Source organism: Nocardia sp. NPDC057440 (assembly GCF_042802915.1).
In the GTDB taxonomy this organism is placed as follows: Bacteria; Actinomycetota; Actinomycetes; order Mycobacteriales; family Mycobacteriaceae; genus Nocardia.
In genome coordinates this window covers 1-56820 of sequence record NZ_JBHVDF010000014.1, presented here as the reverse complement: position 1 = coordinate 56820, position 56820 = coordinate 1, and the positions used below count along the sequence as shown (strand labels likewise).

General features: G+C 65.9%; 52 protein-coding genes (1 of these 52 only partly in view). 16 read left to right on the top strand and 36 right to left on the bottom strand.

Going from position 1 to position 56820, the window contains the following annotated elements; all coding sequences use genetic code 11:
• Positions 1–329 carry the start of a hypothetical protein gene (locus tag ACFU4Z_RS26170; protein WP_379067491.1) on the bottom strand. It extends 1414 nt beyond the left edge of the window, so 329 of the gene's 1743 nt are visible here — the first part of the coding sequence; its start codon is at positions 327–329; the stop codon falls past the left edge of the window.
• A 27-nt stretch (positions 330–356) separates the two neighbouring features.
• Positions 357–1304: a C40 family peptidase gene (locus ACFU4Z_RS26165; RefSeq protein ID WP_379067489.1), complete on the bottom strand. Its 948-nt coding sequence runs from the start codon at positions 1302–1304 to the stop codon at positions 357–359.
• 182 nt (positions 1305–1486) lie between these two features.
• On the opposite strand from ACFU4Z_RS26165, the gene ACFU4Z_RS26160 reads away from it, so the two are divergent.
• Complete coding sequence (locus tag ACFU4Z_RS26160) at positions 1487–2524, top strand: hypothetical protein (RefSeq protein ID WP_379067487.1); 1038 nt, start codon at positions 1487–1489, stop codon at positions 2522–2524.
• 210 nt (positions 2525–2734) lie between these two features.
• Here the strand turns inward: ACFU4Z_RS26160 and ACFU4Z_RS26155 are convergent, their stop codons facing one another.
• The 10 genes from ACFU4Z_RS26155 to ACFU4Z_RS26110 form a co-directional block, all read right to left on the bottom strand.
• Positions 2735–4711, bottom strand: a complete 1977-nt coding sequence (locus ACFU4Z_RS26155) for a type VII secretion target (protein WP_379067485.1) — start codon at positions 4709–4711, stop codon at positions 2735–2737.
• A gap of 79 nt (positions 4712–4790) precedes the next feature.
• Positions 4791–7358 carry a hypothetical protein gene (locus ACFU4Z_RS26150; RefSeq protein WP_379067483.1) on the bottom strand — a complete coding sequence of 856 codons (2568 nt, stop codon included), beginning with the start codon at positions 7356–7358 and terminating at the stop codon, positions 4791–4793.
• The gene (locus ACFU4Z_RS26145; protein ID WP_379067481.1) at positions 7309–7620 is read right to left on the bottom strand and encodes a hypothetical protein; all 312 of its coding nucleotides are present in this window, start codon (positions 7618–7620) and stop codon (positions 7309–7311) included. Before ACFU4Z_RS26145 ends, ACFU4Z_RS26150 begins: the two co-directional genes overlap by 50 nt.
• Positions 7621–7654: 34 nt before the next feature.
• A complete protein-coding gene (locus tag ACFU4Z_RS26140; RefSeq protein WP_379067479.1) occupies positions 7655–8023 on the bottom strand; it encodes a hypothetical protein in 369 nt (122 codons plus the stop codon).
• On the bottom strand, positions 8020–8772 hold the full coding sequence (locus ACFU4Z_RS26135; RefSeq protein WP_379067477.1) for a hypothetical protein: 753 nt from the start codon (positions 8770–8772) through the stop codon (positions 8020–8022). Before ACFU4Z_RS26135 ends, ACFU4Z_RS26140 begins: the two co-directional genes overlap by 4 nt.
• Positions 8772–9119, bottom strand: a complete 348-nt coding sequence (locus ACFU4Z_RS26130; RefSeq protein ID WP_379067476.1) for a YbaB/EbfC family nucleoid-associated protein — start codon at positions 9117–9119, stop codon at positions 8772–8774. The genes ACFU4Z_RS26135 and ACFU4Z_RS26130 overlap by 1 nt, the downstream gene beginning before the upstream one ends.
• Positions 9116–10636: a PPE domain-containing protein gene (locus ACFU4Z_RS26125; RefSeq protein WP_379067473.1), complete on the bottom strand. Its 1521-nt coding sequence runs from the start codon at positions 10634–10636 to the stop codon at positions 9116–9118. Before ACFU4Z_RS26125 ends, ACFU4Z_RS26130 begins: the two co-directional genes overlap by 4 nt.
• Positions 10637–10672: 36 nt before the next feature.
• Entirely contained in the window at positions 10673–13063 is a 2391-nt protein-coding gene (locus ACFU4Z_RS26120; protein ID WP_379067471.1) for a hypothetical protein, read from the bottom strand.
• A gap of 64 nt (positions 13064–13127) precedes the next feature.
• Complete coding sequence (locus ACFU4Z_RS26115; protein ID WP_379067469.1) at positions 13128–15383, bottom strand: hypothetical protein; 2256 nt, start codon at positions 15381–15383, stop codon at positions 13128–13130.
• A 9-nt stretch (positions 15384–15392) separates the two neighbouring features.
• The gene (locus tag ACFU4Z_RS26110; RefSeq protein WP_379067467.1) at positions 15393–15527 is read right to left on the bottom strand and encodes a hypothetical protein; all 135 of its coding nucleotides are present in this window, start codon (positions 15525–15527) and stop codon (positions 15393–15395) included.
• 708 nt (positions 15528–16235) lie between these two features.
• On the opposite strand from ACFU4Z_RS26110, the gene ACFU4Z_RS26105 reads away from it, so the two are divergent.
• Entirely contained in the window at positions 16236–17270 is a 1035-nt protein-coding gene (locus tag ACFU4Z_RS26105; protein ID WP_379067465.1) for a C40 family peptidase, read from the top strand.
• A gap of 10 nt (positions 17271–17280) precedes the next feature.
• Here ACFU4Z_RS26105 and ACFU4Z_RS26100 read toward each other — a convergent pair whose 3' ends face one another.
• The 3 genes from ACFU4Z_RS26100 to ACFU4Z_RS26090 form a co-directional block, all read right to left on the bottom strand.
• The gene (locus tag ACFU4Z_RS26100) at positions 17281–18264 is read right to left on the bottom strand and encodes a transglycosylase SLT domain-containing protein (RefSeq protein ID WP_379067463.1); all 984 of its coding nucleotides are present in this window, start codon (positions 18262–18264) and stop codon (positions 17281–17283) included.
• Positions 18265–18512: 248 nt separating this feature from the next.
• Entirely contained in the window at positions 18513–19595 is a 1083-nt protein-coding gene (locus ACFU4Z_RS26095) for a DUF4226 domain-containing protein (RefSeq protein WP_379067461.1), read from the bottom strand.
• Positions 19596–20077: 482 nt separating this feature from the next.
• Positions 20078–20620, bottom strand: a complete 543-nt coding sequence (locus tag ACFU4Z_RS26090; protein ID WP_379067459.1) for a hypothetical protein — start codon at positions 20618–20620, stop codon at positions 20078–20080.
• A 55-nt stretch (positions 20621–20675) separates the two neighbouring features.
• On the opposite strand from ACFU4Z_RS26090, the gene ACFU4Z_RS26085 reads away from it, so the two are divergent.
• Positions 20676–20813, top strand: a complete 138-nt coding sequence (locus ACFU4Z_RS26085) for a hypothetical protein (protein ID WP_379067457.1) — start codon at positions 20676–20678, stop codon at positions 20811–20813.
• A gap of 135 nt (positions 20814–20948) precedes the next feature.
• Here the strand turns inward: ACFU4Z_RS26085 and ACFU4Z_RS26080 are convergent, their stop codons facing one another.
• From ACFU4Z_RS26080 to ACFU4Z_RS26045, 8 genes are all read right to left on the bottom strand, one after another.
• A complete protein-coding gene (locus tag ACFU4Z_RS26080) occupies positions 20949–23198 on the bottom strand; it encodes a hypothetical protein (RefSeq protein ID WP_379067455.1) in 2250 nt (749 codons plus the stop codon).
• 212 nt (positions 23199–23410) lie between these two features.
• The gene (locus ACFU4Z_RS26075; RefSeq protein ID WP_379067453.1) at positions 23411–25939 is read right to left on the bottom strand and encodes an ATP-binding protein; all 2529 of its coding nucleotides are present in this window, start codon (positions 25937–25939) and stop codon (positions 23411–23413) included.
• On the bottom strand, positions 25939–26430 hold the full coding sequence (locus tag ACFU4Z_RS26070; RefSeq protein ID WP_379067451.1) for a hypothetical protein: 492 nt from the start codon (positions 26428–26430) through the stop codon (positions 25939–25941). Before ACFU4Z_RS26070 ends, ACFU4Z_RS26075 begins: the two co-directional genes overlap by 1 nt.
• On the bottom strand, positions 26427–26687 hold the full coding sequence (locus ACFU4Z_RS26065; protein ID WP_379067449.1) for a hypothetical protein: 261 nt from the start codon (positions 26685–26687) through the stop codon (positions 26427–26429). Before ACFU4Z_RS26065 ends, ACFU4Z_RS26070 begins: the two co-directional genes overlap by 4 nt.
• Before the next feature lie 18 nt (positions 26688–26705).
• Positions 26706–27659 carry a conjugal transfer protein gene (locus ACFU4Z_RS26060; protein WP_379067447.1) on the bottom strand — a complete coding sequence of 318 codons (954 nt, stop codon included), beginning with the start codon at positions 27657–27659 and terminating at the stop codon, positions 26706–26708.
• A gap of 118 nt (positions 27660–27777) precedes the next feature.
• Complete coding sequence (locus ACFU4Z_RS26055; RefSeq protein WP_379067445.1) at positions 27778–28929, bottom strand: GAF domain-containing protein; 1152 nt, start codon at positions 28927–28929, stop codon at positions 27778–27780.
• A 169-nt stretch (positions 28930–29098) separates the two neighbouring features.
• The gene (locus ACFU4Z_RS26050) at positions 29099–29992 is read right to left on the bottom strand and encodes an ROK family protein (protein WP_379067443.1); all 894 of its coding nucleotides are present in this window, start codon (positions 29990–29992) and stop codon (positions 29099–29101) included.
• Between the two features lie 49 nt (positions 29993–30041).
• A complete protein-coding gene (locus ACFU4Z_RS26045; protein WP_379067441.1) occupies positions 30042–30494 on the bottom strand; it encodes a hypothetical protein in 453 nt (150 codons plus the stop codon).
• Positions 30495–30761: 267 nt separating this feature from the next.
• Here ACFU4Z_RS26045 and ACFU4Z_RS26040 point away from each other — a divergent pair, with 267 nt between their 5' ends.
• Entirely contained in the window at positions 30762–31472 is a 711-nt protein-coding gene (locus ACFU4Z_RS26040; protein ID WP_379067439.1) for a MerR family transcriptional regulator, read from the top strand.
• A 49-nt stretch (positions 31473–31521) separates the two neighbouring features.
• Here the strand turns inward: ACFU4Z_RS26040 and ACFU4Z_RS26035 are convergent, their stop codons facing one another.
• On the bottom strand, positions 31522–31893 hold the full coding sequence (locus ACFU4Z_RS26035; RefSeq protein ID WP_379067437.1) for a nuclear transport factor 2 family protein: 372 nt from the start codon (positions 31891–31893) through the stop codon (positions 31522–31524).
• Between the two features lie 5 nt (positions 31894–31898).
• On the bottom strand, positions 31899–32516 hold the full coding sequence (locus ACFU4Z_RS26030; protein WP_379067435.1) for a hypothetical protein: 618 nt from the start codon (positions 32514–32516) through the stop codon (positions 31899–31901).
• Positions 32517–32542: 26 nt separating this feature from the next.
• Here ACFU4Z_RS26030 and ACFU4Z_RS26025 point away from each other — a divergent pair, with 26 nt between their 5' ends.
• A complete protein-coding gene (locus ACFU4Z_RS26025; protein ID WP_364902552.1) occupies positions 32543–32719 on the top strand; it encodes a DUF1737 domain-containing protein in 177 nt (58 codons plus the stop codon).
• Positions 32720–33223: 504 nt separating this feature from the next.
• Positions 33224–34645, top strand: coding sequence for a short-chain fatty acyl-CoA regulator family protein (locus ACFU4Z_RS26020; RefSeq protein ID WP_379067432.1), 1422 nt, complete (start codon positions 33224–33226; stop codon positions 34643–34645).
• Positions 34646–34731: 86 nt separating this feature from the next.
• Here the strand turns inward: ACFU4Z_RS26020 and recG are convergent, their stop codons facing one another.
• Complete coding sequence (gene recG, locus ACFU4Z_RS26015; protein WP_379067430.1) at positions 34732–37029, bottom strand: ATP-dependent DNA helicase RecG; 2298 nt, start codon at positions 37027–37029, stop codon at positions 34732–34734.
• Positions 37030–37033: 4 nt separating this feature from the next.
• Positions 37034–38848 (bottom strand): DAK2 domain-containing protein, encoded by a 1815-nt coding sequence (locus ACFU4Z_RS26010; protein ID WP_379067833.1) that lies wholly within the window; start codon positions 38846–38848, stop codon positions 37034–37036.
• Between the two features lie 351 nt (positions 38849–39199).
• Here ACFU4Z_RS26010 and rpmB point away from each other — a divergent pair, with 351 nt between their 5' ends.
• From rpmB to ACFU4Z_RS25995, 3 genes are all read left to right on the top strand, one after another.
• Positions 39200–39391 (top strand): 50S ribosomal protein L28, encoded by a 192-nt coding sequence (rpmB, locus tag ACFU4Z_RS26005; protein WP_039799620.1) that lies wholly within the window; start codon positions 39200–39202, stop codon positions 39389–39391.
• Between the two features lie 91 nt (positions 39392–39482).
• A complete protein-coding gene (locus ACFU4Z_RS26000; protein ID WP_379067428.1) occupies positions 39483–39989 on the top strand; it encodes a GNAT family N-acetyltransferase in 507 nt (168 codons plus the stop codon).
• On the top strand, positions 39986–40765 hold the full coding sequence (locus ACFU4Z_RS25995) for an enoyl-CoA hydratase/isomerase family protein (RefSeq protein WP_379067426.1): 780 nt from the start codon (positions 39986–39988) through the stop codon (positions 40763–40765). The genes ACFU4Z_RS26000 and ACFU4Z_RS25995 overlap by 4 nt, the downstream gene beginning before the upstream one ends.
• A gap of 12 nt (positions 40766–40777) precedes the next feature.
• Here ACFU4Z_RS25995 and ACFU4Z_RS25990 read toward each other — a convergent pair whose 3' ends face one another.
• The 4 genes from ACFU4Z_RS25990 to thiL are packed head-to-tail and all read right to left on the bottom strand — an operon-like array spanning position 40778 to position 43816.
• Positions 40778–41641: an alpha/beta fold hydrolase gene (locus tag ACFU4Z_RS25990; protein WP_379067424.1), complete on the bottom strand. Its 864-nt coding sequence runs from the start codon at positions 41639–41641 to the stop codon at positions 40778–40780.
• 57 nt (positions 41642–41698) lie between these two features.
• The gene (locus tag ACFU4Z_RS25985) at positions 41699–41959 is read right to left on the bottom strand and encodes a hypothetical protein (RefSeq protein ID WP_379067422.1); all 261 of its coding nucleotides are present in this window, start codon (positions 41957–41959) and stop codon (positions 41699–41701) included.
• 37 nt (positions 41960–41996) lie between these two features.
• Positions 41997–42680: a uracil-DNA glycosylase gene (locus tag ACFU4Z_RS25980; protein WP_328404241.1), complete on the bottom strand. Its 684-nt coding sequence runs from the start codon at positions 42678–42680 to the stop codon at positions 41997–41999.
• Positions 42681–42691: 11 nt separating this feature from the next.
• Complete coding sequence (gene thiL / locus ACFU4Z_RS25975; protein ID WP_379067831.1) at positions 42692–43816, bottom strand: thiamine-phosphate kinase; 1125 nt, start codon at positions 43814–43816, stop codon at positions 42692–42694.
• Between the two features lie 493 nt (positions 43817–44309).
• On the opposite strand from thiL, the gene ACFU4Z_RS25970 reads away from it, so the two are divergent.
• The gene (locus tag ACFU4Z_RS25970; protein ID WP_379067828.1) at positions 44310–44930 is read left to right on the top strand and encodes a DUF3515 domain-containing protein; all 621 of its coding nucleotides are present in this window, start codon (positions 44310–44312) and stop codon (positions 44928–44930) included.
• Positions 44931–45081: 151 nt separating this feature from the next.
• Here ACFU4Z_RS25970 and ACFU4Z_RS25965 read toward each other — a convergent pair whose 3' ends face one another.
• Both ACFU4Z_RS25965 and ACFU4Z_RS25960 read right to left on the bottom strand, forming a co-directional pair.
• Positions 45082–46182, bottom strand: coding sequence for a D-alanine--D-alanine ligase family protein (locus ACFU4Z_RS25965; protein WP_379067419.1), 1101 nt, complete (start codon positions 46180–46182; stop codon positions 45082–45084).
• A gap of 77 nt (positions 46183–46259) precedes the next feature.
• Complete coding sequence (locus ACFU4Z_RS25960; RefSeq protein ID WP_379067417.1) at positions 46260–47270, bottom strand: NAD(P)H-dependent glycerol-3-phosphate dehydrogenase; 1011 nt, start codon at positions 47268–47270, stop codon at positions 46260–46262.
• Positions 47271–47301: 31 nt separating this feature from the next.
• Between ACFU4Z_RS25960 and cofC the strand changes: the two genes are divergently transcribed.
• The 3 genes from cofC to ACFU4Z_RS25945 all read left to right on the top strand — a co-directional run bounded on the left by cofC (position 47302) and on the right by ACFU4Z_RS25945 (position 51288).
• Positions 47302–48000: a 2-phospho-L-lactate guanylyltransferase gene (gene cofC, locus ACFU4Z_RS25955; RefSeq protein ID WP_379067414.1), complete on the top strand. Its 699-nt coding sequence runs from the start codon at positions 47302–47304 to the stop codon at positions 47998–48000.
• Positions 48001–48160: 160 nt separating this feature from the next.
• Complete coding sequence (locus tag ACFU4Z_RS25950; RefSeq protein WP_379067412.1) at positions 48161–50323, top strand: RNA degradosome polyphosphate kinase; 2163 nt, start codon at positions 48161–48163, stop codon at positions 50321–50323.
• 20 nt (positions 50324–50343) lie between these two features.
• Positions 50344–51288 carry an NUDIX domain-containing protein gene (locus ACFU4Z_RS25945; RefSeq protein WP_379067826.1) on the top strand — a complete coding sequence of 315 codons (945 nt, stop codon included), beginning with the start codon at positions 50344–50346 and terminating at the stop codon, positions 51286–51288.
• A 74-nt stretch (positions 51289–51362) separates the two neighbouring features.
• Here the strand turns inward: ACFU4Z_RS25945 and ACFU4Z_RS25940 are convergent, their stop codons facing one another.
• From ACFU4Z_RS25940 to leuC, 3 genes are all read right to left on the bottom strand, one after another.
• Positions 51363–52025: an HU family DNA-binding protein gene (locus tag ACFU4Z_RS25940; protein WP_379067410.1), complete on the bottom strand. Its 663-nt coding sequence runs from the start codon at positions 52023–52025 to the stop codon at positions 51363–51365.
• A 156-nt stretch (positions 52026–52181) separates the two neighbouring features.
• Positions 52182–52790: a 3-isopropylmalate dehydratase small subunit gene (gene leuD / locus ACFU4Z_RS25935; protein WP_379067408.1), complete on the bottom strand. Its 609-nt coding sequence runs from the start codon at positions 52788–52790 to the stop codon at positions 52182–52184.
• Positions 52791–52896: 106 nt separating this feature from the next.
• Positions 52897–54321, bottom strand: a complete 1425-nt coding sequence (leuC, locus tag ACFU4Z_RS25930; RefSeq protein WP_379067406.1) for a 3-isopropylmalate dehydratase large subunit — start codon at positions 54319–54321, stop codon at positions 52897–52899.
• Positions 54322–54488: 167 nt separating this feature from the next.
• On the opposite strand from leuC, the gene ACFU4Z_RS25925 reads away from it, so the two are divergent.
• The 3 genes from ACFU4Z_RS25925 to ACFU4Z_RS25915 all read left to right on the top strand — a co-directional run bounded on the left by ACFU4Z_RS25925 (position 54489) and on the right by ACFU4Z_RS25915 (position 56083).
• Entirely contained in the window at positions 54489–55190 is a 702-nt protein-coding gene (locus ACFU4Z_RS25925) for an IclR family transcriptional regulator (protein WP_379067404.1), read from the top strand.
• Positions 55191–55223: 33 nt separating this feature from the next.
• Positions 55224–55724, top strand: coding sequence for a pyridoxamine 5'-phosphate oxidase family protein (locus ACFU4Z_RS25920; protein WP_379067401.1), 501 nt, complete (start codon positions 55224–55226; stop codon positions 55722–55724).
• A gap of 173 nt (positions 55725–55897) precedes the next feature.
• Complete coding sequence (locus ACFU4Z_RS25915; RefSeq protein WP_379067399.1) at positions 55898–56083, top strand: DUF5302 domain-containing protein; 186 nt, start codon at positions 55898–55900, stop codon at positions 56081–56083.
• Positions 56084–56820 lie beyond the last annotated feature (737 nt).

Here is a 56820-nt window from a genome sequence, read left to right as displayed (position 1 = left end):
GCGAGTACCACCACCTTGACCACGGTGATCACTTCGGCCGCAATTTCCAGCGCCTTTGCGACAAAGCGGCAGGCGCGGTCGAGGTCGGCCATGTGGGTCGCGCTCATGGTGGCCCAGCTGGTTACCAGTTGCTCGTAGGAATATCCCGAATAGACCGCGCCCATATCGTTGATCACGCCGCTGGCCGACTCGTGCGTGTTCTGGACGTTGGTGGCGAAGGTGCGCACCTGCTCGGCGAGGGCCTTGACGTCGTCCTCGTTGATGTCCGGATACGGGATGCCCACCATGTTGAGGAAGTACACGACCTCGCTCGGAATGTCTATGGCCACGCGGTCATCCCCTCCGCATCCGCTGGCTCAAAGCACCCGAACGACGATGGCGTCACTCGACATCCGCGACCAACTGACAGTCGAGCCCGTATACGGCGCCTCGATGACCATGCCGTTACCCGCGGCGAGCTGGACATGTTCGGGCCCTCGCGTGCTGAACGAACTGCCTGGAAAGACCAGATCACCGGGCCGAACATCCCTCGGGTCGACTCGGACCCCGCTGTAGATCTGCTCGTAGGTGGTGCGCGGCAGGACCACCTCGCCGTGGGAAGCCTGCGCGATCGCGTACTGGGTCAGGCCGGAGCAGTCGAAGCCGCCGCCGCTCGGGCCGAGATTGTTGCCGCCACCCCAGACGTACGGAGTTCCGAGCCAGGCGCTCGCGGCACTCACCGCATTGCTGCCCTTCGTCCCATCCGACCGTATTGCGCTTCGGTGCTGCATCCGGGACGCCGAAGCCGAACGAGTTCGATTCCGACGACGACGGCGCGTCGAGGCCGAATGCCGTCCGACCCTCGGCGGGGGCACCGTGGGCGGCATGATTCGCGCCGCCTTCTGCCTGGCATCCGCGACGTCGGCGTCGACTCGTTTGGTGGCATTGGCGATGGTGATATGCGCGGCATCGAGCAACGCTGGGCCGCTGAAGCGGGTACCGCCCACCGAGGCGATCGCCCGCACTCGCGCCTCGAAGTCCGCGATCTGATCCTTCATGTGGGCGCGACCGGTGACCGTTCCGTCGGCGGATTCGGCGGCTGTCTTGAACACGAGAGCGTCCTTGCCCGAATGTGATTGGGCAATCGAGTTGTGCGCGCCTCGCGCATCGCTGTAGCCGACCGCAATTGCTCCCGCATGAGAGCGCATCTCGGCCTCCAGCGCCTTGACCGCCGCCGCTTGACCTGCTCCGGGCTGACCCTCGCCATAGAGCCCGAGCAGCGATTGCAGTACTCCATGCAGGTCTTCAGTCAGTGTCTGTGCCATTCGACCGACTCGCCATCGCGCATCACCCGACCGCCTTTCACATCCTGCCCGAACACAATGGGGCCGCCTCGCAGCGGCGTCTTGTCGGCCCTGGAGGTATGTAAGTAGTTCAACTATGCAGCACTCCCCAAGTTTGGGAAGCGACGACAATGGGGGGACTTCCAGAGAGGCGGTGCCGGCGCATGGTGGTGAAGGCGGCGAATACCGAAGCTGAAAAAGCGGCAGAGCTCGCGGCCAAGTCCAAGCCGAAGCCATTGCCGAATACCGTCGGTAAGAATTACTGGCCGGTCAAGCTGGCGACCCCAGCGGGTGCGTCGGCGGGCCTCAAAGCCTTCATCACAATGGGCGAAGCCGCGATTCAATCCGCGGTCGACCTCCTCGGTCGCGGCACCACCAAGCCGCCACCGCAGGTGGAAGATCTCTTGCGACCGGTCGTGTACGAACACCTCGGCGAAAGCAAGCTGACCGAAGGCTATAAAGAAGCCCTCAACATGGTCGAGTCGCGCAAGTCGGCCCTACTCACGTTCGACACCGAGGTGCTCAAGACCTCGATCGTGGTGGCCGCCGACCAGGACAAGACGCTGCGCGATATCAAAGACATCGTCGCCGACCTCAACACCAAGCTGAAGTCTCCAGGCAGCGCCACACTGAAGGCCCCGGAGGAATCGGCCCTGTTGAAGGCGGTCGCCACCGCTGTGGACAAGGTGTACGACCTGGTGACCGAGGTCGCCAAGAGCAACGAAGAAAAAGCCAACCCCGGGAAGGGCAACGGCAACGGCGGAGGCAACGAGAATGGCAACGGCGGGGGCAACGGCGGCGGAGGCAGCGGCGGCGGAGGCCAAGGTGACGCAGGCGGCGGTTTGGGGGGCGCGCTGCAAGCGCTTGCCCCGATGGCGATGATGATCCCGATGGCGATGATGCCGCTGGTCCAGATGGTGCCGGAGCTGATGAAGCAAGATCAGGAAAACAAAGAGAAAGAACGCGAAGCGGCCGAGGAGAAGCAAGCCGAGGCCAACCAGGCGCAGCCCGCGGCTGCTGCACCGGCCCCTGGCGATCCCAATGCTGCACCGCAGCCGGGTCCCCCCGCTATCGCACTGCCCAACCTACGCACGAATGCTCGTTCCCGAACACAGCAGGGCTCGACAGTGTCGGCGAACGACGGCTCCGAAACGGGCGACGAAGAGCAAGATCTGGAACAAGAACCTATGGCCGAAGCGTAGGCAAGCGCGAAATGCCGGTCGCCGTATGGCGACCGGCATTTTTCTGTTTCCTGTGTCTGTGCGCAAGGTAGATATGCACGCATGATGGGTGCCCGCTGTGCGCGCAGGACCGGCACTGTCGGCCTCAGATCGGCGGAAGGGGCGGAGCAGATAGCCGTTCGGCCGGGAACGGTCCGGCTGGTATAGCAGCCGGACCGCCCTCGGCGCCGCTCACGACCCTTCCGGCGCCCCTGCTGGTGGGACGACCGGAGGCACCGTCGGCGGAGCGACCACCGCGCCTGCGGGTGGTCCCGCGATATTCGGCGCGGAAACGCCCGGAGCGGTAACCCCGGTGGCGGCAGGACGGACAACACGCTCCGGCTCTGCGGTCGTCACCGCGGCGGGAACCGGGACGAACAGCGGATGCTCCACGATCTGGTCGTGCGCGTACACGACATCACGCAAGCTCTGCGCCGTCGGTTCTTCCGCGAGCAACAGCACCAGCTCGTTGCACCGACGCTCGAACACCATGTCGCGCAGGACCGAAACCTCGGCGTCGACCCGCAGCTGTCCCAGTTCCACTCGGCCGACATCGACTCGGCGCGACAGCATCGACGCAGCCAGCAGATCGTCGGCGTCACGCAATTCGTCCCAGACCTGTCGCGGCACCGTCCGACCCGCCTCTATGGAGCTCAAGATCTGTTCCCGCAACTGTCGTGATCCGGCCGCATCGGCGGTCGCCCGTACCGAACGCCCGACCTGCGCATGCGCATCCTGTACCAGCTCGACGCTGCGCGTGCGAACCTGCGCGTCGGGTACTGCGGCAAGCTGGTCCGAGACCACCGCCGGGCTGGTCAGGCCAAGTCGGTCGGTGGTATCCGGCGTTGGTTCGCGCAGGTCGACGTCGTAGGCCGGACCGACAAGCCCTGCCATCGCGACATCGTTGAGGCGCGAACTCAAACCTGGGTCGATCGGACCGGAAGACACGATCGCCGACAATGCGGCATTGGCCTTGACGCCCCAGGCCAAACCGAACTCCGCGAGAACCCGCGCCGGATCGGAAACGCCTTCCCAGGGCGACGCGCTGCCTTCTTCGCCGGCGAGCAGTTCGTCCCACTGCCACGGCGTGGATACCTCACGCGGCAGGAACAGCCGCGCGGGCAGCCACCCACGTCCTTCGTTCGAGGTGATGAACACGCCGGGTCCGGCAGGTCCGCGCAGAACCGCTACCGCCCAGACCATCCCCACCGGGGAATCGACGGCCGCCAGCACGCCGGCGAGCAGGGTCCGCGCGAGTACCAGGTCGTCGTTCACCTGGTCGCCGACAACGTACGCCGGTTCGGCTGCCTGGTCCTTGGCCGCGGCGACCGCCGCACCGAACGGTGTCATCGGCGCTACTGGAATCACCGACGGCGTGCCGTCCGCAGGATTCGCGGACGCCGCCGCACGATCGTCGATCGGTGTGTACAACGGCGGCCTGCCAACGGGCTCGGCGATCGCCTCGGAGGGCGGAGCCGTCGCACCGGCGGCGAGTGGAGGAGCTGAGGGCGCGGGACCTGTGCCGACCGAGGCCTCGGCGGGGCCGCCTGCCGATGCGGCGGGCGGGTCGACGACTCCCCCACGGGGCGCACCGACACCTGGTTGTTGTTGGCTCGAGCCCGGTTCCCCGGCATTCGCGGCGGCAGGCAGGGAAGTCTCCGGTCCTGGTGGGACAGAACCCGGCACAACAGGACCTGATTCCACAGGAACCGGCGGTATGTCACCAGGAACCACACGGCCGACCATGCCGCCGACCAGGCCGTCGTGCGGCCTGACGACCCGTGCCCCGCCGCCCATGTCGGAATCGCCGCCGGGTTGCTGCCCTAGCGGCGTCGATCCGGAACCGCCGCCGCCGCCCGGCTCCATGGTCTGGTTGATGTTCGCTGCGAACTCATCGTCGAAGTTTTCATAGTCGTTCGCCGAGGCTTGCAATGAGTCCGCGGTGCGATCGTGTTCGAGGGCGAGCGCTTCGCCTGCCCGCTGTCGGGCGTCGTAATAGCGGATCAGCGCATCGTGGACCGGCGAGGCGATCTTGCCGTAGGTGGGCAGGAAGGAGGCGAGCCAATCTGCGGGCGGCTTGGCCCACTCCCTGGTGTCGCGAGCGACCTGGCGATGTTGCTCGGCCAGCTGACGCAGCACCGTGGGGTCGATTTCCATGCTGTCCGGCACGCGCGATCAGTCCTTTCCCACCAATGACCTCATCATTGTCAATCCTTCCCATGATTGGGAAGCAGTGATCGCCGCTGCTTCATCGTCCGGGCCCCGCCGTGATGGTCGGGCGTCGCGCCGCCGTGACCGCCGGTGCCGGCCCTGGTGACGTCGGCGCAACGAACGACGGGTGCCCGATAATCTGCGCGTGGGCGTAGATCGCATCACGCAGGCTTTGCCGCGACGGAGCATCCTCCAGCAGCAGCACGATCTCGTCGCACCGCCGTTCGAACACCATGCCGCGCAATGTGGTCAGATCGGATGCCGATCGGCCCGCGGTTTGCTCGGATCGCAGCTCGCCGAGAGCCACCGCGGACACATCGGCCCGGTGCGACAGCATCGTGGCCGCGAGCAAATCATCGGCGTCACGCAATTCCTCCCACCAGTCCTGCGGCACCTCGTGCCCTTGGCGCAGCGCGATCAGAATGCGCTCGCGCAGTCCCGATGTTCCGAATGATTGGGTCGAACCCAGCCCAGCCTGACCGACCCGCACATGTGCATCGGTTGCCAGTTCTATGCTGCGTCGGCCGATTTCGGCAGCAGGGGTCGCATTGGCTCGGTCCAAGAGCGCAGGCGCGCCCACCAACGCAAGACGATCCACTCGCCCCGCGCCCGATGTGGTCAGATCCATCGCAGATGATGCCCCGACTTCCCCGGCCGACGGCACGTCCCCGAGCTGGCGACGCATGTTCACGTCGATCGTCTCCGATGAGGCGAGCGCCGTCAGGTTGGCTCCCGACTTGCGCCCCCAGGCCAGTGCGAATTCGGCGAGCACCCGCGCCGGATCGGCAACGCCCTCCCAGCCGGATCCCTCGGCGACCTCCCACACCCAGGGCGTGGACACCTCCCGTGGCAGGTACAAGCCAGGGGGCAGCCAACCGCGCCCCTCGTTCGATGTCACGAATGCGCTGATGCCACTGGGGTGTCGCATCACAGACACGGCCCACCCGATGCCGACCACAGACGAACCGACCGCAGCGAGTACGCCACTCAAAATCGTGCGTGCCAGCACCAGGTCGCCGTCCACCCGATCGCCGAGCACGAACGACGGTGCTGCCGCGGAGGTCATCGCGGCGCCGACTACATTGCGGATCAGTTCGTTGCTGCCACTCTCCTCCGCGGGCTCGCCACCGCGATCGCTACTGGTCGCGGACTGCGATTTGGCAACCGGTGCGACAGTATTCGAGGCCGGGCCCGCCGAAACCTTCGGCACGATCGACGGGGCCTTCGATTCGGCCGACTGTGCCATCGGCTTGACTTGCGCCTGCGATCCCACCCCGGGCTGCGCGGCCTGCGCCGTCGATCCGGACGGCGCTGCCGAGGCGGTCACCGAGGACCCGAGTGGCGCGCCCGACATGGGCATCGCCATCGGCAGCGCCGGGTCCGGTTCGGTCATCGACAGGCCTGCTGCAGCCAGCGCGGCAGTGGGAACTCCGCTCGGATACGTGCCGGAGGTAGCCTCCTCGGGTGTCCTGGCTCTGCCTGCGGCAAGCGGCTCGCCCGAGGCGGCATCAACGTCTGTGTCTGCCTCCGCGGGGCCGTGCTCGACGGCGGCAGGCTCTGAACTCGAACCCATCGGGCCGGAACGCGCCGGCGCATTCGGCGCGGTGCTCGAGTTGTCCTCGTGACCGCTACTCGGCGCGAATGGCGTGGCGGCGGTGGCGCCGGCCGGAACTGTGGTGTGGGGCGTCGACGCATTCGAGGGCGAAGTCACCGGCGAATCTGCTGTCGAACCATCAGCTGGTTGGTCCCCGGCGTCGAGGTCGGATATCGGACGATCGCGGGGCTGATGCTCGGGCATGCCGAGGATGTCGTCCAGCGGAGGCCTCGGCCCCAGCGGGCCGTACGGACCATACGGGCCGGACGGGCCGGACGGGCCGTGTGGCCCGGGCCGCGCTTCGCCGGGTCGATGTGGTGCGGACGGGCCGTGGTCGTCGTGCTTACCGGAATGATCGGTGGCCGGACGATGTTTCCCGGGCCCACCGGAACCGCCGGCTTGTCCAGGCTCCCATGGACCGGGCATGCCCAATGCGTCGGCGATGAGGGCAAGGGTCGGCAACCCTGTCGGGCTAATCGAGTTCATCGCGGTGCGCGTCACGTCCTCGACCTCTGCTTTCGCGGCGGCGATGATGCCGGGGATCCGCGCTTTGGCCGCGTCGGCCTCCTCTTTGTCCTCAGTGCTGTCGGCCGTGCGTGATTCGGCGTCGGCTCGTCGCGTAGCCCGTTCCACGATGTCCAGGATCTGATTCCGCGTCCGGTACACCAGATCCGAGAAATCGCGGAAGGTATCGGCTGCTGCCTCCAACGCGTCCGCGAAAGCCTGCGGATGGGCGCGCTGGCTGAGCATGTCGTCCTTGACCACCTGCAATCCGGCGCTGGAGCGCACCCGTTCGTCGAAGGCGCGACGGTGCTGGTCCATCTCGAAAAGATCGAGTGCGGCCGCTCCGTCACGCGCGGTCTGTTCGAGCGCGCTCCAATCGGAGGGAGGAATCTCCGGCCAGTTGTCGTCGACGATGGCATTCCAGTACGGACTGTTGCGCTCCGGCTCCATCAGCAATTCAGACCGACGTGCGATGGACTTGCTGGGCGCCCGCAGTGTCCTCCGCATCGAACGCACCGGTGGTGTGCTCGGTGTGTTCGGAAGTTGCCTGCGCACGCCTCTGGGCTCGCGGTATGGCGTCGATAATCGTCTTCCCGATCCAGTGACGCACCTTCTCGAGACCGTTGTCGAGCTCCGATTGGGCACGATGGATAGGCGCCAACTCCTGGACGACTGCCTTGGCCTTCCCGGTGTAAGACGTCACTGCCCCGGTGAAGCCATGGGCGGCTGCGTTTACTCTGTGCGACTCGTCCATATTCAGATCGGTCATATCGGTGTCCTGTCTCGGAGTTCCGGAAGTCTCGTCAGGAGGTGGTTCTGCCGAATTCGGCGTCCTCCATGGCTCGGTAGGAAGCCTCGGTCGGAAGATCGAAGGAATCGATGGTGTAGGGCAGCGAGCCCTTGCGCTCCATCTCGTTGCGCAGCCCTACCCGGGACTTCGCATGTGCCAGGCGCGCGAGCTTGAGGATCTCTGCGGCCAGCCAGTCGTCACCGTTTTCGAGCGCGTCGTCGGCGACATGCATGCCGATGATCTCGCCGTCTCTGTCACACGCGACGCCTGCGGTGTGATCAGGATTGAACACCTCGAAGGTCCTGGTCTCGTACGCCGAAGCGTCGAAGTCCTGCTCGTCCAAATCGAGGTCGTCCACATCGAGGGGGAAATTCTCATTCATCGGTTGGCCTCCGAGCGTCGGTGTGAGGAATGGGATCTGATCGAGTAGTCGGTGACCGAGCCGACGGGCGGCCCCGCGGATTCGGCATCATCGGCGTCCAGTCGCTCCGCGAGCGCGGCCCAGGCCTCGTCCTCGATCCGCATCACATGACTCAGCGCCCAGAAGCGGGAGCCCAGATACATCTCCCCCGTTCCGTCGACCTCGAGCTCGAGGTGGTCGGGGCCTTCAGTGGCCGCGTTGAGGGTGATCGCAGTGACCGGCGGGCGGGAGTCGTCGACATTGACGATCAATGCGCCGCCACCGGGAATGAAGCTCTGTCGCAATCGGGGGCTGGAGCCGATCGCGACATCCGAGCAGTTGGTGGTGACGGTGACTTCCGTGTTCAGCATCAGTTGCAGCACCCAGGATCGGGCCGCCTGCTCGGGGAAGTCTGCGTTGATCGATATGGCAAGGGTGGCCGCGAGGTCCACGACGAGCAAGGCTTCCGCCGTGGTGACACCGACGATTACCAACCGCCTTGCGGTGCCGACAGGATGTGGTAGATCGTCGGCAGCCACCGTGATGACGTCCGAGCCACCACCGGATCCGGCCACGGGATGCGCGACGACAGTTCCGGTGGCCACCTCGACGGTATAGGCGGCGATTATCCCGGACGCTTGCTCGGCGACACCGGCCAAACGCACGAGCCCTTCCTCATGCAGCCACCGCACCGTATCGGCGATGGTGACCTCGGGGACGGCGGCGGTCATCACGCCTGGCTCGGTGCGGCCGCGGCCGACACCGATTCCTCGTCATCGCCCATCACGGACGGGACTTCCATGATCGTTTGGTACTGCCGAGCCGCGTCGGCGGTGCTCTCGCGGATGGCGGCCATGATCTCGGCGGTCAACTCGGCACCGGTGAGACGTGCCGCGGTACCCGGCGCCAGATACAGGTCGGTCAGCCTGCCCATCGCGTCGACTTCGGGGATGACCGCGCCGCTCGGCGAAGGCCGCCTGGCCCGGATGTTGTCGATCCGCTCGCGCATGTCGGCGATCTTGTGCCGCAGCTCGCGCGCGGCATCCAGCGCGGCCTGCACGTCGGGATGGATAGTCATGCGGTACCTCCGGATTGGCTTGAATTCTGGTTGCTCGGGCCCGGCGTCGGCGGCGTCACCGTCGGGGCGATGGTCGGTCGCTCACCGATCACCAGATCCGTGTGCGGCGTGTCGTCGACGTACATCAGGCGGTCGGGGTGCCATGCCACCACACGGCTGCGGTCGCCGCCACCCCCACCGGCACCACCCGCTCCGCCCGGCGACATCGGCATGTACGGCATCCCCGCACCGCCCGCTCCCATCCCGCGCGCTCCGGCCGCCCCGGCTCCGCCGGCGAGCGGTTCGATCACCTGAGTGCGTGGCAGTCCGTCCCTTCCGCCACTCGAGAGGGCTCCCGTGGGCGCAACGGTAGGCAGGCCAGTGCCCGACATGTTCTTGATCGCGGCGGGCGACGGTATGCCGCCGGCCGATGACGGGCTCGGGATACCACCACCACCACCACTCGGCACCACGCCGGCCGGGCTCGGAATTCCGTAATCCCCGTAGTCGTCGAGCCCGTAATCATCGTAATCATCGAGCGGCTCCGAGGTGTCCTGCCCCTGCTGCAACCCGGTCATCCCGCTCATCAGAGCAGGCAGCATCGACATGAGTGCATTGGGGTCGCTGCCCTGACCCGTACCGCTGCCATTCCCATTCCCATTGCCGTCGCCTTTGCCGTCACCGGAATCGTCGCCGGAATCGTCACCCTCGGGAACTTTCGAGCCGACCTCCGTGGTGTAACCCGCGATCGTCTCCGCCGAAAGAGCGTTCTGCGCTTGGAATTTCGCCAGCGCCTCCTCGATCGCGAGCTGATTCTTCGACCGCATCGCCGAGAGCAGCTTCTTGCGCGCTGCCTTGATCTCCTGCGGCGTCGGATGCTTGTCCTTTGCCGTCCGGAAGGCGTTCCCGTAGGTGTCGGCGGCGTCGGCCAGCGTGTGCATTTGGCTGCCGAACCGATCCAGCCAACCACGATGCTGGGCAATATCGGCGGCCGCGGCCGATCCCACCGGCCGCCAGTTCTGCATAGCCTGCGCGGCTTGGTCGGCGCCCTCGATAGCGTTCGCGTGGAAACTGCCCGCGAACTGTCGAAGCGATTCGGCGAAGCTGGTCGCCCCACCGGGACCGGGGCCCTCGTGCAATTGCTGCGCGAAGGTCAGCGGATCGACCGTGCCCCCACCCGCCGGGAACGTATGCACCGGTGCCCGCCGTAAACCGACCGGCTCCACCACGGGTACGGGATTGGCGACCTCATCGGCCCCGAAACCTCCGATCTTCTGGGCCCCCTCCGCGTCGCCCTTGCTGTACTCGGTTGCCGCGGCCCCGATGTGGTGCGCGGTCTGCTGAAGGTTATTGAGAACCTGAGCTACTCCGTTGAAGACCTTGGCCGCGTCGTTGTTGAGCCGCGGCACATACGACGCGGAGATCGGGTCAGCGCCCGCAGGCGGGACCCAACCCTTGGGCAGTGCCATCCCCGTCTGCCGCGCCAACTCGGCAAGCCTCGCCGCGTTACGGACCAGTTCGTGCAGATCGACTTCCATCGCGATCGTTGCCTCCTCTCACCACTCGTTCGGCAATCAGCCCGCGGGCATCGCGACGACCGGCACCGCCGCGGCCGCGGACTGATCACCCGGCATCGGCATGCCGCCGGACATGCCGTCGTCCGCCGATGCGGCTGTACCGATCCCCTGCGGATGGACGAATCCGCTGAACGGACCGAATTCTCCTGTGCTGTCGGCCATCAATGGGGCGAGCTCCGTCAGTTTGCCGTTCACCACGACATCGAGGGAGCTGTCCGTGCCTTCGTCACCGGACCCGAACTTTACGACGATCGCGGTGCGACCCTCTTCCCACATGGCGATGTCTCCGGTCATCAAGTCCGGGCCAGGGCTGACCCGCTCGCCGATCTTCTTGTCGTCGGTCCACTTGGCCTTGGTGTTCTTGTAGGCGTCCTTGGCACTGGTGTCCTCTTTGCTTGCGAACGCGATGTCCAGGGCTTGGGCAACCGCCAGCGACACCTTCTGGGTGCGAGTGCGACCGTCTTCCCATTTGAACGTGTAGACGATGTTTCCGTCCGGATCCGGTGTGCGACCGGGAAGGGCGCCGCCCGGCTGTCCTGGCACGCCGGTGTTGGTCGGCGGGGTGACGTGCTGCACCGGGGGGGCGGTCGTCGGGGGGGCCGTCGCGGCAGGCTGCGCGGTGACGGGAGGGGCGGCCGCGGGCGGGTAGGCCATGGCCGGATCGTTTCGGTACCGATCTGGATCGAGGCCATCTTGCAAGTTCTGGTTCCGACTGGGATCCATGCTCTCCATCATCTGCCGCTGCATGGCCATCTCCATCATCTGCCTGCCGAGCTCGCTGCCCATGCCGCCCGCACCGGCTCCTGCCAACTGCGGTGTTTGCGGCATCTGCGGCACATTGGCCTGATTCCTGATGCTGTCGGCTGCGCGTTGGAGCGAGTCGCCGATGTTGTTGGGGTTGCTCGGGCTGTCGGGGTTGAGCGGGCTGTTGGGGTTTTCGGGGTTGAGCGGGTTGTTGGGGTTGAGCGGGCTGTCGGGGTTGAGCGGACTGTTGGGGTTGAGCGGACTGTTGGGGTTGTTGGGGTTGAGCGGATTGCCGAGGTTGCCGTAGTTGGGCGGGTTCGGTATGAAGCCGGGGTTCTGTTGGCTGGCTTTCATTGCGTCCAACGAAGCTTGCATGTCCTTCTTCATTGTCGCACTCTGCTCGGCAAGCGCCTTCGTCTGCTTCTCTTCGAAACCTTTTATCCACTCTTCAACTGGAGTGGCATTCTTTTCATTCTTGTTAGCGCCATCTTCGGTGGTATTATCGATCGCAAGAAATCCCTGCTCGAGCGCATTCATAAATTCCGCATCATTGCCTTTTTTGGACTTGTAGACAAGCCCGTTCAAACCAGCAATGAGTTCTTTGATGTTTTGCTTTCCAGCCGCAGATACTTTGCCGACTTCATGGAGCAAATCGGGCAACCCTTTCTGAAGGTCGCTGAAGTGTTTCGCCGCGGTCGCCATATCGCTAGCCGCTTTCTCGTACGACTTCCCACCTGCGCCCGTCAAGCCTGCGACCTGAGCGGTCGACAGTACTGGCGCGGGCGGCAAATTCAGCTTCACCTCGTTCTTGAGGTCGCCGAACATCCCGTAAGTGTCGTTGAGATAGACCGCCAACGAGCCCGTCGGCCCAGCGTGGTACTCCTTGAGAACAGGGGCCAAAATTGGCGGCTGCACCAGGAATCCTGTGGTATTCGGATCCGTTTTCGGGAAGTTCTTGGTATCGGGTGCGAAAGGGGCCTTCGGATAGAGTGACACAAAATCGCCCACCCAGATGAAGGTGATTTCGGGCTCTTCGTCGGGAGTATAAGAATCGCTATTGAAAAGAGACCATCCGGTTGAGTGGGCGAGTATGTTCGCGCCCATCGCGATCAGCGCACGGCCAGCGGCGAGTCTAGTACCTTCGAAGACTCTTGGTGTCGCCGGACCTGCAGGGGATTTCGTACGAAACTGTTTTTGTCTGAGCTCGATTTGCTTCTTCAACTTCTCGAGATCGTCGACCGAGCTCGTCACCTTCGCCGCCTTCGCGGCCGCCTTCGCGACGTCAGCAGCGTCTTTGGCAGCATCGCGCGCGTCTATGTACCCTTGGTGCGTGGGCCCACCCACTTTCGCACGAGGGTGTTTAGTCGCGAAATTAGCCAGATCGTCTTCCGCCGTTTTAAGCGCAGTGCCCGTATCGCTCACCTTTTTAGCGATGCCCGTGTTGGTCAGGTTTGACGCCAGGTTCTTGGTGTACTTTCTCCTCAAATACGCTCCCCCCGCCTCGCCGAGAGCGGCACCTGCCGCTCCGACACCGGCGGCTTCAATCGTTTTCTCCAAATCACCGGTTTGGAGGTATTCACTCAGACCACCGCCTACGGCACCGCCCAGGATCCCGGAATACTTTTTGGGCATAAGCTTGCCCATACCCAGAGTGACAGCAAAATCTGCCGCGAAACCCACCCATGGACTTGCATTCAACGGATACCCCTTATGCCGGAACTACAATGGAGGCACCGGCCGACGAGTCGGCGGGCGCAGTGGATGTCGGAACTGCGGCATCGGGGGCAGCCACGGGGATCTCGATACCGGCCGGATGCAGGAATCCGGCGAAGGGCCCGAATGCGCCCTGCTTACCGCTCGCCTCGGCGGCGAAGGGGCGAAGTTCACCGTCCACGATCATCTCGAAAGATGTGTTGACATCGGATCCGAAGGCAACCACGAGGGCCGCGGTTTCCCGCCAGGCCTCGACATCGCCGGGTATCTTTTCGCGCCACAACGCGACATCACCGGTCATCAATTGGTAGGGATCAACCGGTTCGCCGAGGTCCTTGTCCGCAGGTACGGCGGCCGAGGTCTTGGCATAGGCCTGGCGAGCATCGGTGCCCGCGGCGTTGCCGAACGCGGCGTCGAGCGCATGAGCGACCACCCTGGAGACCCGCTGAGTTCGCCCATCCGGGAACGTGTAGATCAAACTGTCCTCCTCGCTCGGCGCCTGTACCTGTGCCGCCAGCCCCGATATCGGTGTCGCCGATGCCCGAGCGGGTGACGCTGCCTGCGCCGCTGCCGAGGGGGTGGCGGGCTGCTGCTGAGTCGAGGATGCGGGCTGATTGGCCGCTGCCGGGGCACTGCCCGGTACTGCACCGGTCTTCGCTGTGTCGTGGCCGCCACCCTCCGCCGCACTATCGTCTTCGGCGGAACGGCGATTCCCAGTCGTGTTGTTGTTCATAAGGAACGGCAATAGGTTCTGCATGCCGGTGGCCGCCGGCGTGGGCAGTGTCGCGGGCACACTGGGCACAGTCGGCATCTCCGATGACGCATCCGGCGAGACGTCGGGTGACTGGGAGCCCGCTTTTGCCGCAGGCTGGTCGGTAGCGCGCGAAGGGCTGTCGTCATTGGTGGTCGAACTGCCCGGTTTGCTCGCCGGACCGGTGTCCCATTCCCACGACTTCGGCGGACCGTCGACTGCGGCGCTCACCGGCGATGTCGAGATCCCGGTGCCGACGGGATTCGTGCCGGCATAGGGGGTGTAGCCCGTAGGGCCGGTCCTGTCGGTGACCTTGTCGTCGGTGACCTTGTCGTCGGTGACCTTGTCGTCGGTGACCTTGACGTCGGTGACCTTGCCGCCATCGGTCGGCGTCGCAGCTTCCGGTTTCTTCCCATCTATGGCGGCGGCGAAAGCCTCGAACTTGGCTGCCCAACCAGGGCCCTTGTCTGTGCCGTTCATAGCGACGTTGAGGGTATTCATGACCGACTCGACGACGCTGAGGACAAAATTGTCTTCATTGAAATCCGCTTCAGTAGCGAATTTCGTACCGTCCAACACTCCAGCCTCGGAATATTTCCCGATCGCCTTGACGTCATGGGGATGCGTGCCCGCCATTTCATTGACCCCTTTGACGAGTTTGTCGATGTCGGCCTTGCCCGCAGCGCAGTCCTCAGCCGTCTTTTTGAGAACACTCGCTACAGCAATATCTGCCTCGCGAATGGAATCATAGATGGATCTCAGCCCATCGACCCGCGCCACATAGCTGGGCATATTTGCCATCGAAGCACCAGCTACCGCCGGCACAGCAAGCTTTTCCGGAGGCGGCGTGTACGGGCCATTGCCGAAACTCAGCCATGTTGTGATATAGATAGGAGGCAGACCTCGATAATGAGTCTCCGGCACCAGCGACAATACTAGTCCATCCGGAAGGGCAGCCGGGTTGGGCATCATCACGTGGGAAAGTTCGGCCGGAATATCGGGTGGGCTGATGTCGATAAGGGGAATGGTGCCGAGCGGTGGCGGTGTGTGATCTCCCCAATAACGGTCGATCATGTCGGGGATCCATTGGGGTGCCGTGACCAGAGTTTCGATTTTCGCCGCACCAAAGCCGGCGCCCATGAGTCCCCGCCACGGAGTACTGCGTCCGATGAGCGTCATCGGAAGCTGGGCCTCTATCCATGCGGTTGGCATTCGGCCTCGCACCGCCGATTTCAAGCCGGCGGAACTCAAGCTGATCGCGGTTCGGCCACTCGCCTGAAACGCGGTCCGCACGCCGAGGCCACCAATTCCGCCACCGAGAAGACCGCCGACAGCTCCATAGGCCATGCCCTTGCCGATCTCGCCCCAGTCTCCACCGCTCTCGATGGCTGCGGCGATGCCGCCGACAACCCCACCGAGCAGCGCGGCACCCGCAGGCCCGCCGATGGCGTATCCAGCGACTCCGGCGATGCCCGTGGCAAGGCTTCCCCAAAAACCCATGGCGGTTACCTATCTGGCGGCGAACAGCAACAACCGATGACGTCCCCCGCCGCAGATCAGTTCCACCTGCCGGCCGAGCACGCCACTGTCCGCATCGATCATCAGCCGAATCGTGGGAGGGAGTCCAATATCGGCAGTGGTCATGGGTTCATTCCCTTCGACGCACTCATTGTCGATGATTCCCACTGTTGGGAACTGCGGTCTCCGTCGAGCGGTTCAAGATGGTTCTGGATACCCCGTGCGCGACGTGCACGAATCACCATGGCCGCCACGCCGTTTCCAGCCCCGGTGATCGACGTAGGAGGAATACCGGATGCGCCTCCGTCGCCTGCCCCCACTGGCACTTCACTGCACGCAGCGGGTGCCGAGGGGTGTGTCATGACGAGTACGGAGTTGCCGCAGGGCGCCGATTTCGAGGTCGACGACGGTACGGACAGTGAGTCGACCGGTCCCGTAACACCGTGGTCGGAGCGACCAGGACACAAGCAGGGACGTCCCCGCCTGGGAGCCCCGGTGCCGCCCGACGCGCCGACATCGCCGGTCCAGCCCGGGGTGGGCAGTCCGCTAGGTCGCAACGAGACACCGCTGAGTACACCGGGCCAGCAGAAACCCGGTCCGGCACCTGGAGCGACTGCACCAGCTCCGTCCGGTGCGGTCCCGCCTGCTCAGCCCGTGCCTGTGCAGCCTGCGCCTGCTGCGGTGGCGCCGAGTCCGCCGGTTCAGCAGGCTCCGGCCGCACCACCGGTGGGACATAAAACCCGTCATGAGGAGCCGGAACCGCCTCAGCCGCTGATAGACCCGGACATGCTCGGGGCGGTTCTGCCCGCGGCGGCGACGGCGGGAACCATGGCAATGGCCGCCCTGCCGATGATCGCCTCCGCCCTGTCGGGTCTCGCCGGTGGCGGCCAAGGCGCCAACGGTGGTGGGGATGGCGGTGGTGAAACCGGTGACAGTGGACTGTCCCCCGAATCCGAACGCGCACTGAAGGTGCTCGAGCTACTCGCCAAGGTCTACGGCGACGACGAAACCACCGACCCCGACGTCGAAGCCCTCCGCAAGGAACTGGGCGTTACCCCTGGCTCGGGCAGCGCCGGCGGTACCGGCTCGGGTAGTACCGGCAAGGGCGAAACCGCCAACGCCGTCCGAGCCCGCCAAATGTTCCAACGCAACGCCGCTACCGCGTTCAACAACGTCGACAACCAACTCCTCCGCTACATCACCGGCCTCGCAGGCAACAACAAAGTCGACAAGAAAGCGGTCCTCGCGCTCGTGCGTGAGGTCAACGTCGCACTCGCCGAACTCGGTCCGCAGGCCTACACGAAACAAGGTCAGCAGAAAGTCCGCCAAATCCTCACCACCGCATTACAAAAAGCCCACACCATCGTCTCCGCCGGACAATCCAACTCGAACGACACCGCCAACGCCATCAACCAGCTCACGAACCAATATCTCTACAACATCTCGGGCCAGAACTACACACCAACGGCTGGTGGTGCAGGCGGTGCCAGCGGTGCAGGAACAACGGCAGCGGCGCAACGAGCGATCCAAGTTGCTCTGGCCCAGACCGGAAAACCCTATATCTACGGTGACGAGGGTCCGAATTCCTTCGACTGCTCGGGCCTGATGCAGTACTCGGCCGCCGCCGCCGGTGTCAGGATTCCCCGTGTGTCAGAGGATCAGTATCGCCAACTGCCACAGGTCAACCCGGCGAATATCCAGCCAGGCGACCTCATCTTTCCAGCGGATTCGTTCAAGTCGTCAGGACTGCCGGGGCACGTCATCATGTACATCGGGAACGGTCTGTGCATCGCGGCGTCCAAGCCGGGAGTTCCTATTGGCACAGTCCCTTTGCCGAGTAACTACCGCGCCACCCGCTGGACGGCCTAGCTACCGACCGTCAGTATCCGACGTAGGAACCGCCGCCGCGCATCTGCACGATCCCTGGCACGTTGCTGACCGAACCGTAGCGATCGATCGAATACCGCACGCCCGCAATGATGTTGTCGACCGGATTCCAGATATCACGGTGGCCGGGCAGGGCGTACGAGTTGAACGTCGGATCGATCGTTTGCATCAAACCCTTCGACGGAATGCCTGCCGCGGCATTGCTGTCCCACAGGTTGATGGCATTCGGATTGCCGCCCGATTCGTGTTGGATGATCGCAGCGATGTCGGCGGGATCGATCTGGCGGGTGTCGTAGCCCTGCTGGCGCAGCACTGCAAGGGCCTCGTCGATCCATTGGCCCTGCTGACCCGCGGGCCGCGTGCGGGGTGGACCGCCGCCGGAAGCTCGCCCGTCCGGTGGTGCCACCCGCCGCCGCCTACGCCGCGGCCGGGCAGGCCGCGGCTCCTGCAGATATCGATCGGTGAGTTTGCGCACCCGATCCGCAGTGGTCGCCGACGCGGCTTGCCCCTGCTCCAGCACCGATCCGGCGCGCCGCACCGCATTGCTCAGGGTGGCAAGCAGAAAGTTCTGAGCGGCTGTCGCATCCGAGATGCCTGCGAGCGCGATCAGTGCGGTATTCACATCGGCGATGATCGAATCGATGGCCGCTCGTCCCTGCGCACTGCTTTCCGCGGCCCCTTGGAGGATGTGCCCGAGTTCGGCGTTCAGCGACCCTACGGTGTTCACCCGCTGAGAAGTGTTGTGACTCTTGGCCTCATATTGCGAGCCCAACTCGCCGCGGCCGGCCATCGCGCTGCCCGGCGCTGCCGCAATGTCCGGAGGCGAGTCTGGCTGCCCGGTGTCGGCGGACGGATTGTCCTCGCCGTAATGGGCGGCGATCGTCGCGAGGGCCCCTAACGCGGCGGCCGCCATCGGCGTCGTCGCCGCTGCGGACCAGGCAAGCGCATCGGGACGCCCGGCTGAGGCCGGTCCCATTCCCGCCGTGGGTGATTCGGCGATCAGCGGGGCGACAGGCCCGCGCGCTGCCGCTGCCGACGGCAGCGTAGTTGGGAGAGCTGCGGCAGGTGGTGGCGTTGCTGGCATCCGCGCAGGACTGCCTCGCGCAGCGGTTTTGGTAGGACGGCGAGGCTCGGCCGTCGTGACGCTCGGCCTCGTGTCCGCGTCCACGTCGGTTGCAGCGTCGACAGTGGCGGGCTCTAGCGGATCCTGCCTCGTCGATGCCATCAGTACCCGACATAGTCTTGACCGCTGCGAAGAGCCTTGATGCCCCTCGAATTGCTGACCGCGCCGTACTCATCGATGGCGTATCGCACACCCGCGATGATGTTGTCGACGGGGTTGTAGATGTTGGTGTGGCCGGGCAGAGCGTACTGGTTGAACGTGGGATCGATAGTCTGCATCAGACCTTTCGACGGCGTTCCTCGCTGGAAGTTACTGTCCGACAGGTTGATCGCGAACGGATTTCCGTCGGATTCGTTCTGGATGATGGTCGCGATCGACGCGGCATCGACCCTGCTCATGTCACACCCGCTCTGTTGCAAGATGTCCATCGCCTGTTTGATCCAGTCACCCACTGTGCCGCTTGGCATCTGGCCGTCGGCGGTGCCCGTTGCCGGCGTGTAACTCTGACCCGCGATGTTGTAGAGGTATTGGTTCGTCAGGCGGCTGATGGCATTCGCGGTTTCGGTGGAGTTGGAGTTGCTGGATGCGACAATAGTGTGAGCTTTCTGCAATGCGGCGGCGAGAATTTGGCGAACCTTCTGCTGTCCTTGCTTGGTGTAGGCCTGCGGACCCAACTGGGCGAGTGCGACATTGACTTCGCGGACCAACGCGAGGACTGCCCTTTTGTCGACCTTGGTGTTGCCTGCGAGGCCGGACATGTAGCGGAGGAGTTGGTTGTCGACGTTGTTGAACGCGGTAGCGGCGTTGCGCTGGAACATTTGGCGGGCTCGGACGGCGTTAGCGGTCTCGCCCTTGCCGGCGCTGCCCGCACCGGCGCTGCCCGCACCGGTGCGACCTGAGCCGGTGCTGCCGGAGCCAGGGGTGATTCCCAATTCCTTGCGTAGGGCTTCGACATCAGGGTCGGTGGTTTCGTCGTCGCCGTACACCTTGGCGAGCAGCTCCAGCACCTTCAGTGCGCGTTCGGATTCGGGGGACAGTCCCCCGTCGCCGATTTCACTGTCTCCACCTCCGCGGTCACCTTGCCCGCCTCCGGCGAGGCCCGCCAGCGCGGAGGCGATCATCGGCAGCGTAGACAGCGCCATGGTCCCCGCCATCGCCGCTGCGGGCAGGGCCGCGCTGAGCATGTCCGGGTTGGTCAGTGGCTCCGGCGGTTCCGCTCTCTCATGGGGGGTTTCACGCGCCGCGAGAGGTGCGGTAGGAGCCTGCCGGACCGGCGGACTCGGCGTGACGGCAGCAGGAGCAGGAGCAGGAGGCACGGGAGCAGGCTGCGCAGGCACCGGCTGCGCGGGTGCAGGCTTGGCAGGCCACGGATGAGTAGGCGCTGCACCAGGAGGTACCCGACCAGTGGACGGACCGGCTTGCTGCGGCCTCGGCGTGCTCAGCGAAGTCTCGCTGTCACCCGGCGGACTCGTCGCCGCCGGCGGGACCGGGGACACCGGTGAGGTCTGCACGCCAGGCGACGCCGGGGCCCCCAGCCAAGGGCTTCCCTGCCTACGTGCCGGCCGATCCGACCATGGTGTCACCGGGGGGCCGGCAGAACTGTCGGCTTCGTCCTCTGCGCCCTCGACCACGCCGTCAGGCCCTTGAGGCCACAGCTCTGTACTCGTCAACGGGCACTCTCCAGCACCCGCTTCACCCGGACATCGCTGGTCTTCGGGATCTCCCGCTGAACCACGTCTCCCGATACCGGATCGGCGGTGACCAACTGGGTGGCTTCGACCGCGATACCGACTTGGGTGCGTCGGTAATCGCCGTAGTCCCAGAAGATCAGGTCACCTGTCGAAATAGCGCCTTGATCGACGCGCTTGCCGCACACGCCCTGGGCAGCAGCGGTATTCGGGAGAACGATCACGGCAGCGCCGACGATCTCCGACGGACTCGATCGCCGGTCGGTGCAGGGCTGCTGGCCTCGACCGCCGACCGTCGACCCTCCGGTGTCACCCGCGGCGACCGTGTACGAGACGATCGGTTCACACCGGCCGGTGATGGCCGCCGCTGATGCATGGTAGATCACTGCCCGCGTCATTGATGCGGCGTCGACTCGGGCCGCCGAAGCCAACTGCGTCAGAGCCAGGTCACGGGCGCATTTACCGGCAACCCCATCGTCGACGTACTGCAGCGGATCACCCTGTAGCGGTGCAGTCTTCATCGCGTCGAGACAAGCAACCAGCCAGTCGTCGGAGGCTGCGGGATCTCCAGGTGCGATGGCGAGCTCCCCAAGCGGGTTGCTGGTCGGCATGGGGGCTGACGAACTCGGCCTCGCGGCGGGCGCCGCGGCGACTCTCCGTGGGCTCGGTGTCACGGTATCCGACGGATTCGAACCCACCGCCTCTTTGCACTGATCATTCAGCATCCCTGCACCATCAGAAGCCAGCTGCCCGATCGAGAGCGTGAGGAACACCAAGAACCCGAGCGGTACACCGCCCGCGAACAGACCGATCACCCACCAGATCGCCATCCCACGAATCACCGGAGACCTAGCCGTTCAACAGATCGTTCACCGCCGACATGGCGGCGTTGTAGGACCCGACCCGTGCGCCCGACTGGGGGGGCGCAATCGAGTGCCACGGTGTCGGAGTCTTCGTGGTTCCCCACATGTCGGTATTCAAGGCAGAGCCGATTTCACGTCTGGCAAGTCGGAAGTTCTCTCTGTCCGTAGGATTATCAAGCAGTCTGGTGACGGCCGTTTGGACATTGCTGGCATGCCGATTACCAATCGCGTTTCTCATCCGCTGTGCGTCCGCGGGTTGTATGCCCGCCAGCAGGCCGCTGCCGGCGGCGCTACCGTCCGCGAGATTATTGAGTGCTTCGAGCTTCGCCTTGCTGGGATCGCGCAAATAGTCTCTGACAAACCTCCGTTGCGGACCGTCGACCGCGCCACCGTCGAGGGTGACGTAATTGTCGTTCGCCCGCTGGAACCGCCACGCGGACTCGTGCAGTGTCGCCAAGTCCGCCGCCGCTTCTTCGGCGGACCCGAGTCCGTTCTCGAGGCGATGCGCGGAGCGCTGGGCGTGCTGCATGGCGGAAACGACGTGGCCGAGGTGTTTGTACTGCAAGGTTTCGTCCTCGGCATCGTCCGAGGCACGTTTCCAAGACACAATGGCGTTGTGCATCAGTGTTTCGTCGGTGAATCCAGCGCCCGTCAGGGCACCCCACGCCGCATCGATGCTACCGCCGGAATCGTGCAGACCCTGAAGGGCTGCCGCTGCACCGCGATAGGTATTGACACCGCCCCATTGTTCGGCGGCTTTGCGTGCACCCGTCGAGAACTGCACGAATTTCATGATGGATTGCGCATTCGCGTCCGCATGCCACGGTTGGGAAGAATATTGTAGCGAATTACGGAGCGCCTTCTTCTCCATCCTGGCATAGGGCCTGAATGGCGACCGCGTTTTTCCCGCAACCCATTCGGTGAGCGGAGACGAACCTACCGTAGCCAACGCACCGAGCGCAGTGAGCGCACCCGCTCCCATCGTGCGCTTGGTACCGACACCACCCATACCTATGGCCGTACCGCCGCCGCCGCCTCCTCCTCCCTTACCGGGCCCGTGCAGCGCCAACGAGAATCGATTTGCAATCCAGACATTGCCTTTATTGATTCCGTCGCTCAGTCTCCGCAGTTGCAGAATGGCGATGATCTCGACTATCGCGCCGATCACGAATACTGCCATGACCTGACCATCGGCCTGCCGGAACAAACCACCGAGGAACAGCACATAGAGTCCGAGGAAAATGGTGAAGATCGCCATACGCGCCGCGGAAACGAACGCATCGACCAAATTTCGCACCAGAAATGTCTGGGTCACCCCGTATATGAATCCGCCCGCCGCGAATCCGAAGACAGCCATGATCGAGTGATAGATCGTGTCGAGCGCGGCCCAGATCACCTTGACCGCCAACACCACTGCGAAGGCGAGCAGGACGATGCCAGAGATCAGCAGCAACAGACCGGCACCGATCTGCCCGACACTCGGATGCTCGGTCGCCCAGTGCGCATAGTCGTCCTGGCAGTCCTTCATCCCCTTCCGCACTCGATCCTCGTTGCCTGCCCCCGCCGTCCACGCCGCGGCACACGAGACCCGGTCATCGATGATGTGGCCGAAGTTCCACACCTGCAACGGCCGTCGCGCGAAGTTGTCCGCCAAGTCCTCCTGCATCGTCGCTACCAGCTGATTCGGATTCGGATTGTTGTCGCCGTTCAATCCCGCGGCAACAGAGATACCCACATTCCGACCTTGGGCCAACAAACCGTCCGACGAAAGCACGTCCTCCAACGGTGAGGCGAGGAAAAGTGGACCGAGTACTGCCACCATCAGCATGGTCAACACCTGGATCGCTGCCTTCGCGTGGTATCCGCGGACAATGAACCACGCGACGAAAAACGCACCGATCGCCGCTGCGGTCAGCAGCATCTGAGGCGTGGCGATCTGGCGGACCAGACTCTCGGAGAACGAATGCAACGCCTCCGCGAACATATCCAGCCACCGGAAACTCAGCGCATAGCCGATCAACCAGACCGCGGTCGTCACCATGACCAACCAGCCGGCGAACTCCAGATTGAGGACCAGGGAAATCGCTGTGTTCCCCGGGTTCCACAGACTGCCCCGATCGGTGGCAAAAACATAGGACGAGAGCGGGACCCCCGAGGAGTCCCTGACATTCATCCAGCTGAGCGCGCTGTTGGTCGATGACCCCGTAGAGGTGGTGGTGGCCTGCGCGGTCGCCACCGCGCCGACGACGCCGGGAACCACGAGCAAACCGATGACGAGCGACAAGGTCCATGCCGCCCACCGCCGTTTCCGCGTGGCGCCGATCCAGTCACGTACGCGTTGGACAACCGCCTGGGGCTGCCAACGATCCGGATCCCAGAATTCCAGTTCCCAAGCGAGCAAAGACTTTCGCGGCTCGGGGAATTCGAGGTTTCGACTGAAACGGCCGATCATGGCGCGACTTGTCGTTGCGATATCGCGGTACGCGTCCCGTTGCCGCTGGTCGGCGTGCTGGTGATGGCCCTTGCACGGTCCGCGCGAGCCGGTCCGAGCACCTTACCGCGCCCGATCCGGTTCAACGCGTCGCGCATGAACATCTCGCCGCGTCGTTCTTCCGGTACTTGGCGGCCGGGCCCGATCGGCGGCGAAGTCTCTTCTCGCAAGATCTGCAACAGGAACGGCGCTTCGTCCAGATCGACACCGAGCCATTCCAGACTGTTACGGGCCAGTGTTTCATCGCGCTGCCGGAAGATGAACCGGTTGGGAATCAGATTGTGCGCCGCACCTTGGAAGTCCGTCGCGGGGTCGTGCGAGGCCAAACCGATCGCGGCCAAATGCTTACGGCCATCCCTGCTGAAGTCCGAGGTCACTGCAGAGCCGACCTGGGTTTGCGTGAAATGGTGCGCCTCGTCACCGACAAGCAGTCCGAAACGACCGTTGTCGGTAAGGAAAGCCTCCCGCGCCGCGACGCCGACCAGCTCATAGAGGGCGGTGCCGAGCCGCTTCGTCAGCGGCAGCCGATTGTAGAGATGCGGGGTGATCAGTTCTTCGGCCGTCGGCAGCGCCAGATTGTGGCTGCGCACGACGGTCGCGGCGGCAGTGAGCTGCAACGGTCGCAGCTTCGGGTCGAACAACACCGGGATCCGCTCGACAACTGTACCGAGACGCGAGGCGAGATCGGCGTATTCCTCCGCATTGCCCGGCTGGTCACGCAACCTTTGGACGACATGGAACAGATCGAGCAGGCTGCGAATCTTGTGCTCAGCCATGCCTTTCGGAGTCAACAGATTACTTGCCGCTGCGCCGGCACCGGAGGTCGGGGACAGATCCAACAGCGGCAGAATCGAATCGAGAGCGCGCTCGCCCGCTATCCTCGGCGCGAACAGACGCAACGGGTCCAAGGACACCGTCGGATTCGCCAGGTCGATGACGACAGCCTGGTCGATCGAGGAAGCGAAATGCTCCCACTCCCCCACCTGGCTGCGATCGATGGCAAGGAACTGGCCGCCCATATCGTGAACAAGCACCGCCATGAGCTTCAGGAAGTACGACTTACCCGAACCGAGCTCACCGGTAACCGCGAACGAGGCGGAGAGATCGTGCAGCGCCGCTTCCATGATGCCGAAGTGAATCGGCTCGAAATTGCCGGACAACAGATTGACCCCGATCACCGGACCACTGTCGTCACCGACCTGGTTGGTGGTGAACGGCACGAAGCCCGCCCACATATCCGAGGGGACGATATGGGCGAAATCGTCGAATGCCCGCCGAGGTGCGCTGCCGGGTATCAGCATCGACCACAGGTCGACCTGGGTACCGACCGGCGCGGTCATCTCTACCTGGAAACGCTTGTAGCGGCGTTTGAGCGTGTTGACCGCATCCATCGTCGTCTCGCGCGATGGGCCGCCGATCGCGATGACGGTAGTGAACGACACCTCCGACTCACCGCCGTTGACCTCGAAATGCTGGTTGTATTCGCCGAGCATTTGAGCTTTTGAGGTCAGCGTATTCTGCGCGAAGGAGATCTCTTGATCACGCTGGTCCATCTGCTCGCCGAGGCGCCGCAGATTCAGCTCATTGTTCTTGAGCACCTGGTCGGCCGGCTTCGTCGAGATCCGCATGCCCCAGTCGACGGTAACGTCGCCGAGGCCCTCTAGAACGCTCAAGAACTCGCTGCCGCCGGGAAACTGCATCCCCGAGTACGGGAACGAATGTGGAGTGAGCATCGCCTGATAGGAGGGTCGATACTCGAAATCCGGCTGTACCACCTTGATCACGGGGATGAACGACGGCCGGATGCGTCGGGTGCTGTCGGCCTGTGCTCCTTCGTCGAGCGCCGCAGAGCGGAAGACCGCCGCCGTGGCGTCGTCCAATGCTCCCGCCCGGGTCGGCGCGACCGGATCACCGGCGGCGCCACGCGAGAGATAGTGCTCCCACATCCACTGAAACAGCGCGGCAGGCACGGGCACCGGGTCGAACTCACCGCCGATACGAGAAAGTATCTCGTTGGCCTTCTCGTCGTAAGCATCCAACTCTGCTCGTGAGATCGAGGTCGCATCGATCGTGGCGGTGCTGCCGCGCCAGACCCTCGACAGCGCAGACATTCCCGCATTGGCGGCGCCTACCGGTATGGACAGCAGGAAGATCCGCGTCTGCGGCACGATTGCGCGCACCCGCTCGTAGGAGGCGACCACCTCGTCGGCGTAGTCCTCACATTCGTCGAGGTCGACGCCCTCCACCATTTTGGTGAGCACGTCGAGGGTGTTCAATCGCGCTTGGATCCCGAGCAGCAATGAACCGCTCGGGAGGCTGTTGATCAGGGCGTGATGCGCCACCTTCACGTCGTGTTTGTCGCTGGCTTTACGCAAGCCGTAGCCGAGCGGATTGATGAAATAGGTCGCGGTGACCAGTCCCGAATGGGTGAACTGTAGGTGTCCGCGAATCGCCGCCGTCGGCTGGATATCTCGTCCGAATGCCATCAGCTGCGCCCTTCCGACGCCGTACTGCGGCTGCCCATCACCTCGAGCAGTTGGAGGCTGGTGTCGCGCCTACTGGACACCTTGGCGGCCGTCGGCGGATCGGGCAGGAGCAGAACCACCGTCTCCTCGACGAACAAGGTAGTGCGTGTCGCGTCGGAGCTGATCGGCATGCCGGATGCGGAGACCGGTTTACGATTCACGATCAGTCGACCCACCCACAACGCTCGTGAGGTCATCCGCACACCGTTGTAGGGCACCAACCCGATGGCGAAAACCGCCGCCACCGTGATGGCCAGGCCGGTCAAGAAGGTCACCGCGGGGTTGATCGGAATGACCATGGCGCACACCGACGCAATCGTCATCAGGACGACCGCGCCGACGACCTGCGGCAGTGTGTAAGGCCCGAAAGGCAGCTTCTGCCCGTTCTGCGCCTTACCGATCATGGTGGGAACGCGTTTGATCGGCGTGAACACCTTGATCGTCTGGCTCACCGATAGCCACCGATCGGATGGTCCGGGACGACGATGTTCGCATCTGTACGCGCGTAGTTGACCAGTGTCGGCAGAATCCAGAACATCACTGCGGCAAGGATTGCCGATCCGGCGACCGTGAGGATCTTGGCAGGCGAGAGCTTCGATTTGGCCGCTTCGGAGATCAACACACCCATGCTCAGGATGGTGATGACAATCAATCCCGCCCAGCGAACGAACATCAGAACGCCATAGAGGATGTAGCTGAGATTACCCATCGGGGGCCTCTTCTCGGATCAATTCTGCTTGGCCGGCGGTATTTGCACCGTCGTTGTCGGCGGTGCGGTCGACGTGATTGATGCCCCCGCGCCGTGGGAGTCCTGTGCGCCGACGATCGCCAGCGGATTCGCCAGTGCGGGTACCGAATCTATGGACTGCACCTGCCACTGCCCGCCGTTGCGGACCATCGACAGCGGATATGCCAGCGTCGCTGTAGCGCCGCCGTCGGCTTTCGGGTTGATGGTGGCCAACACCTGAGCCTTGGTCTTGCCGGTACCGCAACTGGTGTCATCGGCGGCGAGCGAGACGAGTTCGACGGCAGTGAAAGGAGCCGGTTTGAGCGCCGTGATAGCCGCGTCCTGCGACGTGTACCGGACGACGTCGCCCGAATTGGCGAGCAGCGCACCGAGGAATCCGGCCGCGACCTGGGCCAGCGGGGTATCCGCCGCACAGGGGGTCGAGTAAGCCAGCGCCAGATCGGCGCCCCGTGCCGGCGGCTCCACCATGGCGGGCACCGACAACGCGCGTAACCGTCCTTCGGACAACGACACCGCGACCCGGTAGAACAGCCGAGGGTCGGCGGCCGTCGCCGTCGTGCCCTTGCCGACCCGAGCCGACACGGTCACCGACCAGACGTCGAGACCGCCGGTGGATGTCGAGCGCGAGACATAGACCACGGCGGGATCGGATACCACACGCGTGGTCGTCGGCAGGGATATCTGTTGCGCACTGCCGACGTATTCGCCGACCCGATCCTGTTGTCCGGCAACAGCAGTCAGATAAGTAACGACAAATTGTTCGGCAAAGGCGCCCGCCAATTGCGCACGTCCGACAATCGCGGTCGTGGTGTTGTCCGACGGCGGCGGGGGACCCGAGGAAAACATGCTGAAAACCGCGTGGCCACCACCGAGTACGGCGAGTACCGCAAGCACGGCGACCAAGATATTGTCGCGGCGGCGTCGCGCGGCCATCCGGCGAAGCAAAGCTTCGCCTGATTCTGCACCGCGACCCACTGTCCTCACTCCAGAAATGGTAGAGAGCACATCCGATCCCGACCGGCGGTCCATTCCCATGAGTGGGAATGGCGTGTCACCACGCGGGGCTCCGCTGGACCCGGCCCGCCAACCAGTGGCGCAATTGATCGTCGTAGCCGATCGGCGCACTCAGTTGCCGCGGCTCCACGGAGGTGCGGCTGGGCTCGAGGACCGGAACGTCGTAGCCGACGCGAACGAGTTGGGCGATCGCGAGCCGTCCGCTGGAGTACCCCGGATATGGGTACAGCAGTACCGAAGTCGGCGTGTAGCCGCCGCCGTAGTTGAGGGCACGGACGGTGACGCCGACACTGTCGCCGGACTGGAGCCGATCACTGAGCTCGACCAGCCGGGACCGGTCGTCGGAATGAAACACATCCACCGGCCGGAACAAATAGTCCCATCGAATCCAGGGCGCCGGGTCGGTGAGCCAATGCGCAATGCTGGTGTGTTCGAGCTGAACGATGGCGAGATGAGTTCCGGCGCGACGATGCGCCTCGCGCAACCCGATCCGCTCGAGTGTCGGCCAGGCCGATGGCTCGTTGTCCGACGTGATGTCCTCGATCAACCACCACGCGCCGCGCCCGCGCTCGTCGTCACGCGCCCGAATGGTGATCCGCCACCGCCCGGGACGGGCAGGACCGTGCGCAACGGAGGTCTCGAACTGCAACTTGTCGCCGGGTTTGGGGTTGTAGAGCAGATCGAGAACCTCGCCGTGCCGATCAAAGGTCGACACGCGATGAAACAGCTCGGCGATGGACATTCTCGGTACGTACTGCTCCGGAGAGATACCGGAGAGCTGCGTCATGCCGCTCGGTTGTTCGATGGTCTGGCTGTCGAGGTCCCAAATCGCGCCGACCGCAGGACTCAACTCGGGCACCTGCGCGGTAGCAGGCCCGAGCCACAGCCGGATCGCGTGCACATCACCCGCCGGCCCGAATACCGGCCTGATCAGCAGCTTGTGTGGCCCGGATCCGGTCGGCACCGTGAGGTCGACGTCCTCAGCCTGGTCACGAGCCGCACTGATGGCCTGGGTGAGCATCGGAGTGGTGAGATTGTCGTAGAGCGCAGGCGTTTTCGACAGCACCCGCTGCAGCGCGCGCTGCCAACCCGCGAAACCTCGCGGCTCATTGCCTATGGAGGCCACCGACATGACGCCAGGCGTCAGGGTTTCCACCGTCAGCCATGGAATCACTGCTTCACTACGCATCGCATATTGCCCGCTTCAGCCGTTGTTCCGGGCATGACCCAGATGAGACATCCCGTGACTTAGGCAATGTACCGTTGTTTAGCGGCTCAATGCAACCGTAGTTTTCGGGCCGCATCCGCCCGAGCCCGCCGCTGGGCGCGACGGGCGGTCGCGCGGGCTGCCGCCCTGGTCAGTCGCCCGGTGCCGTCAGTGCGAGCACGCCGGCACCCGCCAGTACGGAGATCGGGCCGAGTGTCGACTGCACCACGCGCAAACCGGACAGAAAGCTGAGCCTGGCATGGGTAGCGACTGCTTCGTTGAGCGGTTTCCACAACGCGGGTCCGGCTTCGGAGAGAACTCCGCCGATGGCGACGAGATCGACGTCCAGCAGCGCGGTCACCGACGCGATCGCCCTGCCGAGCGCCGTGCCCGCCCGCCCCATCGCCGCGGCCGGGATTTCCTCGCCCATTACTGCGGCCTCGACCAGCGCAGGGACAGTCAGTCCTGCCCAGCCCTGCGCCTGCGCCCACCGCAGCGCCGCCGTGCCGCCCGCGACCGCCTCCAGGCAGCCGCGACCGCCGCAGTCACACCGGTCATCGAAGCCCGGAACCAGTACGTGTCCAACGTGACCGGCGTTCCCGGTCCGTCCGACAACAACGAATCCACCCACCATGACCCCGCCACAGACACGGTCGGACACGTTCATCACCAACGAATCCATGACGCCTTTGGTGGTGCCGAGATTCTGCTCGCCGAGCGCCAGACAGACCCCGTCGAGGGCAAGGCGGACAGTGGCCGACGGAAACGCCGCCCGCGCCGCGGCGACGAGGGCGAAACCCGAACGCCATTCGGGAACGTCGAGCGGCGCAACCACTCCGGCAGCCATATCGATCGGGCCCGCCGAAGCAATACCCAAGGCAGTGACTTCCCGACCCGCAGCGACCTCGAGCAGCAGCTCGCGGCACTGTTCCCACGCACCACGCGCCGGCACCGGAATTCTGCGTACGTCATCGGTATCCACGTCCGAGGCGATCTCGCTGACCGCGAACCACGAGGTGGCGATCTCCAACGCCAGCACTGTCATGAGTTACCCACCATCCGAGAGAGATTCGTCGAAGCTGCACGCAGCCTAGTCACAGCACCTCGGTCCCGGTGGGCTTCAGGGGCCTGCCCAGCACGATGTGCCTACGCGGAGCCGTCAGCGCCGGCGTCGTACGAAGCTGCCGAGGACCATTGCGAATGATCTGCATAGGCCGCTTGTGATCAATCGGCGCGGTCCGGTGCCGGTCGAGATTCTCGACGACATTGCCGGAATTGTCGTATGCCACACCCGCCCAGATCATCGCGCGGGGACCGTCACCGCGCTCGATGAGCGCCTGCACCATCTGCTCGCATTGCGCGAGCAGTGGGCACCTCCGACACGTACCGACTGCGGTTCGCCAGGAGTCGGGGTTCCCGGCGTCCATGTCCCAATCGTCGGGCCCGTCCGCGCAGGGTGGGCGCTGGGCCGACTTGGTCTTGATCGGTGAGATCTTCGCCGGCGCAGGGGTTGCCGTCGCCCGCGGCGCGATACGCGTAATACTCATAGCCATCTCCGGGGATGCCGAGGGCACGCCGACAGAGAGGCGTGTCCCATGGATCGGAAGGTCATCAGGGCTGCTCGACAGTCCCCGGAACCCAGCCGCGATAGCTGGTAGACGCACGTTAGCGCGCCATTGGCCCTGCAGGCAACACTTTGCGCCACTAAGTAACGGCACGTTGACACGGTGGCAACCCTGCGATACCGTTTTTTGACGGCGCGTTATTGAACGGTCCATTTTCGAGGGGGCCCCGATTATGGTTTCCTGGTAAACATGGCTGCAGAATCACACTTCACAATCGACGAACTGGCACGGGCAGCCGACACCACCGTGCGCAGTGTCCGCGTGTATCACGAGCGAGGGTTGCTGCCCTCCCCCGAGGTGCGCGGGCGGATCGGTTACTACGGGTCGGACCATCTCGACCGGCTGCAGACGATCAGCCGTCTGCTGGGTCGCGGCATGAAGCTCAACGGCATCCGCGAGCTGTTGGAGGCCTGGGATCGCGGCGACGGACTTGCCGACGTTCTCGGCGTCAGCAGCCAGGACAGCCCGGAACCGGCCGCTTCGGCCGAACCGCAGCTCGAAGACAGCTATCCCGACCTTCCCGAGTACGCGAAGCAGGCCCTCGCCACCAGCGACGACCCTCTCGAGGCGTATCGGCTCACGAACCCGCGTGCCTGCGATCTGGCCACCCGGCTCGCCGACTCCGGATTACCCGCGCCGGACACCTTCCATCTGGTCGAACGGCTCCGAGCGGACTGCGATCGGATCGCCGACCGGTATGCCACGGAACTGTTCTACCGACTGGCCGGGCAAACCTACGAGCAGTCCCAACGGACGCCGAAGGATCGCGCCAGGCTCGAGACCGATCTCGCCATCGCACGGCTCATCGTCACCCGCGCCGCCTCGGAACTGATCGACGAGGCGTTCGCCCGGCATTTCGAGCTGCCCGCGGCTTCCCCGCGCGCCGCAGAACCGCACTGATCGGTCGATTCGGCAGCCCATCGTCGCGCTGCCGGTCCCGACGTCGAACCTACAACCCGAATGCCCTGTGGATGGCTGCCATATCGAAGTAGTCGCGCCAGGCGGTGATGGCACCGTCGGTCACCTCGAAGACACCCATCACCGGGAGCGGTGTGTCGCGGCCGTTGCCGCGCAACGTATCGGTGCGCTCGTTCATGACAACGTTGCCATTGACGACCTGATGGTGAATGTCGAAGTCGATGGCGTCGAAGGTGGTGAGGAAGCCTGCGATGAAGTCGCGGATGGCCGTGCGACCGTGAATCGGCTCCATCGGGATGTTGTGGTAGACGGCGTCTTCGGCGAAGAAGGCGCTGATCGTGTCCGGGTCGGGATCCGACCAGCTTCTGCACATGGCGCTGACGATCTCGTCGGGACTCGACATTCGGCTCACTCACTTTCTCGCGCCGACGCGGCCGTGCCGCATCGCTCGGTTCGATCTCTCCGATTACACCAAACGCTTGCTTGGTTCGGATGCGGTTCGGGGAGATCGCCCGGGGAACGCCTACCAGTGCACCCCACTTCCGACGAGCAACTTCCGCTGCGGCACACCGGTGTACTGCGACGGCGGTCGAATAGAGCGTTGGCGGCCGACTGCCCGGCAATGCGTTCCAGCATGGCCGCGTTGTAGCCGAGGTCCTCCAGCGCCCCGGCCGAGAGCAATTCCGATGTGCCGAACTCGGTCATATCGGCAAGTAGCGGGACATTCACCACCGCACGAAATTTCGCGAATTCGGCGATATCAGCCAGCGCCTCGGTGAGGATCAGATCGGGCCCGGCATCCGCATATGCTCTGGTGTTCGACGGCCACGTCGAGGCCCTTGATGCCGCGGCCGACGTCACCGCGCCCGACACATAGCCGCCTTCGACGCCGATCTCCTGGATCAGCTCGGCCACCAACGGGTTGAAAGCGCCGGGCCACGGCTGAATACGGCCGGACCCGAGACTCGCGCGCAGGGCGACACGCTTCTGTCCCGCGTTGGGCGCTGCGGCAATCGGCCCGCTCATCGCGCACACCGCTTTAAGCTGGCGGTATGACCGACGATCAACCCCTGCGCTACCGACTGATCACCGGCGTCGACGACGCGGCATTCTGTGAGCGGGTCAGCGACCTACTCGATCAGGGCTATCGGTTGCAGGGTCCCCCCGCCGTCACCTACAACGGCGAGAATGTGATCGCCGCGCAGGCGCTGGTCTGGGGACCGTATTGATGGTGCTGTCGACGCGGCAGCGGTGATCATGGACATCAGAAGATCCCTCGCCGGTCGCAGGCGCACGGTCGAGCACAAGCATCGGAGACGGTGAACGTCAACTGATCCCATTCGCCGCCCCCCGGTTCCGCGGTCCGCTGTACGACGGCGAGGAAGCGATCCCGCTCGCTCGCAATCAGCACGCCCTCGGCCGTCGTCCGGCACTCGGCGACGTATTGCTCGCGGGCGAACGGCCGCGTACCTAACGGGATGCGCATCGGCGACGGCGAGTTCGTCGACGATGGTCTCGCCACTCTTCAGGGTCACCGCAGGTGTTCCGAGCGCGGAAAGTCCACGGCGGCGCTGCGTGCGCGTACAGTGTGCTTCGTGCATCCTCCGGTGCAGCGCGCTTCGCACGCTACGCAGGATCGATTCGATGCAAAACACCTCGCAACAGCAGAATTTCGCCGACGAGATTTGCACATTTTGCGATGTTTGCGAATTCCGGCCGCTACCATCTTGCACGTGCGCAAGATGTACGCGGGCGCCCGACTACGGCGGTTGCGCGAAGAACGACGAATGACCCAGGCGGCCCTGGCGAAGTCGCTTGATCTATCGCCCAGCTACCTCAACCAACTCGAGCGTGACCAGCGACCACTCACCATCCCGGTACTACTGAAACTCAACTCCACCTTCGACCTCGACGTGCAGTTCTTCGCGGCCGATTCGGACGCGCGGCTGGTCTCCGACCTGCACGAAGTGCTGGTCGATGCCGCGGGCGGCGACAGCGCGCCGCTGACCGAGGTGGAGGAACTGGCGACCCGGCTACCCGAGGTGGCCAGGATCGTTGTTTCGATGCACCGGCGCCTGCGCGCCGCGACCGACCAGCTCGACCTGCTCTCGGCGCGGGTGGCCGCCCCGACCGGCACGCCGGGCACCCCCATGGCCTATGAGGACGTGCGCGACTTCTTCTACGACCACCACAATCACATTCCGCAACTCGATCACGCTGCCGAACAGCTCTTCGAGGAATGTGGCATGACCATCGGATCGCTCGATCGGCAACTCGCCAGAGTGGCCGAAGAGCGCGCGGGCGTCACGGTTCTCGTGCGCGGCGACGGCGCCGACCCGTCGATCCCGAAGCGGCACTACGACCCGGAAAGCCGCACACTGACGCTGGCTCGACGGCTGCGACCCGGCCAGCGTGCCTTCCAGATCGCCACTACCCTCGGGTTCTTGCTCTTCGGGAAAGAGCTGGACGCGGTGCTGGCCGAAACCCCCGCGCTCACCGGCGAATCCCGCGCGCTCGCGCGCATCGGCCTCGCCAACTACTTCGCCGGCGCATTGGTGCTGCCCTACGGCCGGTTCCTGCGCTCCGCCGAGGAGCTGCACTACGACATCGACCTGCTCAGCCTACGGTTCGAAGTCGGTTTCGAAACGATCTGCCACCGGCTGAGCACCCTGCAGCGCCAGGGTCAGCGCGGCGTGCCGTTCTTCCTTGTCCGCACCGACCGCGCGGGCAATATCTCGAAACGTCAATCCGCCACCGCATTCCACTTCTCCAGAGTCGGCGGCAGCTGTCCGCTGTGGGTGGCGCACGAGGCGTTCGCCAGCCCGGGGCGCGTCTTGACGCAGATCTCCGCGATGCCCGACGGTCGCCGCTACCTGTGGATCGCCCGCACCACCACAACCGCGCCACACGGATTCGGCACATCCACGAAGAACTTCGCGATCGGGCTCGGATGCGATATCGAATACGCCGACCGCCTGGTGTATTCCACCGGTCTCGACCTCGACGACCCCGCCGCCGCGGTACCGATCGGTGCGGGCTGCAAGGTCTGTGAACGCCCCTCTTGTCCCCAGCGGGCCTTCCCCAATATCGGCAGCCCCCTCGCAGTCACCGAACACACCAGCACAGACCTCCCGTATCCCCGTTCGGCGCGCTGAGGGCCGGTCGCGCCGCGCACCGTCCGGCCGAAACCGTTTCGGAGTGGTGAGCTTTCAGGGAGATCGGTGTGCTCGGAGTGGGCCGATCAGGATTTGGCGAGGTATTCGATGCGCTCGCCGTCGACCGCGGCGTGCATCATGCCTGCCAGGCCAGGGTGCTTTGCCAGGCCGGGATCGGCCGCCACCACTTTCCTGGCCAAATCCTGTGCGGCGGTAATGACTTCGAGGTCGTCGAGCAGCGAGAGCAGCCGCAAGGAGCGAGCGGTGCCGGATTGCGCAGCGCCGAGGACGTCACCTTCGCGGCGTTGGCGTAGGTCGAGGACGGCGAGCTCGAAGCCGTCGGTGGTGGCCGACACCGCATTCAGCCGGGCCATGGCGGTGCCGCCGGGGTTGGCGTCGGTGACGAGCAGGCAGAGACCGGCATGTTGGCCGCGGCCGATACGACCGCGCAGCTGGTGCAGCTGGCTGACGCCGAATCGGTCCGCATCGAGAATCACCATCACGGTGGCGTTCGGGACGTCGACGCCGACCTCGACGACGGTGGTGCAGACGAGGACGTCGATGTCGCCGTCGTTGAAAGCACGCATCACCTGGTCTTTTTCATCCGACGGCAGCCTGCCGTGCAGCAAGCCGACTCGGACGCCCGAGAGCGGGCCGGTGCGCAGCGTGTCGAACACGTCGACGGCGGCCTGCGTCGTCGGGCCTTCCTTCTCGGGTCCGGGCTCGCCGCCGTCGCCAGATTTCGACCGGCCGTTTCGGGACTTGCCCGCGCGGGCGGCGTCCTCGTCGTCACCGATCCGGGAACAGACGACGTAGGCCTGCCGACCGGCCGCCACCTCTTCGAGGATTCGTTCCCAGGCCCGATCGACCCAGCTCGGATGCTGCTTGCGCGGCACCACCTTCGAGATGATCGGCGAACGTCCCCTCGGCAGTTGGGTGAGGGTGGAGGTCTCCAGATCACCGAGTGTGGTCATGGCGATGGTGCGTGGAATCGGCGTCGCGGTCATCACCAGAAGGTGCGGGCTGGAGCCGGCTTTCGCCTTGGCGCGCAGCGCATCCCGCTGCTCGACGCCGAATCGGTGCTGTTCGTCGACCACCACCATGCCGAGATCGAAGAACTCCACCGCGTCCTGGATCAACGCATGGGTGCCGATCACGATGCCTGCCTCGCCGGTGACCGCGTCGAGCAGCGCGGCCTTCTTCGTACCCGCCGACATCGAACCGGTGACGAGCACGACCTTGGTGGCCTGCTCGGCCGCGCCGAGCTCGCCCGCGGTGCCGAGGTCGCCGAGCATCGCGCGCAACGACCGATAGTGTTGAGCGGCTAGCACTTCCGTCGGCGCGAGCAGCGCGCACTGCTGGCCTGCGTCGACCACCTGCAGCATCGCGTGCAGCGCGACGATCGTCTTGCCCGAGCCCACCTCGCCCTGCAGCAAACGGTGCATGGGATGGGTACGCGAGAGGTCAGCGGAGATCTCCGAGATCACCTGCCGCTGCCCTTCGGTCAGTTCGAAAGGCAGGCGGGTGTCGAAGACCGCCGCGATGCCGTCGGACCGCGGTGGGCACGGCCGCGCCGCGCGACCCTCCACCTCGTGCCGCCGTTCGGCGAGCACCAGCTGCAATGCCAGCGCCTCGTCGAAACGCAAACGCTCCCTTGCCTGCTCGATGTCGGTCTTGCTCTCGGGCAGATGGATCAGCCGCAACGCTTCGGACACCTTCAGCAACCCGCGATCCGCGCGCAGGTCGGTCGGCAGCGGATCGTCGATCGGGTCCAGCTGATCGAGCACCTGCCGCACACAGGCGAGCAGATCCCAGCTCTGCACCTTCGCGGTCGCCGGATACACCGGGATGTACTCCCGTTCGAAGAAGGAGACATCCACGCCCCCAGCGCCTTTCGCGCTCTGCGCCAGCCCGCGCAGCGCGCCGCCACCGCGCACCGAGGTCAGGTTCTCGACCGAGCCGTCTTCCTTTTCAGGCAGGATCAGATAATCGGGATGCGAAAGGTTCCACCGGTCCGGCCGCCACCAGTGCACGGTGCCCGACATCATCGCCCGGACTCCTTCGCGGACAAGATAACTCACCTTGTCGCCATTGAAGAAGGTGATCTCGATCGGACGCACCGAGCCGGTGTCGAGGACGACCTTGAGCAGCCTGCCCCTGCGGTTCTTCATCGGCCGCAGTTCGGTTTTGGTCACCCGGCCGATGACGGTGATATGCGCGCCCTCCTCGGGCTCTTCCTGTGTGAGGGGCTGGCCCTGGGTCGCATAGCGCAGCGGGTAGTGCCGCAGCAGGTCCTCGACCGTGTGCATGTCGAACGCGTCGGCCAGCGGCTCAGCCGCCTTCACGCCGAGCAGGTGGTCGAGCCGATCGCTCAATGTCGCCATGGATCTATTCCACCCCTATCTGCACCAGATCTCCTTGCTGCCCACCGGAATACACGGTGACCTCGATACCGGGGAAGCCCTCGACGATGTGCGCGGCCAGTTCGTCCGCGAGCCCGGCGGGCGCCGACCGGCCCATCAACAGGGTGACCAGGTCACCGCCGAAACTCAGCATCCGGTCGAGCAGGGTCAGTCCCGCGGTCCGCACATCCCGATCGATCACCACCACGTCGTGGCCGACCAACCCGAGCCCGTCATCGGATTCACAGGTGCCGACCATCGTGAGCGCGCGGCCGGTCGCTGCGCGCAGCGAACCCCACCGGGTGGCCGCCGCCGCTTCGGACATCGCGAAGGCGTCGTCGACCGCGATCCGGCCACGATCGTGCACGGCCAGCGCCGCCAGTCCCTGCACCATGGATCCGCTCGGCAGCAACAGCACGTCACGATGCGTGTCACGGGCCGCGACGCCGACGGCGACCAATTCGTGTGCGGGCAGCGCGCCATTGGGCAGTACCAGCACCTCACGGTTGGGCAGCCGCCGGATCGCGGCGAGCAGCGCGGCGCTGGTGACCGGGCCGTCACCGCCGAGCACCACCGCGCCCGCGGCCTCGAACAGCGCGGCGGCTCCCGCTCCCGCCGCGACGGCGAGCACCCCCCGGTCCGCAGGCTCACCGCGCGCGACCAGGCCGCCGCGCACGTCGATCGCGGCGTACCGAGCGCCATCGCCGCGAACGACTGCGCCGTCCCTGGCGACTCCACGGTGTCCAGCGATCTCGGCGGCGAGTCCAGCGTGGGCCGCCGGTGCGACGCCGTCGACGCCCGCGGCAGTGTCGGCATGCGTATGACCGACCTGCGCGGTGATCGCGAAGCTTTCGATCCTGATGGCGCTCAAGGTGCCCGCGGCCAGGCCCGCCTCGACCGCCGCGCCGGCATCCGCGCAGTGCACATGTGCCGACCACGAGCCGCCGCCGTCACCGACCACGACGACGGAGTCCCCCAACTCGGCCAGCGCCGCACGCAAGCGGACGACCTGCCGCTCGTCGGTCTCGGTGAGCACATACATCACTTCGAAATGCGGCCCTGGCTCCGCGACGCCTGGCACGTCCACTCCGGATACGCCGCCGATTTCGCCGCGGACGTAATCCGGCCTGGCAGGCGTCTCCCCCAGCGTGACCGAGACCAAACTGTCGAGCAGGACCACAAGTCCGCGTGCGCCGGCATCGACCACCCCTGCCTCGCGCAGCACCCCGAGCTGCGAGGGCGTGGCACCGAGCGCCTCGGCGGCCCCATCGGCCGCCGCCACCGCCACCTCGGCAAGAGCGGGATCCGAGCAGGCCGCGGCACAACCGGCCGCGCAATCCAGAACCGTGAGAATCGTGCCCTCGACCGGGACACTGAGTCCCTCGCGCACCAGGGCGGAGGCCCGCGCCAAAGCCTCGCGCAGCGTGCGCCCGGTGAGGGGTCCACCGTGCACCGCTTCGGCGATGCCGCGCAGCACCTGCGAGAGGATGATTCCGGAATTGCCGCGGGCCCCGAGTGTCGCCCCACGCGCCATCGCGGCGGCTACATCGTGGGCGGATACCGCACTCCCGGGCGCGCGATAGGAATGCGCGGAAACCACCGCCGCATCGGCGGCCTGCACTGCCGCGCGCATGGTTGCCAGCATGTTGGTGCCGGTGTCGGAATCGGCGATAGGAAAGACATTGAGCGCGTTGATCTCCTCGCGGCGCCGCTCCAGGCCCTCGAGGCAGACCCGGCCCCAGCGCAGCAGCGCTGTGCCGTCCAGAGCACTCGGGCGGACGAAGGTCCGGCCATCGCTCATCGTGTCCCGCACTCCGGGCACCTTCACCTCTCTCCACCTCGTCGACACCGCGATCGGCCACCACACTCGGTGACCCGCGCACCACCCGCACGCCAGGTTAGCGGGCGATACCGACAGCGGATTCGGGACACCGAATCACTACGCTGGGCAGCGCCCGTAGGTGGTTGCCGTGCGTGCTCCGGCCGCCCGGTTTGGCGGATCGGGGGCCCGGCAGCTAATCTTGCAGGGTTGCCTCGCGTGGCCGTCGCCGGTTTGCGCTGGCCGACATCAGTCGGCAAGGCATTTGACATTGTTTCCGGACATGCTGCCGCAATGCAGCGGTCCCCACATGACATGAAGGAGTTCGCGACTATGGCTGCCGTCTGCGACGTCTGCGCCAAGGGCCCCGGCTTCGGGAAGTCGGTCTCGCACTCGCACCGGCGTACCAACCGTCGCTGGAACCCGAACATCCAGACCGTTCGCGCCCAGGTTGCGCCGGGTAACACCCGTCGCATGAACGTGTGCACCTCCTGCCTGAAGGCGGGCAAGGTCGCCCGCGGCTGATTCAGCCGCACCATACCGACACACGCCCCGGCACCCTTTGGGTGATCCGGGGCGTGGTCATCGATGGGGCCGGTCGGCGACCATAGTGACCATGACCTCGTGGCAGATCGTCCCGCTCGCCGCCGAACACACCCGCGGCCTGGCCGAGTGCCACATCGCCTGCTGGCGCGAGGCCTATCAGCACCTCGTACCCGCCCACGTGCTCGCCGCCTTCGACGTCGAACGGCGGGCGGCACAGTGGGAACGCAATCGGATCGCATACCCGGGACATACCCACGTCGCGCTCGCCGACGACGAGGTGATCGGCTTCGTCAGCGCGGGCCCGACCCGCGACCGGCCCCCGGTGCCGGCGACCGAATTGAATGCGCTGTACGTCCGGTCCCCGTGGTACGGCACCGGCGTCGCGCACGAGCTGATTCGCACGGTTCTCGACTCGCAGACACCGTGCTCGCTGTGGGTGTTCGAGGAGAACCCGCGCGCGCAGAGCTTCTACCGCAAGCACGGCTTCGAACTCGACGGCACGCGCCGGGTCGAAGCGTTCATGCCCTCGTTCGAGGTTCGGATGGTGCGCTTTCCGCACGATAGTGTGCAGTCATGACCTCCTCCACCGAGACCGAGTACGTCACCGCCGTCGACGGCGTGCTGCAGATCACCATCGCCACCTCCGCCAACGGCACCTCCATGGATTTCGCGGGCATCACCGCGGGCACGGCGGCCTTGCGGACCCTCGGTTCGGATGTCGGCGCGGTGCTGTTGACCGGAACCGGTGCGAATTTCTGTGCGGGCGGCAATGTGCGCGGCTTCGCGGCGGCCGAGGATCGCGCCGCGCATATCCACGGTCTCGCAACGGATCTGCACGATTTCGTCCGCGCGCTCGACGAGACGGTAGTGCCGGTAGTCGCCGGGGTCCAGGGCTGGGCAGCCGGCGCCGGGATGAGCCTGGTCTGCCTCGCCGACATCGCGCTCGGCGGCCCGAGCACCAAACTTCGGCCCGCCTACCCCGGTATCGGACTGAGCCCGGACGGCGGCATGTCGTGGACGCTGCCGCGCATCGTCGGCGCGGGGCGGGCTCGCGAAATCCTGCTCACCGACGCGGTTCTCGACGCCGAAGCAGCCGTGCGCCTGGGCATCCTCAGTCGCCTGGTTGCCGACGACGACGTGCGCGCCGCGGCGCTGAACCTGGCCCGCAGCCTCTCCAGCGGACCACGATCGACCTACGCGAGCATCAAATCGCTTCTGGCGCAATCATCTTCGTCGACGCTGAGCGAGCAGCTCGACTACGAACGCGATGCCATCGCCGCGGCCGCCAACGGCCCCGCCGGGCGGGAAGGCGTCGACGCCTTCGTCGAGAAGCGCAAGCCCAACTACGGGTGACGCCGGACCCGGCTACGGCCTGGACGCCAAGACGAATTTCGCGACGGCGTCGGTGAAGGCATCGTTGTCGTCACCGGCGGCCGTGTGCGCCGCGCCGCCGATCTCGACCAGCTCGGCGTGTGGCACCAATTCCTGAAAGGTGGCCGCACCCTCGGCACTGACGACATCGGACTGCATGCCGCGCACCAGCAGGACCGGGATGGTCAGCGCGCGGGCGGCGGTTTCCATCTGTTCGGTCATGTCCGTCACATCCTCGACGCGGTTCTTCAGCATGTCCGGATCCCAGTGCCAGTACCAGCGGCCCTCACGCTCACGCAGATTCCGGAGCAGCCCGTCGGAATTCTTGGGCCGCGGACGGTGCGGCATGTACTCGGCGACCGCGTCGGATGCCTGCTCGACGGTGTCGAAACCGCCACGATGCTTGCCGAGGAAGTCGATCACCCGCGCGACCCCGTCATGCTCGGGGCGGGTGACGATATCGACGAGCACGAGCGCGCTGATCGCCGCGCCACCGGGGACCGCGGTCGTCAACAGTCCGGTGATCCCGCCCATGCTCGCACCCACGACGACGGCCGGGGCGCCCAACTGCTCCAGGACCGAAACCAGGTCGGCGACCATTGTTTCGCGCCGGTAGTCGCTGTCGGGCGCCCACTGGCTGTCGCCGTGGCCGCGCGCGTCCAGAGTGACGACGCGCATCCCGGCGGCGGCCAGCTTCGCGCCCGTCTGCTTCCACGAGTGCCTGGTCTGCCCGCCACCGTGGAGGAACAGGACGAGCGGGCCGTCGGCCGGACCGAACCGGTCGGCGGCCAGCTCGATTCCACCCGATCCGTGCAGCCGCAGCCGGACCGGATCGAGGAGATTGTTCGCATTACTCACGATCCGAGGATCGCACAGCTAATCCGAGGGATTAATCGAGCCCCAGTGAATGGGACCTCAGCAGTCCCACTTGCCCGACGCGCTCAGCGTGCGCTGAAGCATGCACACGACCGTGGCGTTCACCGAGGAGGAGATGGTGGAAGAGCCGGTAGAGGTCATTTCCTCGCCGACAGGCGCCACCGTGGTGTCCGCGGCCGCGGCAGGTTCGAGCGCCAACGGCGCCGCACTCGCCGCCGCGGTCCCGCCCGCCAAAGCCGCACAGAGGGCCAGGGTGGCGATGGTGCCGCGCAATGCGCCGCGAACAGTTCTGATCTGCATAGAAGAGCTCCTCACTTGTTTTTCGTCAGCGCCCGTATCAGGGCAGGCGCCAGTCCACCGGTTCGGCGCCCAGTTCGTCGAGCAGTTCGTTCACTCGGGAAAACGGGCGGGAACCGAAGAATCCGCGAGACGCGGACAGCGGAGAAGGATGCGCGGACTCGATGTAGGGCACCTCGGCCTCGGCCAACGTCGGCTTCAGCGTCGAGGCGTCCTTGCCCCACAGAATCGCGACCAGCGGCTCGTCGCGCGCGACCAGGGCGCGGATCGCCTGCTCGGTCACCGCCTCCCAGCCCTTGCCGCGATGGGAAGCGGGCTGGCCCGGCGACACCGTCAGCACTCGGTTCAACATCAGCACACCCTGATCCGACCAGGGGCTCAGGTCACCGCAGGACGGTGTCGGGTGACCGAGGTCCTTGGTGTACTCGGAGAAGATATTGGCCAGGCTGCGCGGCACCGGCGAAACATCCGGCGCGACAGAGAAACTCAGCCCCATCGCGTGCCCTGGCGTCGGGTAGGGGTCCTGGCCGACGACGAGCACCCGCACCGCGTCGAACGGACGCTGAAAGGCGCGCAGCACGTTCTCGCCCGCCGGTAGATAGCCACGCCCCGCAGCGTTCTCGGCGCGCAGGAATTCGCCCATGGCGGAGATCTGTTCCTCCACCGGTCCGAGAGCCTGCGCCCAACCCGGATCCATGATTTCGGTCAATGGTTTCGCGCCCATGACCGGACAACCTATCCGGTCGCGGCGTCGGATGCCGAGTCCGCCCCGGTGAACGATTCCCAGCCTCCCGCGCCCGGCCGCGGCGCACCATCGACGGTGACGCCATGACCTGCCAGCACTCGGCCGATCGGCACCCAGCCTGCGGGCAGAAACCGCTCCTGCGGCCAGGTGGCGACGAAGGCGTGATCCTCACCGCCGGTCAGAATCCATTGCGCCGCATCGGCATCCAGCTCTCGGGCGATCGCCTCTAGCGCGGCGTCGCGCAATGCGGCGGAGTGCAGATCAATGGCGACCCTGGACGCTTCGGCGATGTGTCCCAGATCGGCGAGCAATCCGTCCGACACATCAGTGAGCGCATTCGGCGCGGTCCTGGTGCGGTGCCCGGCGGATCCGATGACGCCGGATCCGAATACCGCCGCGCCACGGGACTGCGGCGGTGGGTGGTGCGACCCGAGCACGCCGTCCTCCGGTTGCGCAACATGGCCGCCCTGGCCCGCGTCGTGCCCACCGGCGGAGTCCGACAGCGCGTCCAGCACCGCTGCGTATGGCGGCTGCGGAACCCGGTGCGCCGCAAGCGCATCGGCAAAGTTCTCGCCGGCCGGATCGACCCCCGCGGTCAGCACGGCGAGGCCCGCCGCCGACCAGCCGAGGCGGCCCGCCACCGCGACCGTATCCCCCACGCGGGCACCGGCTCTGGTGATAGGTGCGCGACCGCGCAGGTCACCGAACGCGGTCACCGACAGCACCATCTCCGGGCTGTGGACCAGGTCGCCGCCCGCGATGGAACCACCGGCTCTGGCCGCCTCGGCCCACATCCCGTCGGTCAACCGGTCGATCACCTCGACCGGGGTGTCGGCCGGGCAGCCGAGCGCAACCACGAATGCGGTCGGCACCGCGCCCATCGCGACCACATCGGCGGCGTTCTGGGCGATCGCCTTGCGGCCGATGTCGTGCGGACTCGACCAGTCGAGCCGGAAATGCCGACCCTGCACCAGCATGTCGGTGGTTACCACGAACCGGCCGTCCGGCGCCGCGACCAGCGCGGCATCGTCGCCTGGTCCGAGCAGCACCGCGCGCGTCTGCACCCGGCCCGCGTTGATCCGCTCGATCAGCGCAAACTCCCCCAGCTCACGCACCGTCTTCGGCCCCGTGCTCTCGCTGATGACCGGTCCCTTCCCGACATGCTGCTGGCTGGAATCGCCACGACGGTACTCTTTCCAGGGCAATCGAGTACTACTGGGCCGGTGCGTAGCACCCGCGGCGGACATTCCCGCGGCACGCCGACCGGCGCGAACCGACTAGGAAGGACCGGTGAGCATGGCGGCGGATTCGTCGAAGCCCGATTCGTCGGAGACCAATTCGCCGCAGGCCGACTCACCGGAGACCGGACCATCGCAGGCCGACTCCCCGCAGACCGAACCTGCGCAAGCCGACGGCCCGCACACCGAAGCAGCGCAGACCGACTCCTCACAGGCCAATCCAGCGCGGGCCGACTCCGCGCAACCCGACCGGTCGCAGATCGAACCTGCGCAGCCCGATCCGTCCGAGTCCAACTCGCCAAGAGCCGACGCCTCGGCGAGCACACCGGAGCGGACCGCCGCCGACGTTGAGACCGACGCACCATCGAGCATCGAGGGCGACACCACAGCCAGCGGTAAGAGCGCCACCAGCGACGGTGGCCACAGCGACAGCGACAGCGAATCATCCTCCGCCGCTCGCCCCTACCCGCCCGCACTCATCGCCACCGCGGTCGCACTGCCAGTCGTGCTGATCGTCGCGATCCTGGTGGCCGCAATCCTGGCCCGCAACGCGCCGATCGAGCGCGAACCGCTGCTACTCGGTCCGGTCCCCGCACCCGCCGCGGACGGCGCCGCGTGCACCACATTGTTGCCCGTGCTGCCCGTCGAGCTGGGCGACTACACCAAGTCCCAACTGGTGGAGCCCGCACCGCCCGCCACCCGCGCCTGGCAGCGCAGCGACGGCGGCGACCCGATCGTGCTGCGCTGCGGCCTGGACCGCCCGCTCGAATTCAACCGCGCCTCGGCCCTGCAGATCGTGAACGGCGTCCAATGGTTCGAGGCCCGCGACCCAGCGAGCAAGGCAAGCACCTGGTTCGCCGTCGACCGCGCAACCTACATCGCTTTGACCATCCCCGATGGCTCGGGCCCGACCCCGCTGCAGGGAGTTTCGGACGCCATCACCGCCGATCTCCCGGCCCAGGCGATCGATCCGGGCCCACTGCCGAACTGAGTGCCGCCCCGATTGCCCGAGCCCCGCAGTTCTCGAGTCCGGTGGGTCCGACGACGCAACCCGGTCGGCATCCGCAGGCCCCGGTCAGTAGCCGCACACCCTGTGTGACGGGTGTCAGGTTGCGACAGCGGGTGTAGGGCGGGGTAGGCCGTTATCGCAGGCCGGTGCCTCGGGCCAGTGCGGTTTCGATCAGAGTGGAAACCAGCGAGGCGTAGTCGATTCCGGTTGCTTCCCACATTCGCGGGTACATGGAGATCGCGGTGAAGCCGGGCATGGTGTTGATTTCGTTGATCACGGGGCCGTCCGCGGTGACGAAGAAGTCGACGCGGGCCAGGCCCTGGCAGTCCAATGCGCGGAAAGCCTGGACCGCGAGTTGCCTGATGCTGTCGGAGACGTCGTCGTCGAGCTTGGCGGGGACGTCGAATTCGCAGACGTCGTCGAGGTATTTGGTGTCGAAGTCGTAGAAGTCGGGTGCGTCGGTGTCGGCGTCGGGCATCCGGATCTCGGCGACCACGCTCGCCTCGATCCGGCCGTCGGGGAATTCCAGTACGCCGCACTCGACTTCGCGGCCGACGATGCCTGCCTCCACGATCACCTTCGGGTCGTGCGTGCGTGCCGTCGCGATGGCGGCGTCCAGCTCACTCCAGTCGGTGACCTTCGTGATGCCGATCGAGGAGCCGCCGCGCGCGGGTTTGACGAACACCGGCAGCCCGAGGCGCGCCCGGTCCGCTTCACTGACCGTGGCAGTGCCGGGCCGCAGCACCGCCTGGATGCCGATCGGCAGGCCTTCGGCGGCGAGCAGTTTCTTGGTGAATTCCTTGTCCATACCCGCCGCGCTGGCCAGCACGCCGGGCCCGACGTAGGGGATACCGGTCAGCTCGAGCATGCCCTGCAGGGTGCCGTCTTCGCCGAACGGACCGTGCAGGATCGGGAACACCACGTCGACCGAACCCAATGCGGCGCTGGGATCGTCGAGCGCGACCAGTGCGCCGGACCGGCTCGGGTCAGCGGCCAAGGTCAGCGCGGTGCCGGTGCTGTCCACCGACGGCAGGGCGCTGCTGCCGCTGAACCCGAGGGCAGCGATATCGGAACTGCCGAGCACCCAGCTACCCTCGGCGGTAATGCCGATCGGCACCGCCTCGTACCGTTGCGGATCCAGGTTGCGCAGCACGCTGCCGGCCGACACACACGAGACGGCGTGCTCGTTACTGCGCCCGCCGAACACCACAGCCACCCTGATCCGGTTCGTCATGCACCGAACCGTACCCGTTACCACGGCCGCGCCCACCTTCTGCCCGGACGCCGCCGAGGTCAGCGCGGCGCTCGGAACTACTCCGGCTTGATCCGCCTGCCGAGCAGAGTACCCACCGCCGCGCTGACCGAAATGCCCTCGTGGCAGACCTGGTGCACGGCGTTCGTCAGCGGCATCTCGACGTCGTGCGCCACCGCCAGCGCACGAATGGATGTGCACGACTTCACACCCTCGGCGACCTGCCCATGTGTGGCTTCCTGCGCGGCCTCCATCGACCCGCCCGCGCCGAGCACATGCCCGAACGACCGGTTGCGTGACAGCGGCGAGGTGCACGTCGCGACCAAGTCACCGACACCGGCAAGCCCGGCGAGGGTGACCGGCTCGGCGCCGAGCGCGACCCCGAGCCTGATGATCTCGGCAAGCCCGCGGGTGATCAGGCTGGCGATCGAATTGTCGCCCAATCCCATTCCGGACGCGATACCGCAGGCGAGCGCGATCACGTTCTTGCATGCGCCGCCGATCTCACAGCCGATCACATCGGTGTTGGTGTACGGACGGAAGTACCCGGTCGCGCTGGCCTGTTGCAGCGCCATCGCGCGTGCGGCGTCGGTGCACGCGATCACGGTGGCCGCCGGCTGTCCCGCGGCGATCTCCTTGGCCAGGTTCGGACCCGACAGCACCGCGATCCGGCTCGCCTCGGCCCCGGTCACCGCACCGATCACCTGGCTCATCCGCAAGAGCGTGCCGGTTTCGATGCCCTTGGCCAGGCTCAGCAACGAGGCGTCGTGATCGGACACCGCTGTCCCGATCGCGTCGTTCCACTTCTCGAGATTTCCGCGCAGGGATTGGGACGGCACGGCGAGCACGATGATCTCCGCACCCGCGAGCGCGCGCACATGATCGTCGGTCGCCGCGACGGCGGGCAGTTGCACGCCGGGCAGATAGAACGGATTGCGATGATCGGTTGCCAACGCCTCGGCCACCTCCGGTCGCCTGGCCCAGATCGTGACCTCGGTTCCCGCCTCCGCCAACACCTTCGCGAACGCTGTCCCCCATGATCCCGCGCCCAGCACCGCCGCCCTCGTCATCTGCCCAATATGCCATGGAAGGATTGGACGCATGCGTCCGCACGCCGTGCACGCCGTGATCGCGGTGAAAAGCCTCGACCGGGCCAAGAGCCGCCTGTCCGATCGGCTGCGCCCGGAGCATCGGGCGCGGCTTGTGCTCGCCATGCTCGCCGACACCGTGACCGCTGCCGCTGCCGCGCCTCAGGTCGCCTCGGTCACGGTCGTCACCCCTGACCCCGCCGTCGCCGACCTGGCGCGAACCCTCGGCGCCATGGTGCATCCCGAGCCGCGCCGGGACGCGATCGATCCCGCCGATCCGGACGGCCTGAACACCGCGCTGACCGACGCCGCGAGCGCGCTGCGGCATCGGCATGGTCCGATCGATCTGCTGGCCCTGCAGGCGGACCTGCCCGCCTTACGCCCTGAGGAACTGTCGGACATGCTGGCGTCCGCGCCGCAGGGCGTGCGCTCGATCGTCGTCGACCACGCGGGAACCGGCACCGCGGCACTGTTGGTCCGCGCCGCCACCACCACACTCGACCCACGCTTCGGACCCGACTCCGCCCGCAGGCACATCGCCGCGGGCGCCGTCGATCTGAGCGGCGAATGGCCGGGGCTACGGCTGGACGTCGACACCGCCGACGATCTCGATCAGGCCATCGATCTCGGAGCCGGGGTCGCCACCCGGGCCGTCCTGTGCGACATCGGCTGGCCTGGTCACGTTCACGAGCCGGTTCGACACGTGTGCTAGATGGTCGCCACAACGGGGTGATGCTCATATCAATCACGGTGTCGGGCTGCACACGGTCGGTTTTGTAGGGGATGATCGTGTGCGTGAGTGAGCGAAGCGAGCGGACCATTTATGAGCGCGCATCGCGCATGTCAGAGCCGAGCGCCAGCGAGGCGCTGGCATGAGTGATACGGAAGTCGTCAAGCAGCAGCAGCTGCTTCCCACGCCGCCGCCCGCTGCGACACCTCCTTCCGAGGACTCGACGGCCGAGCGGTTGCCACGTGATCGCTACCTGAACCGCGAGCTGAGTTGGCTCGACTTCAACGCCAGGGTGCTCGCCCTTGCCGAAGACGAGTCGTTGCCTTTGCTGGAGCGGGCGAAATTCCTGGCGATCTTCGCCTCGAACCTCGACGAGTTCTATATGGTCCGCGTCGCAGGCCTCAAGCGCCGCGCCGAGACCGGGCTTTCGGTGCGCTCGGCGGACGGACGTTCGCCCACCGAGCAATTGGAGATGATCGCCGCGCGGGCCCAGGAGATCGCCGACCGGCACGCCCGTGCTTTCCTCGACTCCGTCCTGCCCTCCCTGACCGCCGAGGGCATCGCCATCATCGACTGGACCGACCTCGACGACGATGAGCGCCGTCGCCTCTCCGGCCACTTCCAAGAGCAGGTCTTCCCCGTGCTCACGCCGCTCGCGGTGGACCCGGCCCACCCGTTCCCCTACATCAGCGGGCTGAGCCTGAACCTCGCGGTGACGGTGCGGGATGCCGCCACCGGCGGCGAACACTTCGCCAGAGTGAAGGTGCCCGACAACGTCGATCGGTTCGTCCGGGTGCGGCGTAGCGATTCCGGCTCCCTCATCGCGGCATTCCTCCCGATGGAGGAGCTCATCGCGGCGCATCTGGATCTGCTGTTCCCCGGTATGACGGTGGTCGAGCACCACGCGTTCCGCATCACCCGCAACGCCGATTTCGAGGTCGACGAGGACCGCGACGAGGATCTGCTGCAGGCGTTGGAACGCGAGCTCGCGCGGCGGCGCTTCGGCTCGCCGGTGCGCCTCGAGGTCTCCGACGATATGACCGAGCACATGCTCGATCTGCTGTTGCGTGAGCTCGAGGTCGACGCCGGCGATGTCATCCAGGTGCCCGGCCTGCTCGATCTGTCGTGCCTGTGGCAGGTTTACGGCGTCGACCGGCCGAACCTCAAAGACGCGCCGTACGTGCCCGCCACCCCGCCCGCCTTCGGTGAGCGCGAGACCCCACGCAATGTGTTCGCGGCGCTGCGCGAGGGCGATGTGCTGGTGCACCACCCCTATGACTCGTTCTCCACCAGCGTGCAGCGCTTCATCGAGCAGGCCGCCGCCGACCCGCAGGTGCTCGCGATCAAGCAGACGTTGTACCGCACCTCTGGTGACTCCCCGATCGTGAATGCGCTCATCGACGCCGCGGAAGCGGGCAAGCAGGTCGTCGCGCTGGTCGAGATCAAGGCTCGCTTCGACGAGCAGGCCAACATCAAATGGGCGCGGGCGCTGGAGCAGGCCGGCGTGCACGTGGTGTACGGCCTGATCGGCCTCAAGACGCACTGCAAGACGTGTCTGGTGGTGCGGCGTGAGGGTTCGACCATCCGCCGCTATTGCCATATCGGCACCGGAAATTACAATCCGAAGACCGCACGCCTGTATGAGGACGTCGGATTGCTTACCGCCGCACCGGAAATCGGCGCCGATCTGACCGACCTGTTCAATTCGCTGACCGGATACTCGCGAAAGGCCAACTACCGCAACCTACTTGTTGCACCACAAGGAGTTCGGGCCGGAATCATCGAGCGGATCCAGCGCGAAACGGAGCTGGCGCAAGAAGGCATTCCGGCGCGAATTCGGTTGAAGGCCAATGCGATCGTCGACGAACAAGTCATCGATGCGCTCTACCGCGCGTCGCAGGCGGGTGTCCCCGTGCAGATCGTGGTGCGTGGCATCTGCGGGCTGCGACCCGGTGTTCCCGGGATGAGTGACAATATCGAGGTTCGCTCGATTCTCGGCCGTTTCCTCGAGCATTCGCGGATCATGCACTTCCAGGCCCAGGACCAATACTGGATCGGCAGCGCCGACATGATGCACCGCAACCTCGACCGTCGCGTCGAAGTGATGGCCCAGGTGAAGGATCCACGGCTCACCGAGCAGATGGGCGCGGTGTTCGACTCCGCGCTGCATCCGATGACGCGGTGCTGGGTGCTCCAGGCCGACGGCAGTTGGCATGCCAGGCCCCACCCAGCGGGCGAGAACGGCGAACAAGTAAGAGACCACCAAGACTTCCTGATGCGATTGCGGAGACCAGATCAGCCGTGAGTGATGCCACGGGATACGAGATGGACGGGGGACCGTTCTGGGATCCCCGCGTGACAGCCAACATTCACGCTGCGGGCGCGGTGCTGTGGCGAAGGTCGCCGGGGGGTTCCGGCGCCGTCGAGATCGCGGTCGTGCACCGCCCCAAGTACCAGGACTGGTCCCTGCCGAAGGGCAAACTCGACCCGGGTGAGACACCGGTCCTCGCCGCGGTGCGCGAGGTGTGGGAGGAGACCGGGCTCGACTGCCGACTCGGCCGCTACCTCGGGCACGTCACTTATCCCATTCCCGGACATCGCAAACTCAAGCGTGTCGACTATTGGTCGGCCGAGGTGTCGGGCGGTGCATTCGCCGCCAACTCCGAGGTCGACCTACTGAAGTGGTACTCGCTCGACCGCGTGATGGAACAACTGTCCTATCCTATGGATCGGCAGGTGCTGCGCGCGTTCGCCCGGCTACCGGCGGCCAGCAGCACGCTGCTGCTGGTGCGGCACGCGAAGGCAGGCAGCAGAGACCGGTTCGACGGCTCCGACGACCAGCGGCCGCTGGAGCGAGCCGGACAGGGCCAGGCCCAGTCGCTGGTGCCGAATCTGCTGGCGTTCGGCGCATCCGAGGTCTATTCGGCCCCACCGGTGCGCTGCGTTCAGACGGTGGCGCCGCTGGCGGAGAAACTCGGTGCGAAAATCGCCATCGAGCCGCTGTTCTCCGAATCCGGTTATGCCGCAGCGCCCGACGCCGCCCGCGAGCGCGCCCGCGAACTCGTTTCCGATCGCGCGGTGCGGGTGTTGTGCAGTCAGGGCAAGGTGATTCCCGATCTGCTGAATTGGTGGGCCGACCGAGACGGCATTACCCTGCCCTCCGCCCGCAATCGCAAGGGCAGCGCGTGGGTGCTGTCCTTCACGGCCGGACGTCTCGTCGCCGCAGACCATCTCGACCGCTCGCTGTCGGATGCCATCGTGAAGTCCTGACCCCCTCAGCACGGTCCTGACACACCGAAACGGCCCCGGGGTGACCCGGGGCCGTTTTCGATGCAGCCGTGGCGTCAGCGAGCCCGACGGGCCGGAGCCTTCTTCGCCGCAGACTTCTTGGCGGGCGCCTTCTTTGCGGCCGTGGTCTTCTTGGCCGCTGTCGTCTTCTTGGCGGCCGTCACCTTCTTGGCCGGAGCCTTCTTTGCCGGAGCCTTCTTGACGGCCGCGGCCTTGGCCGGAGCCTTCTTGGCGGTCGCCTTGACCGCGGTCTTGCGGGCGGTGGTCTTTGCCGGAGCCTTCTTGGCTGCCTTCTTCGCCGTGGTCTTGGCGGGCGCCTTGGTAGCGGTGGCCTTCTTGGCCGCCGTCTTCTTCGCCGCGGTCTTCTTGGCGGCCGCCTTCTTCGCCGCCACCGGCGCATTCGCGCCGCGCTTGACGGCGGGGCCGCTCGCGGTCAGCTTCTGCTTACCCGCAATGACGGCCTTGAACTGAGCACCTGGACGGAACGCTGGAACCGAAGTGGGCTTCACCTTGACGGTTTCGCCGGTGCGCGGGTTCCGCGCCACGCGAGCCGCACGCTTACGCTGTTCGAACACACCGAATCCAGTGATTGTGACGCTCTGACCTTTGTGCACCGCGCGCACGATGGTGTCGACCACGTGCTCGACTGCCGCGGTGGCCGTGCGCCTGTCCGTACCCAACTTTTCGGTCAGAACGTCGATCAGTTCCGCCTTGTTCATTGAATCCTCCGCAGACTAATGGCCCGTCGTCGGACCGACTAGGTACCACGGTAAACCCACAATGGGCAAGAGTCTATGTGCCACGCCAAAATTCATGTGGTTTAGCACACGTCCAGCTACCGCCCCTAGGGTTGTACAGCTATCTACGCAGGGTGATTACGCTTGCGAAATACGTGCCGGCAGGGTGGCGGGTTTCCAAGCTGGCCTTGCCTTTTCGAACTCGTCGATGGCGTCACTACGCCGCAGCGTGAGCCCGATGTCATCCAATCCTTCCAGCAGACGCCATCGTGTGTAGTCATCAATATCGAACGGCAACACGACGGTTCCGGCCGTCACCGTGCGCGCTTGGAGGTCTACAACCAATTCGAGGCCAGGCTGTTCCTCGATCAACTTCCAGAGCATTTCGACATCGTTCTGTGACATCTGCGCGGCAAGTACACCGCCCTTGCCCGCATTGCCGCGGAAGATGTCGGCGAAGCGGGATGAGATGACTACCCGAAAGCCGTAGTCCGACAGCGCCCATACGGCATGCTCACGCGAGGATCCGGTACCGAAATCCGGACCTGCCACCAGCACACTGCCCCGCGTGTAGGGCTCGGTGTTCAGAATGAAGTTCGGATCCGATCGCCATGCGGCGAACAGTCCATCCTCGAATCCGGTGCGGGTCACGCGCTTCAGATACACCGCGGGAATGATCTGATCGGTGTCGACATTGGATCGGCGCAACGGCACTCCGATCCCCTTGTGCACTGTGAAGGCTTCCATAACTGATTCTCCTGGGTCGGTAGGCGATTTGGGCGGGCGACGCGATTGATCCGCGTGCCTGCGGCGAGATTGATCCCCGCCGCGGCGGGAACTCTCCGGCAGCAGGTCAGTTCAGATCCGCCGGCGAGGAGAGGGTGCCCCTGACCGCTGTCGCGGCCGCTACGAGCGGGGAAACAAGGTGCGTACGGCCACCTTTGCCCTGCCTGCCCTCGAAGTTCCTGTTCGAGGTCGATGCGCAGCGCTGGCCCGGCTCCAGCTGATCGGGATTCATTCCCAAGCACATAGAGCAACCCGCTTGCCGCCATTCGGCGCCCGCCGCCGTGAAAATCTCGCCGAGTCCTTCTTTTTCCGCCTGAGCTCGAACCCGCATCGAGCCCGGTACAACCAACATTCGCACGCCATCGGCAACGCGGCGTCCCTTCAAAATCCCCGCCACCGCACGCAAATCCTCGATACGCCCGTTGGTGCACGATCCGACGAATACGGTGTCCACCGCGACGTCACGAAGCGGAGTACCCGGTGCCAAATCCATGTACCGCAGCGCTTTCTCCGCCGACTCACGCGCGGTCTCATCGGCAATCCGCGCCGGGTCGGGCACGGTGTCGCCCAGCGGCGCTCCCTGTCCCGGGTTGGTGCCCCAGGTGACGAACGGCGTCAGCGCGCTGGCGTCGATATGCACCTCGGCGTCGAAACCCGCGCCCTCGTCGGTCTTCAGCGCCTCCCAGGCGGCCACTGCGGCATCCCAATCGGCCCCCTGCGGCGCGTGTGGGCGACCTTTGAGGAATTCATAGGTTGTCTCGTCCGGCGCGATCATGCCCGCTCGTGCACCCGCTTCGATGGACATGTTGCAGATCGTCATTCGCGCCTCCATCGACATGGCGCGGATTGCCTCACCGCGGTACTCGAGCACATAGCCCTGACCGCCGCCGGTGCCGATCTCGGCGATAACCGCCAAAATCAGGTCCTTGCTCGTGACACCGTCTGGCAATCGGCCGTCCACCGTGATCGCCATCGTCTTGAACGGGCGCAGCGAGAGTGTCTGGGTGGCAAGGACATGTTCGACCTCGCTGGTGCCGATACCCATCGCCAGCGCGCCGAACGCGCCGTGGGTGGAGGTGTGGCTGTCGCCGCACACCACCGTCGTACCGGGCTGCGTCAGGCCGAGCTGCGGCCCGACCACGTGCACGATGCCCTGATCGAGATCGCCCATCGGGTGCAGCCGCACACCGAATTCCGCACAATTGCGCCGCAACGTTTCGACCTGGGTGCGCGAAATCGGGTCGGCGATCGGCCGATCGATATCAATGGTCGGGACGTTGTGGTCCTCGGTGGCGATGGTCAGGTCGGGGCGGCGGACCTGACGGCCCGCGGCGCGCAGCCCGTCGAAGGCCTGCGGACTGGTCACCTCGTGCACGAGATGCAAATCGATGTAGATCAGATCCGGCTCACGCGAGGCCCCTTCACCCTCGCCGCGAGCGACGACGTGCTGCTCCCACACCTTCTCGGCCAGCGTCAGTGCGCGGTCGGCCATTCTCGATCACCCTTTCCGACGAGCATCCGGTCCGCGCGATCTGGGCTGAGTGCGCGAGGGCCGGCTGCACAGGTTTGTGGATAACGGCGCCAGGGGGATGAAATGAGCCGTCCACGTCGATTCCTCAACATTGGCGATCTCAACATCCGAGACGCTAGTATCGTTCTATGAGACAGCATAGCGGTATCGGCGTCCTCGACAAAGCGGTGTCAGTGCTCTACGCCGTCGCGGAGCAACCCTGCGGTCTCCACGAGCTGTGCACCCGCACCGGCCTGCCGCGCGCCACCGCCCACCGGCTCGCCGTCGGCCTCGAAGTGCACCGCCTGCTCGCCCGCGACAACAACGGCCTGTGGCGGCCGGGACCGGCGCTCGCGGAGCTCGCCGCCGGCGCCACCGACCCGCTGAACGAGGCCGCGACGGTCATCCTGCCGCGGTTGCGCGAGATCACCGGCGAGAGCGTCCAGATCTATTGCCGCGATGGTCACGCACGGATCTGCGTGGCCGCCCTCGAGCCCAATGTCGGGCTGCGCGACACCGTTCCCATCGGCGCCCGACTGCCGCTCACCGCGGGATCCGCGGCCAAGGTACTGCTCGCCTGGGCCGACCCGGAGCTACAGCGCATGATCCTGGCCGACGCGGTCTTCGGCGAGCGCGCGCTCGCCGAAGTGCGCCGACGCGGCTGGGCGCAGAGCGCCGCCGAACGCGCGAGCGGAGTGGCAAGCGTCTCCGCGCCCGTGCGCGACGCGGGGGGCGCGGTGATCGCCGCGGTGTCGGTATCGGGCCCGATCGATCGCATGGGCAGGCGACCCGGCGCACGCTGGGCAGCAGACCTGGTCGCCGCGGCCGACGCATTACACAAGCGCCTGTAACACGTTCTAGTAGTCGGTCTCTACAGTTGCCCCATGGGAGCAAACCAACGGGCACAGATCGTCATGTCCGAGAGCGAGATCACCGACTTCTTGGAGCGCAGCAGGATCGCGACCCTGGCCACCATCGGCCTCGAGGGCACCCCGCACCTGACCGCCATGTGGTACGCGCTGATCGACGGTGAGATCTGGTTCGAGACCAAGGCGAAGTCGCAGAAAGCGGTCAACCTGCGCCGCGACCCACGGATCACCTGCATGGTCGAGGCGGGCCAGACCTACGACACCCTGCGCGGCGTCTCGATCGAAGGCCACGCCGAGATCATCGACGACGCCGACAAGCTGTACGCGGTCGGCGTCAGTGTGTGGGAGCGCTATACCGGGCCCTACAGCGAGGACGTCCGCCCCTTCGTCGAGCAGATGCTGCACAAGCGGGTGGCGGTGCGCCTGGTGCCTGATCGGCTGCGCAGCTGGGACCATCGCAAGCTCGGCCTGCCCGCACTGCCGCTGGGCGGCACCACCGCCAACGCGCTCGACTGATCCCCGCACGAGTGAGAGCCTGGCCACACGGCCGGAATAGACCGGCGCGGCGCGACCGAAATCCGCCTGACAGGGCGACGTAGGCGCGTTAGCGTCACATAGTTCGACACGAATCGGCCCCGCACGTGCGTCCGGAGGACGAGCGTCGCGGCCGCGACGACGAGGAGCAGGCGATGGCGGAAGCGGATAGTTCCAACGGCGGCAGTGCCGAAGAGGTGAAGCGCAAGTTCAAGGAGGCGCTGGATCGTAAGAACCAGCAGTCCGCCAAGGCGTCGGATCACCTGGACGGACGGTCCAAGGCCACGTCGGCGCACGGCAACGCCAGCCACAAGCGTGAGTTCCGGCGCAAGAGCGGCTAACCCCCGACCCGAGAAGGCCCTCCAGACACCCGACTGGAGGGCCTTACTTATGCCCTGAGCAGGACGACAGACCCCGAACAGGCGCGAATCGACTCATGGGAGGCAACCGGCGTCCTTGCGGCCGTTCGAGCAAGGGCCAGGCGCGCAGGGCAGGGTCCACAAGCCCAGCCGAGCCCGCGACAGGAGAGCGAAAGATCGGCCGAGGCGAGACCAGCCGCATGGCTAGAGCTGAGCGGGCGAAAGACCAGCAGCCAGCGCGAGCGCCGAGATCGGCCGAAGCCCGGCCCCTGCCACACAGCGACAGCCAAACATAGGGCCAACCCAAGCAGCCGAGCCCAGCAGCGCAGCCAACCCAGCGCAGCCCAGCAGGCTCAAGAACCAGCAGCCAGCGCGAGCGCCGAGATCGGCCAAAGCCGGCCCTGCCACACAGCGACAGCCAAACGGGGGCCAACGCAAGCAGGCCAGCGCAGCGCAGCAGCCCAGCCCACCCAGAAGCGCAGCTAGCGGGCAGGAACGCCAGCCGAAGCGGGCCACCCACACACAGCTACAGCCGCCGGAGCCAAGACCGGCAACCAGCCAAGTCGACGGCCAACAACAAGCGAAGCGAAGGTCGGAAACGGAACCATGCCCACACAGGCCCGGCCGGGCGCAGCCCGCCGGCCGGGGGTCCGGGGGCGCAGCCCTCCGGGCGGGGGTCCGGGGGCGCAGCCCTCCGGGCGGGGGTCCGGGGGCGCTGC

Excerpts from the sequence above, each read along its gene's own strand:
- ACFU4Z_RS25950 (WP_379067412.1), top strand. The coding sequence starts at position 48,161 with ATGAGTGATACGGAAGTCGTCAAGCAGCAGCAGCTGCTTCCCACGCCG.
- ACFU4Z_RS26060 (WP_379067447.1), bottom strand. The coding sequence starts at position 27,659 with ATGGCCGCGCGACGCCGCCGCGACAATATCTTGGTCGCCGTGCTTGCG.
- ACFU4Z_RS25945 (WP_379067826.1), top strand. The coding sequence starts at position 50,344 with ATGGACGGGGGACCGTTCTGGGATCCCCGCGTGACAGCCAACATTCAC.
- ACFU4Z_RS26000 (WP_379067428.1), top strand. The coding sequence starts at position 39,483 with ATGACCTCGTGGCAGATCGTCCCGCTCGCCGCCGAACACACCCGCGGC.
- ACFU4Z_RS25965 (WP_379067419.1), bottom strand. The coding sequence starts at position 46,182 with ATGACGAACCGGATCAGGGTGGCTGTGGTGTTCGGCGGGCGCAGTAAC.
- recG (WP_379067430.1), bottom strand. The coding sequence starts at position 37,029 with ATGGCGACATTGAGCGATCGGCTCGACCACCTGCTCGGCGTGAAGGCG.
- rpmB (WP_039799620.1), top strand. The coding sequence starts at position 39,200 with ATGGCTGCCGTCTGCGACGTCTGCGCCAAGGGCCCCGGCTTCGGGAAG.
- ACFU4Z_RS26035 (WP_379067437.1), bottom strand. The coding sequence starts at position 31,893 with ATGTCGAGTCCCGACGAGATCGTCAGCGCCATGTGCAGAAGCTGGTCG.
- ACFU4Z_RS25915 (WP_379067399.1), top strand. The coding sequence starts at position 55,898 with ATGGCGGAAGCGGATAGTTCCAACGGCGGCAGTGCCGAAGAGGTGAAG.
- ACFU4Z_RS26165 (WP_379067489.1), bottom strand. The coding sequence starts at position 1,304 with ATGGCACAGACACTGACTGAAGACCTGCATGGAGTACTGCAATCGCTG.
- ACFU4Z_RS26120 (WP_379067471.1), bottom strand. The coding sequence starts at position 13,063 with ATGGGCAAGCTTATGCCCAAAAAGTATTCCGGGATCCTGGGCGGTGCC.
- ACFU4Z_RS25925 (WP_379067404.1), top strand. The coding sequence starts at position 54,489 with ATGAGACAGCATAGCGGTATCGGCGTCCTCGACAAAGCGGTGTCAGTG.
- ACFU4Z_RS26135 (WP_379067477.1), bottom strand. The coding sequence starts at position 8,772 with ATGACCGCCGCCGTCCCCGAGGTCACCATCGCCGATACGGTGCGGTGG.
- ACFU4Z_RS25920 (WP_379067401.1), top strand. The coding sequence starts at position 55,224 with ATGGGAGCAAACCAACGGGCACAGATCGTCATGTCCGAGAGCGAGATC.
- ACFU4Z_RS26145 (WP_379067481.1), bottom strand. The coding sequence starts at position 7,620 with ATGACCGATCTGAATATGGACGAGTCGCACAGAGTAAACGCAGCCGCC.
- ACFU4Z_RS26055 (WP_379067445.1), bottom strand. The coding sequence starts at position 28,929 with ATGCGTAGTGAAGCAGTGATTCCATGGCTGACGGTGGAAACCCTGACG.
- leuC (WP_379067406.1), bottom strand. The coding sequence starts at position 54,321 with ATGGCCGACCGCGCACTGACGCTGGCCGAGAAGGTGTGGGAGCAGCAC.
- ACFU4Z_RS26130 (WP_379067476.1), bottom strand. The coding sequence starts at position 9,119 with ATGACTATCCATCCCGACGTGCAGGCCGCGCTGGATGCCGCGCGCGAG.
- ACFU4Z_RS26045 (WP_379067441.1), bottom strand. The coding sequence starts at position 30,494 with ATGAGTATTACGCGTATCGCGCCGCGGGCGACGGCAACCCCTGCGCCG.
- ACFU4Z_RS26030 (WP_379067435.1), bottom strand. The coding sequence starts at position 32,516 with ATGAGCGGGCCGATTGCCGCAGCGCCCAACGCGGGACAGAAGCGTGTC.
- ACFU4Z_RS26160 (WP_379067487.1), top strand. The coding sequence starts at position 1,487 with ATGGTGGTGAAGGCGGCGAATACCGAAGCTGAAAAAGCGGCAGAGCTC.
- ACFU4Z_RS25985 (WP_379067422.1), bottom strand. The coding sequence starts at position 41,959 with ATGCAGATCAGAACTGTTCGCGGCGCATTGCGCGGCACCATCGCCACC.
- ACFU4Z_RS26090 (WP_379067459.1), bottom strand. The coding sequence starts at position 20,620 with ATGAAGACTGCACCGCTACAGGGTGATCCGCTGCAGTACGTCGACGAT.
- ACFU4Z_RS26085 (WP_379067457.1), top strand. The coding sequence starts at position 20,676 with ATGGCGAGCTCCCCAAGCGGGTTGCTGGTCGGCATGGGGGCTGACGAA.
- ACFU4Z_RS26095 (WP_379067461.1), bottom strand. The coding sequence starts at position 19,595 with ATGCTCAGCGCGGCCCTGCCCGCAGCGGCGATGGCGGGGACCATGGCG.
- ACFU4Z_RS26125 (WP_379067473.1), bottom strand. The coding sequence starts at position 10,636 with ATGGAAGTCGATCTGCACGAACTGGTCCGTAACGCGGCGAGGCTTGCC.
- ACFU4Z_RS26075 (WP_379067453.1), bottom strand. The coding sequence starts at position 25,939 with ATGGCATTCGGACGAGATATCCAGCCGACGGCGGCGATTCGCGGACAC.
- leuD (WP_379067408.1), bottom strand. The coding sequence starts at position 52,790 with ATGGAAGCCTTCACAGTGCACAAGGGGATCGGAGTGCCGTTGCGCCGA.
- ACFU4Z_RS26025 (WP_364902552.1), top strand. The coding sequence starts at position 32,543 with ATGACCGACGATCAACCCCTGCGCTACCGACTGATCACCGGCGTCGAC.
- ACFU4Z_RS26105 (WP_379067465.1), top strand. The coding sequence starts at position 16,236 with ATGGCCGCCCTGCCGATGATCGCCTCCGCCCTGTCGGGTCTCGCCGGT.
- ACFU4Z_RS26110 (WP_379067467.1), bottom strand. The coding sequence starts at position 15,527 with ATGACCACTGCCGATATTGGACTCCCTCCCACGATTCGGCTGATGATC.
- ACFU4Z_RS26140 (WP_379067479.1), bottom strand. The coding sequence starts at position 8,023 with ATGAATGAGAATTTCCCCCTCGATGTGGACGACCTCGATTTGGACGAG.
- ACFU4Z_RS26065 (WP_379067449.1), bottom strand. The coding sequence starts at position 26,687 with ATGGGTAATCTCAGCTACATCCTCTATGGCGTTCTGATGTTCGTTCGC.
- ACFU4Z_RS25995 (WP_379067426.1), top strand. The coding sequence starts at position 39,986 with ATGACCTCCTCCACCGAGACCGAGTACGTCACCGCCGTCGACGGCGTG.
- ACFU4Z_RS25960 (WP_379067417.1), bottom strand. The coding sequence starts at position 47,270 with ATGACGAGGGCGGCGGTGCTGGGCGCGGGATCATGGGGGACAGCGTTC.
- ACFU4Z_RS26040 (WP_379067439.1), top strand. The coding sequence starts at position 30,762 with ATGGCTGCAGAATCACACTTCACAATCGACGAACTGGCACGGGCAGCC.
- ACFU4Z_RS25940 (WP_379067410.1), bottom strand. The coding sequence starts at position 52,025 with ATGAACAAGGCGGAACTGATCGACGTTCTGACCGAAAAGTTGGGTACG.
- ACFU4Z_RS25980 (WP_328404241.1), bottom strand. The coding sequence starts at position 42,680 with ATGGGCGCGAAACCATTGACCGAAATCATGGATCCGGGTTGGGCGCAG.
- ACFU4Z_RS26050 (WP_379067443.1), bottom strand. The coding sequence starts at position 29,992 with ATGACAGTGCTGGCGTTGGAGATCGCCACCTCGTGGTTCGCGGTCAGC.
- ACFU4Z_RS26010 (WP_379067833.1), bottom strand. The coding sequence starts at position 38,848 with ATGAGCGATGGCCGGACCTTCGTCCGCCCGAGTGCTCTGGACGGCACA.
- ACFU4Z_RS26115 (WP_379067469.1), bottom strand. The coding sequence starts at position 15,383 with ATGGGTTTTTGGGGAAGCCTTGCCACGGGCATCGCCGGAGTCGCTGGA.
- ACFU4Z_RS26150 (WP_379067483.1), bottom strand. The coding sequence starts at position 7,358 with ATGCGGAGGACACTGCGGGCGCCCAGCAAGTCCATCGCACGTCGGTCT.
- ACFU4Z_RS26100 (WP_379067463.1), bottom strand. The coding sequence starts at position 18,264 with ATGGGACCGGCCTCAGCCGGGCGTCCCGATGCGCTTGCCTGGTCCGCA.
- cofC (WP_379067414.1), top strand. The coding sequence starts at position 47,302 with ATGCGTCCGCACGCCGTGCACGCCGTGATCGCGGTGAAAAGCCTCGAC.